The sequence below is a fragment of the Catellatospora coxensis genome (assembly GCF_016862635.1).
Classification (GTDB): Bacteria; Actinomycetota; Actinomycetes; order Mycobacteriales; family Micromonosporaceae; genus Catellatospora; species Catellatospora coxensis.
In genome coordinates this window covers 1-57671 of sequence record NZ_BONI01000054.1, presented here as the reverse complement: position 1 = coordinate 57671, position 57671 = coordinate 1, and the positions used below count along the sequence as shown (strand labels likewise).

General features: G+C 71.6%; 51 protein-coding genes and 1 pseudogene (1 of these 52 running past the window's edge). 33 read left to right on the top strand and 19 right to left on the bottom strand.

What is annotated here, in order from left to right:
* The 6 genes and pseudogenes from Cco03nite_RS27890 to folP all read right to left on the bottom strand — a co-directional run.
* Positions 1-958, bottom strand: the 5' portion of a protein-coding gene (locus Cco03nite_RS27890) for a DMT family transporter (RefSeq protein ID WP_239167720.1). The gene continues 878 nt to the left of window position 1, outside the view; only the first 958 of its 1836 coding nucleotides appear in the window; the start codon lies at positions 956-958; the stop codon falls past the left edge of the window.
* A gap of 29 nt (positions 959-987) precedes the next feature.
* Positions 988-4163: pseudogene (locus tag Cco03nite_RS27885) on the bottom strand (ATP-binding protein).
* Between the two features lie 332 nt (positions 4164-4495).
* Positions 4496-4858, bottom strand: coding sequence for a hypothetical protein (locus Cco03nite_RS27880; RefSeq protein ID WP_203695280.1), 363 nt, complete (start codon positions 4856-4858; stop codon positions 4496-4498).
* Between the two features lie 8 nt (positions 4859-4866).
* Complete coding sequence (locus tag Cco03nite_RS27875) at positions 4867-5187, bottom strand: molybdopterin-binding domain-containing protein (protein ID WP_155369450.1); 321 nt, start codon at positions 5185-5187, stop codon at positions 4867-4869.
* A gap of 234 nt (positions 5188-5421) precedes the next feature.
* A complete protein-coding gene (gene folB / locus Cco03nite_RS27870; RefSeq protein ID WP_203695278.1) occupies positions 5422-5778 on the bottom strand; it encodes a dihydroneopterin aldolase in 357 nt (118 codons plus the stop codon).
* A gap of 2 nt (positions 5779-5780) precedes the next feature.
* Positions 5781-6614 carry a dihydropteroate synthase gene (gene folP, locus Cco03nite_RS27865; RefSeq protein WP_203695303.1) on the bottom strand — a complete coding sequence of 278 codons (834 nt, stop codon included), beginning with the start codon at positions 6612-6614 and terminating at the stop codon, positions 5781-5783.
* A gap of 21 nt (positions 6615-6635) precedes the next feature.
* On the opposite strand from folP, the gene folK reads away from it, so the two are divergent.
* The 4 genes from folK to Cco03nite_RS27845 all read left to right on the top strand — a co-directional run bounded on the left by folK (position 6636) and on the right by Cco03nite_RS27845 (position 10731).
* On the top strand, positions 6636-7163 hold the full coding sequence (gene folK / locus Cco03nite_RS27860) for a 2-amino-4-hydroxy-6-hydroxymethyldihydropteridine diphosphokinase (protein ID WP_203695276.1): 528 nt from the start codon (positions 6636-6638) through the stop codon (positions 7161-7163).
* Positions 7164-7197: 34 nt separating this feature from the next.
* On the top strand, positions 7198-7710 hold the full coding sequence (locus Cco03nite_RS27855) for a DUF3180 domain-containing protein (protein ID WP_239167717.1): 513 nt from the start codon (positions 7198-7200) through the stop codon (positions 7708-7710).
* A 157-nt stretch (positions 7711-7867) separates the two neighbouring features.
* Complete coding sequence (locus tag Cco03nite_RS27850; RefSeq protein WP_239167716.1) at positions 7868-9148, top strand: ABC transporter permease; 1281 nt, start codon at positions 7868-7870, stop codon at positions 9146-9148.
* Positions 9149-9444: 296 nt separating this feature from the next.
* Positions 9445-10731 (top strand): cation:proton antiporter, encoded by a 1287-nt coding sequence (locus Cco03nite_RS27845; protein WP_203695273.1) that lies wholly within the window; start codon positions 9445-9447, stop codon positions 10729-10731.
* Positions 10732-10792: 61 nt separating this feature from the next.
* Here the strand turns inward: Cco03nite_RS27845 and Cco03nite_RS27840 are convergent, their stop codons facing one another.
* Together Cco03nite_RS27840 and Cco03nite_RS27835 are read right to left on the bottom strand one after the other, a co-directional pair.
* Complete coding sequence (locus Cco03nite_RS27840; protein ID WP_203695271.1) at positions 10793-11950, bottom strand: NADH-quinone oxidoreductase subunit D; 1158 nt, start codon at positions 11948-11950, stop codon at positions 10793-10795.
* A 114-nt stretch (positions 11951-12064) separates the two neighbouring features.
* Positions 12065-12997, bottom strand: coding sequence for an SAM-dependent methyltransferase (locus Cco03nite_RS27835; protein ID WP_239167715.1), 933 nt, complete (start codon positions 12995-12997; stop codon positions 12065-12067).
* Between the two features lie 76 nt (positions 12998-13073).
* Between Cco03nite_RS27835 and Cco03nite_RS27830 the strand changes: the two genes are divergently transcribed.
* The 10 genes from Cco03nite_RS27830 (at position 13074) to Cco03nite_RS27785 (ending at position 23222) form a co-directional block, all read left to right on the top strand.
* Entirely contained in the window at positions 13074-14321 is a 1248-nt protein-coding gene (locus Cco03nite_RS27830; protein WP_203695268.1) for a phytase, read from the top strand.
* 177 nt (positions 14322-14498) lie between these two features.
* The gene (locus tag Cco03nite_RS27825; protein ID WP_203695266.1) at positions 14499-15413 is read left to right on the top strand and encodes a Rossmann-like and DUF2520 domain-containing protein; all 915 of its coding nucleotides are present in this window, start codon (positions 14499-14501) and stop codon (positions 15411-15413) included.
* The gene (gene panC, locus Cco03nite_RS27820) at positions 15410-16258 is read left to right on the top strand and encodes a pantoate--beta-alanine ligase (protein ID WP_203695264.1); all 849 of its coding nucleotides are present in this window, start codon (positions 15410-15412) and stop codon (positions 16256-16258) included. The genes Cco03nite_RS27825 and panC overlap by 4 nt, the downstream gene beginning before the upstream one ends.
* A complete protein-coding gene (panD, locus tag Cco03nite_RS27815; RefSeq protein WP_203695262.1) occupies positions 16258-16686 on the top strand; it encodes an aspartate 1-decarboxylase in 429 nt (142 codons plus the stop codon). Before panC ends, panD begins: the two co-directional genes overlap by 1 nt.
* Before the next feature lie 142 nt (positions 16687-16828).
* A complete protein-coding gene (locus tag Cco03nite_RS27810; protein WP_203695260.1) occupies positions 16829-17710 on the top strand; it encodes a septum formation family protein in 882 nt (293 codons plus the stop codon).
* Between the two features lie 75 nt (positions 17711-17785).
* Entirely contained in the window at positions 17786-18685 is a 900-nt protein-coding gene (locus tag Cco03nite_RS27805; protein WP_203695258.1) for a septum formation family protein, read from the top strand.
* A gap of 85 nt (positions 18686-18770) precedes the next feature.
* Positions 18771-19658, top strand: a complete 888-nt coding sequence (locus Cco03nite_RS27800; protein ID WP_203695256.1) for a septum formation family protein — start codon at positions 18771-18773, stop codon at positions 19656-19658.
* 114 nt (positions 19659-19772) lie between these two features.
* Complete coding sequence (locus tag Cco03nite_RS27795; protein ID WP_203695299.1) at positions 19773-21572, top strand: L-aspartate oxidase; 1800 nt, start codon at positions 19773-19775, stop codon at positions 21570-21572.
* Positions 21569-22450, top strand: coding sequence for a carboxylating nicotinate-nucleotide diphosphorylase (nadC, locus tag Cco03nite_RS27790; protein WP_203695254.1), 882 nt, complete (start codon positions 21569-21571; stop codon positions 22448-22450). The genes Cco03nite_RS27795 and nadC overlap by 4 nt, the downstream gene beginning before the upstream one ends.
* Positions 22451-22457: 7 nt before the next feature.
* Positions 22458-23222 carry a type III pantothenate kinase gene (locus tag Cco03nite_RS27785; protein WP_203695252.1) on the top strand — a complete coding sequence of 255 codons (765 nt, stop codon included), beginning with the start codon at positions 22458-22460 and terminating at the stop codon, positions 23220-23222.
* On the opposite strand, the gene Cco03nite_RS27780 is transcribed toward Cco03nite_RS27785, so the two are convergent.
* Entirely contained in the window at positions 23212-23940 is a 729-nt protein-coding gene (locus Cco03nite_RS27780) for a class I SAM-dependent methyltransferase (RefSeq protein WP_203695250.1), read from the bottom strand. The two genes, Cco03nite_RS27785 and Cco03nite_RS27780, sit on opposite strands and share 11 nt — an antisense overlap.
* A 594-nt stretch (positions 23941-24534) precedes the next feature.
* Here Cco03nite_RS27780 and Cco03nite_RS27775 point away from each other — a divergent pair.
* Together Cco03nite_RS27775 and Cco03nite_RS27770 are read left to right on the top strand one after the other, a co-directional pair.
* Positions 24535-24885: a histone-like nucleoid-structuring protein Lsr2 gene (locus tag Cco03nite_RS27775; RefSeq protein WP_203695248.1), complete on the top strand. Its 351-nt coding sequence runs from the start codon at positions 24535-24537 to the stop codon at positions 24883-24885.
* A gap of 410 nt (positions 24886-25295) precedes the next feature.
* Positions 25296-27824 (top strand): ATP-dependent Clp protease ATP-binding subunit, encoded by a 2529-nt coding sequence (locus Cco03nite_RS27770; RefSeq protein ID WP_203695246.1) that lies wholly within the window; start codon positions 25296-25298, stop codon positions 27822-27824.
* Positions 27825-27878: 54 nt separating this feature from the next.
* Here Cco03nite_RS27770 and Cco03nite_RS27765 read toward each other — a convergent pair whose 3' ends face one another.
* Both Cco03nite_RS27765 and Cco03nite_RS27760 read right to left on the bottom strand, forming a co-directional pair.
* Positions 27879-28727, bottom strand: a complete 849-nt coding sequence (locus Cco03nite_RS27765; RefSeq protein WP_203695244.1) for a polysaccharide deacetylase family protein — start codon at positions 28725-28727, stop codon at positions 27879-27881.
* Positions 28728-28785: 58 nt separating this feature from the next.
* Complete coding sequence (locus tag Cco03nite_RS27760; RefSeq protein ID WP_203695242.1) at positions 28786-29670, bottom strand: iron-sulfur binding domain-containing protein; 885 nt, start codon at positions 29668-29670, stop codon at positions 28786-28788.
* Between the two features lie 55 nt (positions 29671-29725).
* Here Cco03nite_RS27760 and Cco03nite_RS27755 point away from each other — a divergent pair, with 55 nt between their 5' ends.
* The 3 genes from Cco03nite_RS27755 (at position 29726) to Cco03nite_RS27745 (ending at position 31634) form a co-directional block, all read left to right on the top strand.
* Positions 29726-30256, top strand: coding sequence for a glycine cleavage system transcriptional repressor (locus Cco03nite_RS27755; RefSeq protein ID WP_203695240.1), 531 nt, complete (start codon positions 29726-29728; stop codon positions 30254-30256).
* Between the two features lie 46 nt (positions 30257-30302).
* Positions 30303-30845: a peptide deformylase gene (gene def, locus Cco03nite_RS27750; protein WP_203695238.1), complete on the top strand. Its 543-nt coding sequence runs from the start codon at positions 30303-30305 to the stop codon at positions 30843-30845.
* 69 nt (positions 30846-30914) lie between these two features.
* On the top strand, positions 30915-31634 hold the full coding sequence (locus tag Cco03nite_RS27745; protein WP_203695237.1) for a hypothetical protein: 720 nt from the start codon (positions 30915-30917) through the stop codon (positions 31632-31634).
* A 485-nt stretch (positions 31635-32119) separates the two neighbouring features.
* Here Cco03nite_RS27745 and disA read toward each other — a convergent pair whose 3' ends face one another.
* The 5 genes from disA to Cco03nite_RS27720 all read right to left on the bottom strand — a co-directional run bounded on the left by disA (position 32120) and on the right by Cco03nite_RS27720 (position 36872).
* Positions 32120-33226, bottom strand: a complete 1107-nt coding sequence (gene disA / locus Cco03nite_RS27740; protein ID WP_373314343.1) for a DNA integrity scanning diadenylate cyclase DisA — start codon at positions 33224-33226, stop codon at positions 32120-32122.
* Between the two features lie 54 nt (positions 33227-33280).
* Complete coding sequence (gene radA, locus Cco03nite_RS27735) at positions 33281-34702, bottom strand: DNA repair protein RadA (RefSeq protein ID WP_203695233.1); 1422 nt, start codon at positions 34700-34702, stop codon at positions 33281-33283.
* Positions 34703-34727: 25 nt separating this feature from the next.
* On the bottom strand, positions 34728-35447 hold the full coding sequence (locus Cco03nite_RS27730; protein ID WP_203695231.1) for a copper chaperone PCu(A)C: 720 nt from the start codon (positions 35445-35447) through the stop codon (positions 34728-34730).
* A 52-nt stretch (positions 35448-35499) separates the two neighbouring features.
* Positions 35500-36300, bottom strand: a complete 801-nt coding sequence (locus Cco03nite_RS27725; RefSeq protein ID WP_203695230.1) for a UbiA family prenyltransferase — start codon at positions 36298-36300, stop codon at positions 35500-35502.
* A 146-nt stretch (positions 36301-36446) separates the two neighbouring features.
* Entirely contained in the window at positions 36447-36872 is a 426-nt protein-coding gene (locus tag Cco03nite_RS27720; protein WP_203695228.1) for a hypothetical protein, read from the bottom strand.
* 296 nt (positions 36873-37168) lie between these two features.
* Between Cco03nite_RS27720 and Cco03nite_RS27715 the strand changes: the two genes are divergently transcribed.
* The 6 genes from Cco03nite_RS27715 to Cco03nite_RS27690 all read left to right on the top strand — a co-directional run bounded on the left by Cco03nite_RS27715 (position 37169) and on the right by Cco03nite_RS27690 (position 45192).
* Positions 37169-37654, top strand: a complete 486-nt coding sequence (locus tag Cco03nite_RS27715) for a CarD family transcriptional regulator (RefSeq protein ID WP_120317389.1) — start codon at positions 37169-37171, stop codon at positions 37652-37654.
* A gap of 26 nt (positions 37655-37680) precedes the next feature.
* Positions 37681-38382: a 2-C-methyl-D-erythritol 4-phosphate cytidylyltransferase gene (gene ispD, locus Cco03nite_RS27710; protein WP_275412079.1), complete on the top strand. Its 702-nt coding sequence runs from the start codon at positions 37681-37683 to the stop codon at positions 38380-38382.
* 78 nt (positions 38383-38460) lie between these two features.
* A complete protein-coding gene (ispF, locus tag Cco03nite_RS27705) occupies positions 38461-38958 on the top strand; it encodes a 2-C-methyl-D-erythritol 2,4-cyclodiphosphate synthase (protein WP_203695225.1) in 498 nt (165 codons plus the stop codon).
* Between the two features lie 448 nt (positions 38959-39406).
* Positions 39407-41836, top strand: a complete 2430-nt coding sequence (locus Cco03nite_RS27700) for a malectin domain-containing carbohydrate-binding protein (protein ID WP_203695223.1) — start codon at positions 39407-39409, stop codon at positions 41834-41836.
* A 241-nt stretch (positions 41837-42077) separates the two neighbouring features.
* Positions 42078-43400, top strand: coding sequence for a hypothetical protein (locus tag Cco03nite_RS27695; protein ID WP_239167714.1), 1323 nt, complete (start codon positions 42078-42080; stop codon positions 43398-43400).
* A gap of 262 nt (positions 43401-43662) precedes the next feature.
* Positions 43663-45192, top strand: a complete 1530-nt coding sequence (locus tag Cco03nite_RS27690; RefSeq protein WP_203695221.1) for a CBM96 family carbohydrate-binding protein — start codon at positions 43663-43665, stop codon at positions 45190-45192.
* Positions 45193-45248: 56 nt separating this feature from the next.
* On the opposite strand, the gene Cco03nite_RS27685 is transcribed toward Cco03nite_RS27690, so the two are convergent.
* The 3 genes from Cco03nite_RS27685 to Cco03nite_RS27670 are packed head-to-tail and all read right to left on the bottom strand — an operon-like array spanning position 45249 to position 48138.
* Positions 45249-46160: a glycosyltransferase family 2 protein gene (locus Cco03nite_RS27685; protein WP_203695219.1), complete on the bottom strand. Its 912-nt coding sequence runs from the start codon at positions 46158-46160 to the stop codon at positions 45249-45251.
* Positions 46157-47701, bottom strand: coding sequence for a glycosyltransferase (locus tag Cco03nite_RS42565; RefSeq protein ID WP_239167713.1), 1545 nt, complete (start codon positions 47699-47701; stop codon positions 46157-46159). The genes Cco03nite_RS27685 and Cco03nite_RS42565 overlap by 4 nt, the downstream gene beginning before the upstream one ends.
* Positions 47698-48138, bottom strand: coding sequence for a glycosyltransferase family 28 protein (locus Cco03nite_RS27670; RefSeq protein WP_239167719.1), 441 nt, complete (start codon positions 48136-48138; stop codon positions 47698-47700). The genes Cco03nite_RS42565 and Cco03nite_RS27670 overlap by 4 nt, the downstream gene beginning before the upstream one ends.
* 335 nt (positions 48139-48473) lie before the next feature.
* Here Cco03nite_RS27670 and Cco03nite_RS27665 point away from each other — a divergent pair, with 335 nt between their 5' ends.
* From Cco03nite_RS27665 to Cco03nite_RS27630, 8 genes are all read left to right on the top strand, one after another.
* Complete coding sequence (locus tag Cco03nite_RS27665; protein WP_203695216.1) at positions 48474-50198, top strand: Wzz/FepE/Etk N-terminal domain-containing protein; 1725 nt, start codon at positions 48474-48476, stop codon at positions 50196-50198.
* On the top strand, positions 50195-51193 hold the full coding sequence (locus Cco03nite_RS27660) for a DUF3048 domain-containing protein (protein ID WP_203695214.1): 999 nt from the start codon (positions 50195-50197) through the stop codon (positions 51191-51193). The genes Cco03nite_RS27665 and Cco03nite_RS27660 overlap by 4 nt, the downstream gene beginning before the upstream one ends.
* Positions 51190-52641 (top strand): O-antigen ligase family protein, encoded by a 1452-nt coding sequence (locus Cco03nite_RS27655; protein ID WP_203695212.1) that lies wholly within the window; start codon positions 51190-51192, stop codon positions 52639-52641. The genes Cco03nite_RS27660 and Cco03nite_RS27655 overlap by 4 nt, the downstream gene beginning before the upstream one ends.
* A 46-nt stretch (positions 52642-52687) precedes the next feature.
* Complete coding sequence (locus Cco03nite_RS27650) at positions 52688-53911, top strand: protein kinase family protein (protein WP_203695210.1); 1224 nt, start codon at positions 52688-52690, stop codon at positions 53909-53911.
* A complete protein-coding gene (locus Cco03nite_RS27645; protein ID WP_203695208.1) occupies positions 53911-54780 on the top strand; it encodes a sulfotransferase family protein in 870 nt (289 codons plus the stop codon). Before Cco03nite_RS27650 ends, Cco03nite_RS27645 begins: the two co-directional genes overlap by 1 nt.
* Entirely contained in the window at positions 54777-56369 is a 1593-nt protein-coding gene (locus Cco03nite_RS27640) for a lipopolysaccharide biosynthesis protein (RefSeq protein ID WP_203695206.1), read from the top strand. The genes Cco03nite_RS27645 and Cco03nite_RS27640 overlap by 4 nt, the downstream gene beginning before the upstream one ends.
* Before the next feature lie 29 nt (positions 56370-56398).
* Entirely contained in the window at positions 56399-57385 is a 987-nt protein-coding gene (locus Cco03nite_RS27635) for a glycoside hydrolase family 26 protein (protein ID WP_203695205.1), read from the top strand.
* Between the two features lie 75 nt (positions 57386-57460).
* Positions 57461-57671 (top strand): hypothetical protein (locus tag Cco03nite_RS27630; RefSeq protein WP_203695203.1); only part of this gene is annotated, 211 nt, incomplete at its 3' end.

The following is a 57671-nucleotide window of genomic DNA, read 5'->3' as shown; positions in this document are numbered from 1 at the left end:
CCTGGATCGCCGCAACGTCGTCCCAGCTCAACGACTTCGCGCGGTACAGAGCTGGTCCGTATTTCTTGGCCGTCTCGCTGTCTGCGGATCCGAGTACCCCGCGAAGCCAGTTCCGGTACAGAAGTGCCTGCACAGCGGTGTCCCCGGCACGGACAGCCGGCGGGCGCTTGTCCTCGCATGCCCCAGGCGTCGGATCGTCGCAGACTGTAGGTGCCTGGGCTCGCGGGCCCACCGCATCATGGACGACGCTGAGGACGCTGACCAGCGTGCTGTCGGCAGCCTTGGCGGACTGGACAGGCCAGCTCGCAATGGCAGTCACGCCGACCATGACCAGGATGGCCCAGCCGACCGTGGTCAGCGCCATGGACATCTGGGCCTGGCGTGAACGCCACAGCAGGTAGACGCCGATCACCGCCAACGTGATTACGCCGAAGACGCTGAACACCTGCTTGTAGAGCGCTGTGGTGGCCTTCTCCACAAGTGGGTCTGCCCAGCCCCACATCTCGTCCGGGGCCCAAGCCCGCTCCCGTAACGCGTTGGAGACCCCGACGATGCCCGCCGCGAGCATGAACTCGCCGTTGGCGATGGTGTTCTCCAGCTTGTAGTCCGGGTGCATGACGGTCTGGACGCAATTGATGTCATAAGTGGTGTAGTCGTACCCGGCATAGCCGTACTCGCTGTACAGCAGGTAGCTGCTGCCGTCGGCACCCGTCGTCCAGGTGGGCTTGGTGACGAACCAGCCGCCCAGGCCGGAGTCCGGGGCGGCAGGGTTCGGTGCGCTCAGGCACTGCACCCGCGAGGCACTGACCTCCTGCAGCCGCTTGATGCACTCGTCCAGCCCGCGAGCGGTCCATTCCTCCAACGAGCACAGCTTGTCCCCGGGAGCCGCTACAGCCGACGGGGCCGGTGCGGCGGCCTGGACCGGCGCGCCGAAGAGCGTCCCCAGCGCCAGGACCATCGTGGCGAGGGTCGCTGCGGCGAGCCGCTTCACCGCTTGCCCCCCTGGCCGGCCGCCTGCCCGGTCGGGGTGGTGTCGAGCGTCTCCAGCAACCCGGCGACGTACGACACGTCGACCCGCACCCGCTGCACCCGGCTGTCGACGTCGCGCAGCACGAACTCGCGATACCCCAGCCGCCCCGAGCTGTTCGCATCCGGCGCGGACAGCGACGCGAGCACCGCTTCGTACCCGACGTCGGTCGCACGCGCAGCAGCCGCAGCGCCTCGGATGCGATCTCCGGGTCCTGCGCGATACGCCCGACGAACACGGTCGAGACGAGGTTTTGCACGTCGAGCCCGAGGATGTCCTTCGGGTTCTGCGAGGCGACGAGCGCGGCGAGGTTCCACTTGCGGCTGTCGCGCGCGAGCCGGACCAGGAACGAACGCCCGGACCGCCAGCCTTCCATGAAGTGCGCCTCGTCGAGTCCGACGAGTTTGCGCTGGTGCATGTCGCCGGAGTAGCAGCGCCGGACCGCGAGCCGGTGCGCGGTGTGCAGCATCGGCAGGGCGAGGGCCTCTTCGGCGGACCAGTACTCGCGCTCGATCTTCAGGTCGGGCAGGCGCAGCCCGGACATGGTGATGACGGTGAGCGCGGAGTCGGTGCTGAGCAGGTCGCCGGGCGGGCTGCCGAAGAACAGCAGCGCGAGCGGCATCTCGGCGGTGTCGAGCAGCAGGTTGGCGAGTTCGCGGCCGGTGTCGTCGATGCCGGCGAGGCAGCGTACGACGTCGTCGAGGGTTGCGGTCTCCTCGGCGGGCACGGTGCGGACGGCGTGGCGCAGCAGCGTGGCGGTGGACGCCTCGCGGGCGACCTGCGGCGGCATGAGCATGGAGCAGATGTCCTGCACGAGCATGCGGCGTTCGGCGCGGGCGTTGCTGACGGAGATCTCGTATTCGCGGTCGCCGTCGGGGCCAGGTCCGAATTCGGTGCGCTGCGGGGTCGGGATCAGCGAGTACGGGGCGAGGGTGCCCTGCTCGCCGCCGGTGAGGTTGAGGACGCGGGAGTACGGCTTGAGTTCGGGCATGTTCGCGAGCCGGGCGAGCGGGCCGCTCGGGTCGAGCAGGGTGACCTGGACGCCGCGGCGGGCGTTGAGGTAGCCCATGGCGCCGAGCAGGGTGGACTTGCCACCGCCGGGTTCGGCGACCATGACCGACAGGCCGGAGCGTTCGCGCACCTCCATGGGGAAGTGCGGGTCGAGGAAGACGGGGCGGCGGCAGGTGCCGGCGGTGCGCCCGAGCAGGTCGCCGCGGCGGTCGCCGACGACGGACGCGGCCTGGGGCAGCGCGGCGGCGAGCAGCCGGACGGGCATGCGGCGCAGGTAGCCGGTGTTGGCGACGGGTTCGCCGGGGATGAACTCGCGGGCGAGCTGGTCCTGCTGCTTGGGGTGCTGCAGGGAGACGCGCAGTTCGCGGCTGTAGGTGGCGACGACGGAGCGGGCCCGTTCGAGGCATTCCTCGCGGTCGGCGCCGCTGACGGCGATGCGGTGCCAGCCGTGTGCGCGGGCGGAGTCGACGGGCAGGCCGGTGGTCATCTCGTCGCCCATGACGAGGGCGCGGCTGGCCAGGCGCTCCAGCTCGGGCGGGGCGTCCATGCCGTGCTCGAGGTAGTCCAGCTGCTGCGAGCGGATCATGCGCAGCCGGTGTTCGAGGTTGCGGAAGCTGTCGCCGGGGCCGAGGATGTCGACCCGCGACGACAGTTCCATGGGCCAGGGCAGGCGCTCGTGGAAGTGCAGCCAGGGCTCGTGCCGCTCGGGGATGTCGAGGGGTTCCATGCGGCCGACGGTGAGGACGGCGACGTGCCGTTCCTCGCCGGTCATCCGGTTGACGAGCTTGACGGTGCTGCCGTACGGGGTGCGGTAGCGCTCGATGTGCTCGGTGAGGGCGAGCAGGTCGCCGGAGTCCCAGCGGCCGTGGTTCACGGCGCCGAGCATGTTCGGCGGGCTCATGCCGAGCGCGACGGAGCGGTAGAGCAGCCATTCGAGTTCGCTCGCAGCGGCGCGCTGGCCGCGCATGCCGAACGCGGCGAGCACCTCGTCGAATTGCTCGACCTGCTTGCCGAGTTTGCGGCGTTCGGAGTCGGCGGTGCCCTTGCCGAAGGCGCGCAGCAGCTTCTCGCTGAACGAGTCGCCGAGCGCGCGGCGGGCGAAGGTCACGCCGAGATAGGTCTGGCCCTCGCTGTGGTTGATCTCGCGCAGGTGGCGCTGGGCGGCGACGAGGTGGTCGCCCCAGCCGGGCGCGCCCGGCACGGGCGGCAGCGGCCGGGCGGTGAGGTGGTCGAGCTGCGCGGCCCACTGGTCGGCCGGGAACGGCCGGGTGGTGCGGCGCAGGTGCAGGCGGAATCCGGCGAGGCCGGCGTACTGCTCGCTGATCGCGGACAGCAGCGCTTCGCGGTCGGCGTCGGGGCGGAACGCCCAGCGCACCTCGGGCAGCATGTACCAGGCGGTCACCGCGTGCGGAGTGAACGTGAGATGACCGGCGATCTCGGTGATCGCGAGTTCCTGGGCGGCGTCGCGGTCCTTCGTGGGCTTCGGCTGCGCGGGCGGCTTGACCTGCTTGCCGCGGCTCTTCGGCGGCGGCTGGCGGTGTCCGGTGGCGGGCGGCGCGGAGCGGGGCGCGGCCTGCGGTGTGCCGCGCGGGGGCAGCGGGCGGCTGCTCAGCGGCACGGTGCTGACCGGCACGGAGCTGACCGGCATCGCACTGACCGGGCGGTTGCGCAGGTCCGGCTGGGGGCGCATGGGCACCCCGCTGACGGGTACGCCGCTGACGGGCGCGTTGCGCGGCACGCCGCTGACCGGGGCGTTGCGCGGGCGACCCAGGCGGCCGTCGCCAGCGGTGCGCGACGCGTCAGGCGGTGCGACGGGGTAGGCGGTCTGGTCGGTGCGCTGCCCGTCGGCGGCCGGCGTGGTTCGCGTGGGCGTGACCGGAGGCGGAGCGACCGGCGGTGAGTCCGCCCGCCTGGGTTCCGTCCGGCGCGGCGCGCCCGCGCGGTCCGGTGCGGTCCGGGCGGTCGGCGGGACCTCGGGATATCCGGCCTTGCGGCCGGTGGCGGCGGTGCTCGGCGCCGATGCGCCGCGGGTGGGTGCCACCTGGCGCAGCGGAGCGCCGGACAGGCCGACCGAACCGGGGTCGGCCGCCTCGGAGTCGAACAGCTCCAGGAACGGCGACTCGATGTCGGGGCCGGACGGTGCCGGTGGCTGGCTCGGCGGCTCGGGGTCGCGGCGCGAGGACGCGGCGCGTTCGCGCTGCGCCTGGGTGGCGGCCTCGGCGGCGGCGCGCATCTCGGCGGCCCGGCGGTCGGCCGCGGTCTGCAGGTCGCTGCGCAGGTCGGAGGTGCGCGCCTCGGGGCGCCCGCCGGAGTCCTCGACGTGGTCCTCGGGCTCGGCGGGTTCGCGGCGGCGCGGCGGCTGGAACACGGCGACGGGGCCCGTCGCGGCGGTCCCTTCGACGGACGGGACGACGTCGGATACCGCGTCGTCCAGGTCGTACTCGGTATCGTTGCTGGTCATGTGATCGCCTGCCGCACGACGACGCGGCGGGCGACCAGGCGCGGGTCGCGGCGCTCGACGACCGGCTCGCGGGTGCGCCGCCAGTCGGTGAGCGCGGTGCGGATGACCATGCGCGCGGGCCGGTCGGGGTCGACGTGGCGGAAGATGTACGACGTGGTCACGATGGCGAGCGCGATCTCCCAGGTGGGGAAGAGCTCGAACTCCTGCGTGAACAGCCAGTGGATGCCCATGTAGAGCGGGACCAGCAACACGAACAGGCCGTACTGGGCGTACGGCAACTGCACGGGGAGCGTGTATCCGGGCGGCCCGAGATAGACCAGGCGAGCCCGGTAGATGTCGTCGTCCGTACGCAGCCGCATGCTTCCGCCTACTCGAACATGATGTCGATGAGGTTCTCGCCGACGAGCAGCAGCGCGCCCGCGCCGACGATGAAGGCGACGCCGATGATGGCGATCGCGGAGCTGGTCAGCACCTTCGACACCTCGCCCTTGCTGGCGCGGCCGATGAAGATGACGCCGAGGATCGCCAGCAGGATCGGAGAGATCTTCGTGGCGAAGAAGGTGAGGATGTCGTTGGTCGCGATGCCGCCCTTGGGCTCCTCGGGGGCCGCCTGGATCGCGTCGGCGATCATGCCGAGGGTCGGCGTGGCATGGCTCCACGCCGCCTGGACCAGCTCCATGGCGATCATTCGGTACCTCCCCGGTGCGCGACCGGCGCTGCAATTGCTTAAGCCTTACTGATGGGGGTCCTCAGCGGTGGGATGCGGCCGATGACACCCTGCTTTGTGTCGATCACAGTTCGTAGTAAAGCGCCGGGGTTTTGCGGTTGTGTAGGACCGGTGTTCGATCCATAGCAGAGCGTACGGTGCACCCACCGGCCCGACAAGCCATGCAGGTGGTGGCGGGTGTCGGATGTCCGGCGATCACCTCGTGCCGGTCAGCGTCACACTCACGTCGCTGAAGGTCAGCGGGATCGGCGCCTGTGGCTTGTGGACGGTCACCACCGCCTGCGCGACGCGGGGATCGGCCAGGCAGGCATCGACGAGGCGCTGCGCCAGGGTCTCGATGAGATCGACCGGCGGCCCGGCCACGATCTCGGCCAGCCGGGCGGCCAGCTCGCCGTAGTGCACGGTGTCGGCGACGTCGTCGCTGGCGGCGGCCGGGCGCAGGTCGAGGCCGAGCTGCACGTCGATGACGAAGTCCTGGCCGTCGCGGCGCTCGAAGTCGAAGACGCCGTGGTTGCCGCGTACCCGCAGGCCGGTGAGCGTGATGAGGTCCATGGTCAGCCTTCGTAGCGCAGCCGGGGGCTGCCGGTGGCCCGCCACACCGCGAGGGCGTCGGCGGTCGAGCGCACGTCGTGCACGCGTACCCCCCAGGCCCCGGCCGCGGCGGCCAGCAGGCTGGTCGCGGTGGTGGCCGCGTCGCGGTCCGCCGCGGGCCGGCTGTCGAGCAGCAGGCCCAGGTAGGACTTGCGGCTGGCCCCGAACAGCACCGGGAAGCCCAGGTCGATGATGCGGTCCAGGTGCCGGGTCAGCGCCCAGTTGTGCTCGGGGGTCTTGGCGAAGCCCAGTCCCGGGTCGACGATCAGCCGGTCGGCGGCGACCCCGGCGCGCAGCGCCTCGTCGACCCGGCGGGACAGCTCGTCGCGCACCTCGGCGACCACGTCGCGGTAGGTGGCCAGCGCCTGCATGTCGGCGGAGTGCCCCCGCCAGTGCATGATCACGTACGGGCAGCCGGCCTCCGCGACGACGCGGCGCATGTCCGGATCGGCCAGCCCGCCGGAGACGTCGTTGACGGCTGCCGCGCCGGCCTGCACCGCGGCCGCGGCGACCGCGGCGCGCGTGGTGTCGACACTGGTCGGCACGCCGGCCTCGGCGAGCGCCGTGATGACCGGCACCACCCGCTTGATCTCGGTGTCGGCGTCGACGCGGCCGGCCCCCGGGCGGGTCGACTCGCCGCCGACGTCCACCAGGTGCGCGCCCTGCTCACGCAGCTCCACCCCGTGCCGTACGGCGGTGTCGAGGTCGTCGTAGAGACCGCCGTCGGAGAAGGAATCCGGGGTCACGTTGAGAACCCCCATCACCACCGGCGGCGTCGCGTGCATCAGGTCGGACACCACGCTGCGAGAATATCGGTCGTGACTTCGGTGGTCTTCTCGATAGGCAGCAACCTCGGCGACCGCGCCGACCATCTGCGCTTCGCGGTGCGCCGGCTCGCGGAGGAGGGCGAGCTGCTCGCGGTGAGCGGCGTCTACGAGACGCCGCCGTGGGGCGACACCGAGCAGCCGGCCTACTACAACGCCGCGCTGCTGGTACGCGGCCCGCAGTCGGTGGAGCAGTGGCTGCTCACCGCGCAGGGCATCGAGCACGAGGCAGGCCGGGTACGCCACCAGGCGCGCCGGTACAGCCCGCGCACGCTCGACGTCGACCTGGTCGCGGCGTTCGCCGAGGACGGCGAGCCGATCCTGCGCGACACCCCCGAGCTGACCCTGCCGCACCCACACGCCCACCAGCGCGCCTTCGTGCTGCGGCCCTGGCTGGAGGTGCAGCCCTACGCCCAGCTGCCAGGCCACGGCTGGGTGAACGATCTTGTGCTGGCCGAGCCGATGGCCGCGGAGGTCGCCGCGATGACCGCGCTGCCCCAGGTGCGGCTCGAAGTAGAGTGACGGTCATCCAGTCGAGTGAAGGGTGGGGACCGAGTTGAGTCAGACGCCGGAGCCACGGCTGCAGCCCACCAACCCGGCCACCCTGATCGTCGCGGGGCTGGGCTCGGCCGCCGTCGCCTGGCTCGTCATCAGCACCTGGTATTTCGACCTGGCGACCCTGCCGTTCCTCGGCCGCAGCGGCTGGCTGCCGGCGTTCACACTGCTCGCGCTCGCGATCGTGGAGTTCGCGCTGGCGCAGCAGACCCGGGCGCGGCTGGAGGGCAAGCCGGGCCGGGAACGGGTCGAGCCGCTGGCCGTCGCGCGGTACGCGGTGCTGGCCAAGGCGTCCTCGCTGGCCGGGTCGATCTTCGCCGGGTTCGCCGCCGGGCTGAGCCTGTGGCTGTTCGTCGACGGGCAGCAGCGGCAGCTGGCCGCGGTCAGCCGCGACCTGCCGACCGCGCTCACCTCGCTGGCCTGCTCGCTGGCGCTGGTCGGGGCGGCGCTGTGGCTGGAGCGGGCGTGCCGGGTGCCGAAGCGCCCCGAGGACGACAAGCCGGACGCTCAGTAGCGGCCGAACGGATCGGCCGCGGCCACTATCGGGTACCCGTCGGCCGCGGTATGTCATCGCCGGTAGACCCTGTTGCATTCACGTTTCAGCCGGTAGGTTGCCTCGGGTATGCCGTGTCGTACCCCGCGACCGGCAGCCGACTCGGGAGGCGCGAGTCATGGCCTACGACAGCGAAGCGACCGACGCGACAGGGCAGCGACGGTACCGCGGCGAGGGCTTCCGCGAGGAGTCCGATCTCAGAACCGACGGCGGCGCACACAGCGTCCTAGCCGGCGTGCAGTACCGGCCGAGGGCGACGCCCGCGGCCAACCTCGACGACGTCTTCGACGACCCCGCGCACGGCGAGGTCGGCCGGGACCGGCTCGGCGTGCACTTCGCCTGGGAGGGCGTGCTGCTGCTCGGCGTGGTCGCGATCGGCTTCCTGCTGCACAACGGCCACCGCGACACGATCACCGGCGCGAACTTCAAGGAGCTGCTGGTCTTCGCGTCGGTGCTGGGCCTGCTGGGCTTCGGCGCCTCGATGACGCTGCGCGCCGGCGCGGTGAACCTGGCCCTCGGCCCGGTCGCCGCGGCGGCCGCGCTGTACTACGCCGAGCACGGCGACAAGGGTGTGGTGCCCACCGCCGGCATGGCCGTGGCCTTCGCCGCGGCGCTGGGCCTGGCGGTCGCCATCCTCGTGGTGGGCTTCCACGTGCCCGGCTGGGCGGGCAGCCTGGCCGCCGCGCTGGTCGCCATCGTCTGGATCCAGAAACACCCGGCCCCGCTGACCGTGAGCGGCGGGTACGACCCCACCGACCACGCGCTCTACCTGTACGGCGCCTTCGCCGCCCTGACGATCGTGGCCGGCCTGCTCGGCGCGATCCGCTCCATCCGGCGCGGTGTCGGCCGGTTCCGGCCGGTCAGCGACCCGGCCCGGCGGCGCGGCGGCCTCGGCGGCGTCGTCGCCGTGCTCGCGCTGGTCGGCTCGACGGTGCTGGCCGCGGTGGCGGGCGTGGTGATGGCCGCGCTCAACGGCTCGACCGAGCAGGTCGTCGCCCCGACCGAAGGCTTCGAGCTGACCGGGCTGGCCCTGGGCGCGGCCCTGATCGGCGGGGTGAGCGCGTACGGCCGCCGCGGCGGCGTGTTCGGCACGCTGCTCGGCGTCACCCTCATGGCCCTGGTCGTCTGGTACGCCGAAGCGGCCCAGTGGCGCATCTCGCTGTACGCGCTGGCCGCCGGCGCCCTCGCGCTCGGCCTCGTGGTGACCAGGCTGGTCGAGACGTTCGGGCGGCCGCTGCCGCTGGACGACGACGGCCCGGACGACTGGGCCGACGTGGGCGTGCCCGGTGCCTCGTGGTCCACGGGCAGCGGCGACACGTGGGCGAACCTGCCCGCGCAGCCCGCCCCCGTCCGCGCCGACCAGTGGGGCGAGGAAGACCGCTGGTCGTCCCTGCGCTGAAGTCGAGCCGAGCCGCCGTGTCCGCCTCCGCGGTCCCGGCGGCTCGTTCGTGCCGTGCCACTTTCGGGCGCGGGGCCGGCTGAGCCGGGCGAAACGGGCGGGCGCTCGTTGAACCGTTCGTGACGAAGGTTCGGCGATTACCGGCGCGCCGCGCGCCGCGGGCGGGCGTACGCAAGCCGCGCTGGGTGGCGCAGCTGCTCAGGACGGGTCGGCGACGATCTCCGGGTGGAATGTTCTCGCATTTCAAGGCCGTGGAGCATTCCCCTCGCAAGCAACTGTCGGTAGCCTCTAGCAACATGCCGGACTCGGACACTCGCGATGAACAGCGGCACGCGCGCCTGCTCCCGGTGTTGTTCTGGGGCGGCGTCGGGCTGGCCCCCCTGGCTGCGATTTTCCTGTTCATGGCCGATGGCGGCACCGCCTTGCGGGCCGCGGTGGGCGTGGTCATCCTGTCGGTCATCCTGATCGGCCTGTCGATCACTCTCCGTCGCGACACCGAGACGGTACGGCTCGAAATCGAAGACATGATCCTCGATGAGATCGACACCGTGCGGGCCGACGTCCGCGACGACATCTCGACCGCGGCCCACGCCACGCACCGCGCCTTCGGGGAGAAGTTCCAGTACCTGGTGGACCAGCTGGAGGCCACCCGGCACGAGCTGGAGGCCACCCGGGCGCAGCTGGAGCACATCCGGGCCGAGGCCGCCCGGGCGGCGCAGGCCGCACCCGCGCCCGCGGCGCGCAGCGGCAGCCCAGCACCCGCCCCGCACCAGCCGGGCCCGAACTCGGGCCGCGCCGGCATGCCGCCCGGCGGCGTGGTGCGGCACACCGAGACCGTGCAGGTGACGACGCGGCACACCATCGTCGACCCGCACGGGGAGGACAGCCAGCGCGGCGCGGCGATCTACGGCAGCCCCGTCAGCGGCGGGGCAGGCGGTTTCGACCGCGACCGTGACCGGGGCCGCGACGCCGGGGAGTACGCTCACCGCGCCGAGAGCCCGCGGGTCGAGGTGCAGCGCCCGCGCGCCGAACGTGCCCGCGAGCGCGACCGGCACGAGGAGTCGTGGACCGAGCAGCGCCTGCGCGAGCAGCTGGAGCGCCGCCGCGACGCGAACGAGCCGGTCTCCGGCGGCGACAGCTGGACGTCCCGGCGCGACCGCGGCGACGACCGCTGGTCCGACCGGGCCGGCGATGCGATCGAGGGCCGCTGGTCCGACCGCGACGAAGAAGACCGGCCGGTGCGTGCCGCCGGCGACCGCTGGACGACGGTGCGCAGCGACGACCGCGGCCGCGAGGTGCGCATGGGTGAGCGCCGGGCGGCGCTGCACAGCGACAGCTCCGGCACCGAGCTGCGGATCGAGGACCGCTGGGCCGCGGTGCGGCGCGAGGACCGCGGCTACGACGACGACCGGGCCGACGAGGGCCGTGGCGGCTTCCCGTACCGGGACCAGGAGCGCCGGGAGCCCCGCGCGCTGACCGGCTCGGACCGGGAGGAGCGCTGGTCCGACTACGAGGACTCGCGCGAGCGGGACCGTGACCGGGACCGGGACCGCGATCGGGATTACGACCGCCGGTACCGCTGAACACCCCGACGAGGAACGCGCCCTTCCGGAGTACCGGGAGGGCGCGTTTTCCCGTATGCGGCTACTTGTCGATGTCGCCGACGACGAAGAACATCGAGCCCAGGATGGCGATCAGATCCGGCACCAGGGTGCCCGGCAGCAGCGTGGACAGCGCCTGCACGTTGGCGTACGAAGCGGTGCGCAGCTTCATCCGCCAGGGCGTCTTGTCGCCCTTCGACACCAGGTAGTAGCCGTTGACGCCGAGCGGGTTCTCGGTCCACGCGTAGGTGTGCCCCTCCGGGGCCTTGACCACCTTGGGCAGGCGCACGTTGACCGGCCCGCCGATCCGGTCCACCCGGTCCAGGCACTGCCGGACCAGGTCCAGCGACGCGTACACCTGGTCGAGCAGCACCTCGAAACGCGCGTGGCAGTCGCCGGCGGTGCGGGTGACCACGGGGACGTCCAGCTCGCCGTACGCCAGGTAGGGCTCGTCGCGGCGCAGGTCGAAGTCCAGGCCGCTGGCCCGCCCGACGGGCCCCGAGGCGCCGTACGCGGCGGCCTGCTCGGCGGTGAGCACCCCGACGCCGACGGTGCGGGCCAGGAAGATGTCGTTGCGCCGGATCAGGTCGTCGAGCATCGGCATCCGGGAGGCGACCAGGTCGACGGCCTCCCGGGCGCGCCGGGTCCAGCCAGCCGGGACCTCCTCCTTCAGCCCGCCGATCCGGTTGAACATGTAGTGCATGCGGCCGCCGGTGGCCTCCTCCATGACGGCCTGCAGCACCTCGCGCTCGCGGAACGCGTAGAACACCGGGGTGATCGCGCCGATCTCCAGCGGGTACGAGCCGAGGAACATCAGGTGGTTGAGCACCCGGTTCAGCTCGGCCATCGCCGTACGCAGCCAGACCGCCCGCTCCGGCACCTCCAGCCCCATCAGCCGCTCGACGGCCATCGCCGCGCCCAGCTCGTTGCTGAACGCGCTCAGCCAGTCGTGCCGGTTGGCCAGCACCAGGATCTGCCGGTAGTCGCGGACCTCGAACAGCTTCTCCGCGCCCCGGTGCATGTACCCGACGATCGGCTCGGCGGACAGCACCTTCTCGCCGTCCAGCACCAGCTTCAGCCGCAGCACACCGTGCGTGGACGGATGCTGCGGCCCGATGTTCAGCACCATGTCGGTGCCGAGCTGCTGCGCCCCGGCCCCCGCGCCGACCGTCAACTCCCGGCTACCGCCCGCTGCCACCATGCGCGCCATCGTAAGCCAGCCCCAAGAAAGCAAGGGCACCTTGTTAACGGTATTCGTAGAGGAAGGGCACCTTCTTAACGCTGCACCCGCTGTGGGCTGGGCGGCGGCAGGCCGTCAGGTGTGCGGGTGGAGGAGGGGCACCTCGCGGTGGTCGAGGCCGGACCACTGCGCCAGCCACCAGTGCGCGCCCAGCCCTCCGGCGGCGGTCAGCTCCGCGATCTCGCTCGCCTCGGCCAGCGCCCGTACGTAGCCGAGCGGATCGGTCGAGGCCAGGGCGAGCGGGGGCCGGCCGGCTGTGACGCCCAGCCGGTGCAGCGCCGTGCGCTGGTCCAGCAACCGCCCGCCCGCCTGGTCCGGTCCGGCCGCGGCGATGGAGTCCATGGCGACATGGCACGTGATGTCGGTGCTGCCGTCGAAGGCCGGGGGCACCTCGCGGCCGTCCCGGAAGCCGGTGGCCGTCGGCAGCGCCGGCCGCCGGTCGCGCAGGTGTCCGTAGTCGACCGCCAGCGCGAGCCCCGCGTCCAGCGCGCCGGCGGCGTCGGCCCAGGCCTCGTCGCGGCTGCGCCCGACTTCCACGATGTCGGCCGGCCCGGCGGGCCACCACCGCTCGATCCAGGCGGCGTCGGCGGCGTCGACGGGCCCGCACGGCATCAGCTCGGTGTCCAGGTAAGACCCGTCGCGGGTGAGGTCCAGCGGCACGTTGTCGAGCCACTCGGTGGCCAGCAGCAGCCCGGTCAGCCCGCGCGGCAGCTCGGTGCGCCAGGTGACACCGTCGTCCCCGCGGGCGCTGACCTCCACCGCCACGGGCCGGACCCGGCGGCGCAGCGGCGGGGGCAGCGCGGCCAGCACCCCATACAGCAGCTCGCCGCGCCCCGCACCCACATCCACCAGGTCGAACACCGAGGGATGGCCGAGCGCCCGGTCCACGTCGGCGGCGAGCGCGGCGATCGCGCGGGCGAAGTGCGGTGACTGCGCGCTGGTCCGGAAGTGGTCGGCGGGCCGCTCGCGGACGAAGAAGCCGTCCGGCCCGTACAGCGCAGTTCGCATCGCGTCCCGCCAGCGCATGGATGGGGTTCACTCTCCGTTCGTCCCGGGTTGCCCTGCCGAATCTACGGTCCGGCCCATGCGACGTATTCTCACCTGCCTCGCGGCCGGAACCCTGGCGGCGACCGCGCTGCCCGGTGTGGCCGCGGCGGAGACCACGCCGGTGCCGCGCACCGTCACCGCGAAGTTCGAGACCCCCGCGCTGTACGACGACGAGGCCGGCGGCGACGCCGACGCGGACGACCCGGCGATCTGGGTCAACGAGCGGGACAAGGCCCGCAGCCGGGTCATCGTGACCGCGAAGAACGGCGGCCTGCGCGTCTACGACCTGCGGGGACGCGAGACCCAGTCGTTCGCCACGCCGGACGCGCCGGGTCCGGACGACGAGCCGGGCCGGTTCAACAACGTCGACCTGGTGTCCGGCTTCCCGCTGCACGGGCGCCTGGTCGACCTGGCCGTGGTCACCGACCGGGGCCGCGACAAGCTGCGCTTCTACCGCATCGACGACGGCGTGCTGACCGACGTGACCGCGCCGGACGCGCCGTTCGCCTTCAACAGCACCCAGGAGGAGGTCAACGAGCAGGCCACCGCGTACGGGCTGGCCACGTTCCGCGACGGCCGGGACTTCCTGGCGATCGCGAGCCGCCGGCACACCCCCGAGCTGGGTATGTTCCGCCTGGTCGCCAAGGGCGCGAAGGTGAGCTACCAGCGCGTCGACCGGCTGCTGCTGCCGGACACGTTCGCGCTGCGCGGCGGCGGCTCCTGGACGCCGTGCCTGGAGCCGGGCGAGCTGCCGCAGGTCGAGGGCATGACGGTGGACCCGGCGCTGGGCGTGCTCTACGCCGCGCAGGAGGACGTGGCGCTGTGGCGGGTCTCGGTCACGGGCGGCCGCTTCGGCTACACGCCGCGCATGGTCGAGCGCACCCGGGAGTACGGCGTCCCGGCGGTCTACGACCCGGAGACCGAGGAGTGCACGGTCGACTGGTCGGCGGACCCGGGCGAGGGCGGGCGCATCGCCGCCGACGTCGAGGGCGTGACGATCTTCAAGACCGGCCGGTACGACGGCACGCTGCTGGTCTCCTCGCAGGGCGATGACACCTTCTACACGTACGACCGGCTGACTCTGCGCCCCACCGGCCGCTTCGCGGTGGTCGACGGCCGGGTCGACGGCTCCCAGGAGTGCGACGGCGCGGCGGTGGTGAACACGCCGCTGCCCGGCTTCCCCGGCGGCCTGCTGGTGGTGCACGACGGCCAGGAGACCCCGTCCGGCGACCGGGCCGCGACCAACGTCAAGTTCCTCGACGCAGGCTTCCTGAACAAGCACTGAGCTGCGAGATCGCGGTCACGAAAGGCGCTCCCGGGACGTGGTTCCGGGGGCGCTTCTCGTTGTGCAGATGTGAACGTCGTGCGGCAGTGCGGTTTCGCACAGTCTCTGTCCAGTGATCAGGACACGGGGTCATACTTGCCCCGACCGGTACCCCGAAGAAGAGGACTGGATCAGATCATGAGTGCTGAGCTCACCATCGGTGTGATCGGCGCCGGCCGGGTCGGCGCGGTCCTCGCCGCCGCCCTGCGGGGCGCGGGGCATCGGGTAGTCGCCGCTTCGGGCGTGTCCGCCGCGGCCAAGCACCGCATCCGCACCCTGCTCCCGGGTGCGCAGAATCTTCCCGCCGACGAGGTGGCCCGCGCCGCGACCGATCTGCTGATCATCGCAGTGCCCGACGACGCGCTGGCCGGCGTCGTGACCGGGCTGGCCGCCACCGGCGCGCTGCGACCGGGCCAGGTCGTGGCGCACACCTCGGGTGCGCACGGGCTGGCCGTGCTGGCCCCGGCCACCGCGGTCGGCGCTCGCGCGCTGGCGCTGCACCCCGCGATGACCTTCACCGGCACCGCCGCCGACCTCGACCGGCTGCCCGGCATCTCGTACGGGATCACCGCCGCCGACGGCACCGTGCGGGCCCTGGCCCAGGCGCTCGTCGCCGACCTGGCCGGCAGCCCGGAGTGGATCGCCGAGGACCGCCGCGCGCTCTACCACGCGGGCCTAGCCCACGGCGCGAACCACCTGGTCACCCTCGTCAACGAGGCGGCCGACCGGCTGCGCGACGCGGGCGTGCTGAGCCCGGAGAAGGTGCTCGGCCCGCTGCTCACGGCCGCGCTGGAGAACGCGCTGCGCATGGGCGACTCGGCCATCACCGGACCGGTGTCGCGCGGTGACGCGGGCACCGTCGCCCGGCACGTGCAGGAGCTGGCCCGCACCGCCCCCGACTCGCTCCCGGCGTACGTCGCGCTCGCCCGGCGCACCGCGGACCGCGTGATCGCGAACGGTCGGCTGCGCCCGGTCGACGCCGAGCCGCTGCTGGGTGTGCTGGCCGATCCGGCCGCCGCCGACGCCGGGCAGCTCGGCGAGGCGGCCAAGTGACCGCCGTCGTACGCACCCGCGAGGAGCTGGCCGCGGCCCGCTCGGCCGCGCGGGGCTCGGTCGCCGTGGTGATGACCATGGGCGCGCTCCACGAGGGCCACGCCACGCTGCTGCGGGAGGCCCGCCAGCACGCCGATGTCGTGCTGGCCACGATCTTCGTGAACCCGCTGCAGTTCGGCCCGAACGAGGACCTGGCCCGCTACCCGCGCACCTTCGACGCCGACCTGGCGGTGTGCGCGGCCGAGGGCGTGGACCTGGTCTTCGCGCCGACCCCCGAGGTGATGTACCCGGGCGGCCGGCCGCAGGTGACCGTGCACCCGGGCCCGCTGGGCGAGGTGCTGGAGGGGGCGGTGCGCCCCGGCCACTTCGCGGGCGTGCTGACCGTGGTCGGCAAGCTGCTCCTGCTCACCCGCCCGGACCTGGCGTTCTTCGGGGAGAAGGACTACCAGCAGCTCACGCTGATCAAGGCCATGGTGCACGACCTGGAACTCGGGGTGGAGATCGTCGGGGTGCCGACGGTCCGGGAGCCGGACGGGCTGGCCCTGTCCAGCCGCAACCGCTACCTGAGCGGGGCGGAACGGGAGACCGCGCTCGCCCTGTCCCGGGCGCTGCGGGCGGGGGCCGCCCGGCGGGAGCCCGCGGCGGTGCTGGCCGCCGCGCGGGCCGAGCTGGCCGGCGTGGACGTGGACTACCTGGCCCTGCGTGGGGTCGACCTGAGCGAAGATCCGGGTCCGGGACAGGCGCGGCTGCTGGTCGCGGCCCGCGTCGGCACGACCCGGCTGATCGACAACCTGCCCGTCCAGCTGGACGGTGCGGCCACGACGACCGAGGAAGAGCCGGCCTGATGTTCCTGCGCACCATGTTCAAGTCCAAGATCCACCGTGCCACGGTGACCCAGGCCGACCTGCACTACGTCGGCTCGGTCACCATCGACGAGGATCTGATGGACGCCGCCGACCTGCTGGCCGGCGAGCAGGTCGCGATCGTGGACATCACCAACGGGGCGCGGCTGGAGACGTACGTCATCCCGGGCGAGCGGGGCACCGGCGTGATCGGCATCAACGGCGCGGCGGCGCACCTGGTCAAGCCCGGTGACCTGGTCATCCTCATCTCGTACGCGCAGGCCGACGAGGCCACCGCCCGCTCGTACACCCCGCGGGTGGTGCACGTGGACGCGGACAACCGGATCATCTCGCTCGGCGCGGACCCGGCCGAGGCCGTGCCCGGCATGGTGGGCGACGTCGTCCGCGGCGACCTGACGATGAGCCGTTAGATCGATCGCTTTGGCTGTGTTGCCCACCTCTAGCTGCGGATTCGTACATCGGATGTGATCCGGCTCTCGGCCGTTAGGCCGATCCGGTCACGATGACCATCGCTTAGGCTCGCCCAGGCTCTATGACCTGGGAGGATGGGCGATGCGGGGACGCCTTACGGTCGGCACGATGCTGGCCGCACTGTTGACGAATCTGGCGCTGGCCGGCTGCGGGACCGCGCTGCCGGCCGAGGTGGACCAGAAGCTGACCGACGACTGGGTGAAGGTCGCCGACGTCAAGGGCTGGGTGCCCGAGGCGGGCGTCTGCCTCGGCGTCGTGTCCAGGGACACCGGCCGCTACACCGACGCGGTCGTCGACTGCGCCAAGTCGCACTACGGCGAGGTCGTGCACGTCGGCGAGTTCAAGGGCCTGACGACCTCGCCCGGCCCGAAGGACAACGCCGCGGCGCTCGCCGAGTGCGACAAGGAGGCCGCGACCTACCTGGGCCGCGCCTGGAGCCTGGCGCGCCTGGAGATGACGCTGGCCGTGCCGACCCCGACCGCCTGGGACGGCGGCGCGCGCTGGTTCCGGTGCGACCTCGCCGAGGTCTCCTCGGTGTTCGACGAGCGGGACTGGGTGCAGCGCACCGGCAGCCTGAAGGGCGACGTGCCGGCCGCGCTGCTGGTCGGCTGCACGCACTCCCAGGACAAGGGCGAGACCATCGTCAAGATGCCCGAGGTGGCCTGCGGCAAGGCGCACAACAGCGAGTTCGTCGGCGCCTACCGGGCGAGCCTGAGCACGGCGTACCCGAAGTCCGACCGGCAATGGAACGTCATCCACGACAAGTGCCAGGACCTGGCCGCGAAGTTCCTGGGCGTCAGCGCGAGCAGCGCGAGCCGGATCGGCGTCATCTCCAGCCCGAACAGCGCGGAGTCCTGGGCCGCCGGCGACCACATGGTCCGCTGCGCGATCTTCTTCTACGACGGCAAGACGATGAAGAAGTCGGCCAAGGGGACCAAGGGCAAGGGCGTTCCGGGCTGGTAGAAGGCCGACAGCACCGCTGTTGCGGCCGCCTTCCGTCCGTTAGGCTCCCGGGCGGACGTCTGGGAGGGACGACACATGGCATGGAGGCGGAGGATCGCCGCCGGTGCGGCCGTCTGCGCACTGGCGGCTCCGTTGGCGCTGGCCGGCTGTTCCTCGCCGGTTCCCGGCGTGGACGGCAAGCTCGCCGACGACTGGGCGAGCCTGCCCGCGGCGCAGGTGTTCACGCCCAGCGCCGAGGTGTGCCATGAGAAGGCGTACGAGCAGACCGGCCGGGCCACCGCGTACCGGCCGGTCGACTGCGCCACGGAGCACTACGGCGAGACGGTCTACGTCGGCACGCTGACCGGCGCCGCCGCCGCGCTGGCCGGTCCGCCGGAGGCCGACGACGCCGCGGTCGCGGGCGCGTTCGCCGAGTGCGACGAGCGGGCCACCGCGTTCGTCGGCCGGCAGTGGCGCGACGGCCGCCTCACCCTCGACCTGACCCTGCCCTCGGCCGCGGCCTGGCAGGGCGGTGCCCGGTGGTACCGCTGCGAGCTCAACGAGCTGACCACGGTCACCGACAAGGCCGACTGGGTCCGCCGCACCGGCAGCCTGCGCGGCTCGCTGCCGGCACCGCTGCTGCTCACCTGCTTCGCCGAGAGCGGCAAGAACGGCTCGGTGGACACCATGCCGGAGACCGACTGCGCCAAGTCGCACAACGCGGAGTACGTCGGCACCTTCACCGCCGCGGCCAACCGCAAGTACCCGGCGAGCGAGGCGGACTGGGACTACTTCCACGACAACTGCCGCAAGGCGATGGCCACGTTCATCGGCGTCAGCGTGAGCGCGACCAGCAAGTACGGCGTGATCTCGTGGCCGTACAGCAAGGCGACCTGGGCCGGCGGCGACCGCGGCGTGCGCTGTTACCTGTGGCTGGAGACCAAGAAGATGACCGGCTCGGCCAAGGGCACCGCGGGCAAGGGCATCCCCGGCTGACCGGTGGACCGGATACGCGTCGAACCCGCTGGCGTGCATGAAATATGCTCCCCATTCATGTTCGGCATGGCTTGGGGAGGCACTGATGCGTGAGGTGATCGGCCGTAGGGTCGCAGGGGTCGTGCTGGTCACGGCTGCCCTGCTGGCCACATCGGCCTGCGGGGGGCAGCTGCCGGCGGGAGCCGACGGCGACCTCACCAACCAGTGGGCGGCGATGCCCGCCGCGCAGAGCTGGCGTCCTGAGGAGGCCAAGTGCGCCGACGGCTTCCGCGACGTCAGCTACCGCTCGTCGTACAAGCCGGTCGAGTGTGACCAGAGCCACACCTACGAGACCGTTGCCGTCGCCGACTTCACCGGCGAGGCGGCCTCGCGCACCACGGTGCCGTCGGAGGGCTCGCCGGACATGCGCGCGGCCTGGGCCGACTGCGACAAGCGCGTCAACGACTTCCTCGGCGGCGACTGGCGCTCCGGCGCCCTGTGGTTCGGCGTCTCGGTGCCGTCGCCGGCCGGCTGGGACGGCGGCGCGCGCTGGTACCGCTGCGAGCTGACCGCGCTGGACGGCCAGTACGGCGACCCGGTGGCCCGTACCGCCTCGCTCAAGGGCGAGTTCACCAAGGTGTCCGCGCTGAAGTTCGGCTGCTACCAGTACGGCTCCAGGCTGGTCGCGACCGCCTGCAACAAGGCCCACAACGCCGAGTTCGTCGGCGTGTGGAACGCGGGCACCACCGCCTTCAGCAGCCTGAGCGGCATGAAGACGCGGATCGCCAAGGAGTGCCGCACGCTGGTCGCCAAGTTCGTGAAGGTGCCCAACGACTCGAACATCAGCTACCGCACCGGTGTGGTGTGGAACTGGCCGTCGAAGTCCGACTGGGAGGCCGGCGACCACGGCGTCCGCTGCCACCTCTGGCTGGACAAGAAGAAGCTCACGAAGTCGCTCCGCAACGGCGGCACGAAGGTCCTGCCGACCAACTGACCCGACATTCGCACCCGTCCCCGGCCCTGTGCCGGGGGCGGGTGAGGGGTGTCACGTGGGGTCGAGGGTGAACGGCGGGCTGCGGCGCGGTTGACTGTGCTGGTGCGCAAGGCGTTGACAGTCCCGGTTGATCTTCCGGTGTTGCCCCGGGCGTTGCCCGCGCGGCCCGCGAGCTGGTTCGAACCCACCGACGTGGTGGTGATCGGGTCCGGCATCGCCGGCCTGACCGCGGCGCTGCACCTGCGTGAGGCAGGCCTGCACGTCACCGTGGTGACCAAGGTCAATATCGATGACGGCTCCACCCGCTGGGCCCAGGGCGGCATCGCGGCCGTGCTGGACCCGCTGGACACCCCGGCCGCCCATGCTCAGGACACCCTGGTCGCGGGCGTCGGCCTGTGCGACCCCGCCGCGGTCGACGTGCTGGTCACCGAGGGCCCGGCCCGGGTACGCGAACTGATCAAGATGGGCGCGGAGTTCGACCGCCACCCGGACGGCTCGCTGATGCTGACCCGTGAGGGCGGCCACCACGCCAACCGCATCGTGCACGCGGGCGGCGACGCGACCGGCGCCGAGGTGCAGCGGGCGCTGCACGCCGCGGTGCGCCGCGACCCGTGGATCCGCCTCGTCGAGCACGCGCTGGTGCTCGACCTGCTGCGCGACGCCGCGGGCCGGGCCTGCGGAGTGACCCTGCACGTGCTCGGCGAGGGCACCGAGGACGGCGTCGGAGCCGTGCTCGCCCGCGCCGTGGTGCTCGCCACCGGCGGGCTGGGCCAGATCTTCGCGGCCACCACCAACCCGATCGTGTCCACCGGCGACGGCGTCGCGCTGGCGCTGCGGGCCGGGGCGGACGTCACCGACCTGGAGTTCGTGCAGTTCCACCCGACGTCGCTCTACCTGCCGAACAACCGGACCGCGCAGCAGCCGCTGGTCAGCGAGGCGCTGCGGGGCGAGGGGGCGTATCTGGTCGACGGGGACGGCAAGCGGTTCATGGTCGGGCAGCACGAGCTGGCCGAGCTCGCGCCCCGCGACGTCGTCGCCAAGGGCATCCACCGGCAGATGCTGGCCTCGGGCACCGATCACGTCTATCTGGACGCCCGGCACGTGCCCGACCTCGCCCACCGGTTCCCGACGATCACGGCGTACTGCCTGGCTGCGGGTGTGGACCCGACGGTGGACCTGATCCCGGTGGCCCCGGCCGCGCACTACGCCTCCGGCGGGGTCCGCACCGACCTGGACGGCCGCACCAGCATCCCCGGCCTGTACGCCTGCGGCGAGGTCGCCTGCACCGGCGTGCACGGCGCGAACCGCCTGGCCTCGAACTCGCTGCTGGAAGGCCTGGTCTTCGCCCGCCGCATCGCCGCGGACATCACCCGCGACCTGCCGCCGCAGACCGACCCGGTGCTCGACGACCCGGCCGGTGTTCCGGAGGCACCGACGGGCGCTTCGCCGCAGACCCCGGCGACCGCGTCGTCCGGCGGCTCGGATGCCGAGGTGCCGGCCAGGCCGGCCGGCCTGCTGGGCGATCCGGCAGCCGGCGGTCTGGCCTGGACACCGCACGGCCTGGTCGCCGCGGGCGGGCCCCCGGTGGACCTGGCCGAGCGCCGGCGGGAGCTGCAGCGGGCGATGACCCGGGGCGCGGGCGTGCTGCGCAGCGCGGAGACGCTGGCCGAGACGGCCCGGGTGCTTCGCGAAGTGGGCACGCCGCCGCTGCCGGGGCGCACCGCGGGCTGGGAGTTCGCGAACCTGCTGACGGTGGCGAGCGCCCTGGTCGCGTCGGCGTCCCTGCGCGCCGAGACGCGCGGGTGCCACTGGCGCGAGGATCATGCAGAGGCGGACGACGGCTGGCGGGGGCACCTGTTCCCCGGCTTCGCCGAGGACGGCACGACGACGGATACGTGGGAGGCGATGGCGTGAGGGACACGACGCAGGCGCAGCTGCTCAAGGCGGGGCTGGACCCGGACGAGGTGCAGCGGATCGTGGCGAACGCGCTGCGCGAGGACCTGGGGCCGGACCGGCTCGACGTGACCAGCGTGGCGACCATCCCGGAGACCCAGGTCGACACCGCGGACCTGATCGCCCGGGAGGCCGGCGTGCTCGCCGGGCTGGCCGTGGCGGAGCTGGTGTTCGAGCTGGCCGGGCCGGGGGCCGAGGTGACCGTGCACGCGGCCGACGGCGACACGGTGGCGCGCGGCGACGTGCTCGCCACGATCACCGGGCCGACCCGCACCCTGCTGTCGGCCGAGCGCACCGCGCTCAACGTGCTCTGCCGCATGTCCGGGGTGGCCACGCACACCCGCCGCTGGGTGGAGCAGCTCGCCGGCACCAAGGCGCTGGTGCTGGACACCCGCAAGACCACCCCCGGCCTGCGGCCGCTGGAGAAGTACGCGGTCCGCGCGGCGGGCGGCACGAACAAGCGCATGGGCCTGTACGACGTCGCCATGATCAAGGACAACCACAAGCTCGCGGCGGGCTCCATCACCGCGGCGTACGACCTGGTCCGGAAGAACTTCCCGGACGTGCCGGTGCAGGTCGAGGTGACCACGCTGGCCGAGGCGCAGGAGGCGGTGGCCGCCGGGGCGACGTTCCTGCTCTGCGACAACATGTCCCCGCAGCTGCTGCGCGAGGTCGTCGCGGCGGTCGGTGAGCGGGCCGAGCTGGAGGCCACCGGCGGCCTGACGTTGCAGGTCGCCGCCGAGTACGCGGCCACCGGCGTCGACTACCTGTCGGTGGGGGCGCTCACCCACTCGTCGCCTATCGTGGACATCGCCTTGGACCTCCGAGCGCGGAAGTAGACGTCGGGTGCTGCTCTGTATCGACATCGGTAACACCAACACGGTGCTCGCCACCTTCGAGGGCGACAAGATCGTGCACTCGTGGCGGGTGAAGACCGACGCCCGCAACACCGCCGACGAGCTCGGCCTGATGTTCCGCGGCCTGCTGGCCGGGGACAACGTCGAGATCACCGGGGTGGCGGCCTGCTCGACCGTGCCCGCCGCGCTGCGCTCGCTGCGCACCATGCTGGGCCGCTACTACGCGGGGCTGCCCGCGGTGGTGGTGGAGCCGGGGGTGAAGACGGGTGTGCAGCTGGCCATCGACAACCCGAAGGAGGTGGGCGCCGACCGTGTGGTGAACACGCTGGCGGCGCACACCCTCTTCGGCGGGCCGGCGATCGTCGTCGACTTCGGCACCACCACCAACTTCGACGTGATCAGCGCCCGCGGCGAGTTCCTCGGCGGCGCGTTCGCCCCGGGCATCGAGATCTCGTTCGACGCGCTCGCGGCGCGGGCCGCCCAGCTGCGCAAGGTCGAGCCCGCCCAGCCCCGCTCGGTGATCGGCAAGAACACGGTCGAATGCCTGCAGGCCGGTATGTACTTCGGCTTCGCCGGCCAGGTGGACCGCATCGTCGAGCGGATGATCGAGGAGCTGGGCGGGGTGACCGCGGTGATCGCCACGGGCGGGCTCGCGCCGGTGGTGATGGGCGAGTGCCGCACCATCACCCATCACGAGCCGATGATCACCCTGATCGGCCTGCGCATGGTGTACGAGCGGAACGTCAGCGCCTGACCGTCCGGCACACGGTGGTGACGTAGGGCAGCGCGAAGCTCTCCCGCCCGGCCAGGTCGGGGTGCGTCGCGCACAGGTCGGTCACCTGGTCGCGCAGCCGCTGCCGCACGTCCTCGGTCGCGACGAGATACCAGGACCGGGTGGCGATGAGGTCCAGCAGGCCCTGCGGGGTCTGCGTGACGGCGTGCCGGAACGTCGCCCACTCGGCCGGTGCGAACAGCGGCCCGAAGTCGGCCTCGTCGGTCCGGTGGGCGCGGGCCGACTGGACGATCTCGTCCAGTCGGCGGACCCAGTCGACGCTCAGGTCGCGGTCGTTGCGCAGGGGCGCGAACACGCCGTCGGGGCGCAGCACCCGGGCGATCTCCGGGTGCGCCCGCACCTTGTCGAACCAGTGGTACGCGGTGCCCACGACGACGGCGTCGGCATACCCGTCGGGCAGCGGGATCGACTCCGCCGAGCCTTCCCGCGCCTCGGTTCCCGGGGTGGCCGCGTGCAGCGCGGCGCGCATGGCCGGGTCCGGCTCCACCGGCACGACCTCGAATCCGGCGGCCAGCGCGACCCGGGTCAGCTGCCCTGTGCCCGCGCCGAGGTCCACCACCCGGCCCGGGGCGGTGCCGATCGCCCAGGCCAGCGCCTCGGCCGGATAGCTCGGCCGGGACTGCTGGTATGCCTGCGCCACCGCGCCGAATGAGAGCCGGTGCTCTTCGATGTCGTCCATGCGTTCCTCCCGTGGGTGTCGTCATAGCGCCCGGCCAACCCTAGTGCCGCGCGCGGTGGGGCGAATTGCCCGGTGCTCCCGTGGTCCGGTCGACAGGCTCAGTCGGGCCCGGGCGGATACGCCGCGCCCGGCCGCCGGAAATGGCGTGCGCGCGCTGGATCGATCGCTGCCGCGCGGGCGGCGAGGCGCGCCGTGCATTCGACGGTCGGAAAGGCGGCCGCGCGCAGGGTCATCGTGTCGTCGCAGAGCGCGAATGGTTGGGTCGGTGCAACGGCTGGTGCCCGTCCGGCTGCGCTGTGCGAGCGCGCTCGTACGCCGGTATGCCGTGCTTCCGGGTCACAGGAACCGGTATCCACCGTCGTCCGGGTCACCTGCCCAATGGCGCGGAGAATCCGTTTTCCCTTGTCAGAGGATAATCGACCCGGTCGCTCTGTGACTTTGCGCCGCGCCCGACGATCGTATACCGAATAATAAGTCACGCCGGAATTGATCCGCTGTCAATGAGTGGCTATCCTGGCGAGCGCTTCCTCTATGAATTCATGGCACGCCCTGGACTGACGGGGAGGATGCGGGGCGGCGAGAAAGGATGACCGTATGGCCAGGCGCGAGATTGTGGTGCTGGCGGACGACCTCGATGGTTCCGAGGGCGACGTCCGCAGTGTGAGGTTTGGATTCGAAGGCGCCAATTACGAGATCGACCTCGGCCCGGCGAACCACGACAAGCTGGCCCTGGCGTTGGCGCCGTTCGTGGCCGCCGCGCGCAAGGAGAGCGGTCGTCGTGGACCCGCCGCGGCTCCCAAGGCGAAGGCGCCGACTGCGGCCGAGCAGCGTGCCTTCAACCAGCGGGTGCGGGATTGGGCCAAGGGACAGGGTGAGGCGGTCAACGACCGGGGCCGGGTGCCGGCAAAGGTGATCGAGGCGTACTACGCCGCGGGCCTGCGCTAGTCCTTGTGAGGTTTGCGGCTTTTGCCGGATTGACGGTACGACGCGAAGGTTGCGTATTTCCTTCGCTTCGTACCGTTTTTCATGTATTCGGGCCTGCGCCGGGCGGCTCGGCCAGGATGTGGACACCGATATTTCGCTGTGCGCGTAGCGGTCCTGGATGCGGAACAGCCGCGAGCGAGGCAAGGTTGGCTCTGATGCCAGCCACGTCGGCGGTTTGCAGGGGCAGATGCCCTGTTTCCTCCGCTTTCAAGTCGACGGTAAGCGACCTGATGGTTACCCAACGGTGACCGGACGAGCGTTTCCGGCGGGCCGACATGGTCGGGGTCTGGCGTTAGAGTGAGTGAAACAGCTTCGCCGCCGCGGATCTCCGGCAGGGGTTCGAGGAACTGAGGCGTAGGTGAGGAGCGGGAATGTTCGAGCGGTTCACCGACCGGGCGCGTCGGGTGGTCGTCCTGGCCCAAGAAGAAGCCAGGATGCTCAACCACAACTACATCGGCACGGAGCACATCCTGCTCGGCCTCATCCACGAGGGTGAGGGCGTCGCGGCGAAGGCGCTGGAAAGTCTCGGCATCTCGCTGGAGGGCGTGCGCCAGCAGGTAGAGGAGATCATCGGCCAGGGCCAGCAGGCGCCGAGCGGGCACATCCCGTTCACGCCGCGGGCCAAGAAGGTGCTTGAGCTGTCCCTGCGCGAGGCGCTGCAGCTCGGCCACAACTACATCGGCACCGAGCACATCCTGCTCGGTCTGATCCGCGAGGGCGAAGGCGTCGCGGCCCAGGTGCTGGTGAAGCTCGGCGCCGACCTCAACCGGGTGCGCCAGCAGGTCATCCAGCTCCTCTCGGGCTACCAGGGCGGCAAGGAGCCGGCCGCGGCCGGCACCGCCACCGGCGAGGCCGCTCCGTCCACCAGCCTCGTGCTGGACCAGTTCGGTCGCAACCTGACCCAGTCGGCGCGGGAGGGCAAGCTCGACCCCGTGATCGGCCGGGAGAAGGAGATCGAGCGGGTCATGCAGGTGCTGTCCCGCCGCACCAAGAACAACCCGGTGCTGATCGGTGAGCCCGGCGTCGGCAAGACCACCGTGGTCGAGGGCCTGGCCCAGAAGATCGTCAAGGGCGAGGTGCCCGAGACGCTGAAGGACAAGCAGCTCTACACGCTGGACCTCGGCGCGCTGGTGGCCGGCTCGCGCTACCGCGGTGACTTCGAGGAGCGCCTGAAGAAGGTGCTCAAGGAGATCCGCACGCGCGGCGACATCATCCTGTTCATCGACGAGATCCACACCCTGGTCGGCGCGGGCGCCGCCGAGGGCGCGATCGACGCCGCCAGCATCCTCAAGCCCATGCTGGCCCGCGGCGAGCTGCAGACCATCGGCGCGACCACGCTGGACGAGTACCGCAAGCACCTGGAGAAGGACGCCGCGCTGGAGCGCCGCTTCCAGCCGATCCAGGTCGGCGAGCCCTCGGTGGCGCACACCATCGAGATGCTCAAGGGCCTGCGCGACCGCTACGAGGCGCACCACCGGGTCACCATCACCGACGCGGCCCTGGTCGCGGCGGCGAACCTGGCCGACCGGTACATCTCCGACCGCTTCCTGCCGGACAAGGCGATCGACCTGATCGACGAGGCCGGCGCCCGGATGCGCATCCGCCGCATGACCGCGCCGCCGGACCTGCGCGACTTCGACGAGAAGATCGCCCAGGTGCGCCGCGACAAGGAGTCCGCGATCGACGCGCAGGACTTCGAGCGGGCCGCGCAGCTGCGCGACAAGGAGAAGCAGCTCCTGGGCCAGAAGGGCGAGCGGGAGAAGCAGTGGAAGGCCGGTGACCTGGACGTCGTCAGCGAGGTGGACGACGAGCAGATCGCCGAGGTCCTGGCCAACTGGACCGGCATCCCGGTGTACAAGCTGACCGAGGAGGAGACCTCCCGCCTGCTGCGCATGGAGGACGAGCTGCACAAGCGGGTCGTCGGCCAGATCGACGCGGTCAAGGCGGTCTCCAAGGCGATCCGGCGCACCCGGGCCGGCCTCAAGGACCCGAAGCGCCCGTCCGGCTCGTTCATCTTCGCCGGCCCGTCCGGCATCGGTAAGACCGAGCTGTCCAAGGCGCTCGCGGAGTTCCTGTTCGGCAGCGAGGACGCGCTGATCCAGCTGGACATGTCCGAGTTCCACGACCGGTACACGGTGTCCCGCCTGGTCGGCGCCCCGCCCGGATACGTCGGCTACGACGAGGGCGGCCAGCTGACCGAGAAGGTGCGCCGCCGGCCGTTCTCGGTGGTCCTGTTCGACGAGATCGAGAAGGCCCACCCGGACGTCTTCAACACGCTGCTGCAGATCCTGGAGGACGGTCGCCTGACCGACGGCCAGGGCCGCATCGTGGACTTCAAGAACACCGTGATCATCCTGACCACCAACCTGGGCACCCGGGACGTGGCCAAGGCGGTCTCGCTGGGCTTCCAGAAGTCCGAGGACGCCGAGTCGAACTACGAGCGGATGAAGGTCAAGGTCAACGACGAGCTGAAGACGCACTTCCGCCCGGAGTTCCTGAACCGCATCGACGACACCATCGTCTTCCACCAGCTCACCGAGGTGGAGATCCTCTCGATCGTGGACATCATGATCAAGCGGATCGAGAACCAGCTGCGCAACAAGGACATGGGCCTGGAGCTCACCGACAACGCCAAGAAGTACCTGGCGAAGAAGGGCTTCGACCCGGTCCTGGGCGCCCGGCCGCTGCGCCGGACGATCCAGCGCGAGCTGGAGGACACGCTCAGCGAGCGGATCCTGTTCCAGGAGCTCAAGCCCGGTCAGCACGTGCTGGTCGACTGCGAGGGCGACCCGGAGCAGATCGAGACGGCGAAGCTGACCTTCGCGGCATCGCAGAAGGCGGCCGCTCCCGAGGTCCCCGAGGCCCCGGCCGAGCCGGTCGGCAGCGACGCCGCCGCGTAAACGAGCGCAAGAGAAGAGGGGCACCGCGCGAGCGGTGCCCCTCTTCGTATGCGCTCAGCCGATGTAGTCCTCCAGCAGGGCGGGCGTCAGGCCCGACTTGTAGATCGCGTTCAGGGCGCCCAGCAGGTCGTCCATCAGGGCCGGGCGGAAGTGCATCAGCAGCACGTCGCCGGGCTGCACGACCTTCTTGGCGGTCTGGTACCGCACGATGCCCTTGTCGACCGTCTGCGTCCAGAAGAACGCCGCCTGCGCCCCGCAGTCGTGCGCGGCCTTCAGCGTCGTGGCGTCCTTGTTGCCGAACGGGGGCCGGAACAGCGTCGGCCGACGGCCGAACAGCTGCTCCAGCTTGTCCGCCGACCCGCAGATCTCCTTCTTCTGGAAGTCGTACGACTTGCCCTTCAGCGACGTGTGCGTGATCGTGTGGTTCTCGACCATGCCGCCCGCCTCCTGGATCGCCTTGAAGTACGCCGTGTACTTCGTGGCCGCGGGGGAGTTGAGGAACATCGTCACCGGGATCTTGGCCTGCCGGATGAACTCGATGACCTCCGGCTTACGCGACAGCGCACCGTCGTCGATGGTGATGAAGGCGACCTTGTTCGTGGTCGGCACCTTGAACAGCCACATGGCCGACGAGCTCTCCGGCACCTTGACCCGGTGCGGGGCCGGTGCGGGCGGGAACTTGGGCGCCTTGTCCAGATACCACTGCAGGGACTTGACCGCCGCGGGCGACGCCTGCACCGAAGGGCTGGGCGAAGCGCTGGGGCTGGGCGAGGCCGACGGCGTCGGACTGGTTTCGGGGCCGGCGAAGGTCGGATCCGGTCCGGCGCTCTTGCACGCGGCGGGCGCGAGGAAGGCGGTCAGCAGGAACACGGCAATGGCGCGGCGTACGGGGGTGGAGGCCACGCCCGGACTCTATCCAGGCTGAGTGAATCCGCAATACCACGGAAAGTTCAAGGCCGAGTCATAAATCGGCGGGAACACGCCCGGGCAGGCTGAAACGCTCCCCCCGGGGCACCACGAGACCGTCGGCCAGCAGGCTGTCCAGGGCCCGCTCCCGCTGCACCTGATCCGGCCACACCACGTCCAGGGCCGGCTTCGGCACGGGCCCCGCCGCCTGCCGCAGCACCGCCAGCAGCAGACCGCGCACCTGGCGGTCGGTGCCCGCGTAGCGCTGCGGCTTGCGGGACGGGCCCGCCGGCAGCGCCGCGCCCGAGCGCCGCCACGCGCACCGCTCCCGCAGCGGGCAGTCCCCGCACCGGGGCGTACGCGCCGTGCACAGCACCGCGCCCAGCTCCATGAACGCGGCACTGGCGCGCGCGGCCGCCGCCACGTTCTGCGGCAGCAGCGACTCGACCAGGGTCAGATCCGCCGGGGTGGTGGCCGCGCCGGCATCGGCCAGCCCGCTCACCGCCCGCGCCGCGACCCGCCGCACGTTCGTGTCCACCACCGGATGGCGCTGCCCGTACGCGAACGCCAGCACCGCCCGCGCCGTGTAGTCCCCGACGCCGGGCAGCGCCAGCATCTGGTCCAGCCGTCGCGGCACCTCGCCGCCGTGCCGCTCCACCAGCGCCGTCGCGCACGCGTGCAGCCGCATCGCCCGCCGGGGATAGCCCAGCCGCCCCCAGGCCCGGATCGCCTCGCCCGAGTCCTCCGCGGCGAGATCCGCCGGCGCGGGCCAGCGGGCCACCCACTCCCGCCACACCGGCAGCACCCGCACGACAGGCGTCTGCTGGAGCATGAACTCGCTGATCAGCACCGGCCAGGCACCGATCTCGGGAGCCCGCCAGGGCAGATCACGCGCGTTGACGTCGTACCACGCAGTGGTCAGCGAGGCGAGTTCGGACATGCGCTCCACCCTACTGGTGCACAATGCCCGCAGGAGCGAGCGTCGAGGAGCAGGCATGACTGACGTGCACGGAGCCGAACTGGCCGTCACCGTGATCGGACCGGACCGCACCGGGATCGTCGCCGACGTCGCCGAGGCGCTGGCCAGGCTGGGCGCGAACCTCACCGACTCCACGATGACCCGGCTGCGCGGCCACTTCGCGATGACCCTGATCTGCACCGCGCAGGCCAGCGCCACCGAGGTCGAGGCCGCCCTGCTGCCGCTGTCCGCGGACGGCCAGCTGCTGGTCACGGTCCGCGACGTCGGACCCGACGAGCCGCCGCACAACGGCGGCCTGCCGTACCTGCTCAGCGTGCACGGCGCGGACCGGCTCGGCATCGTCGCGGCGGTGACCCGGGTCGTCGCCGACGCCGGTGGCAACGTCACCGACCTGTCCACCCGCCTGGTCGGCCCGCTGTACCTGCTCGTCGCCGAGGTCGACCTGCCCGAAGGCGTGCCCGGCGAGCTGACCAAGCGGCTCGCGCACGTCGCCGACGAACTCGGCGTCGAGGTCAACCTGCGCCCCGCCGGGGCGGACGTCTTATGAGCGGCACGCAAACCCACGACGGCGACCGGCACGGCGAGGAGGCGGCGTGAGCATCGAAGGCTGGGACATCACCGCGCTGGGCACGGGCCGGGCGCTGCCCGTCGTCACCGCGCCGGAACCGGTGCTGAGCCGCGTCGGCGAGCCCGTGGACCCGACCGACCCGCAGATCGTGGCGCTCGCCGCCGACCTGGTCGCGACCATGGCCGTGTCGCCCGGCTGCGTCGGCCTGGCCGCCCCGCAGGTCGGCGTCAGCGTGCAGCTGTTCGCCGTGGACGTCACCGGCCACCCCAAGGCGGCCACCCTGCACGGCGCGTTCGTGCTCGCGAACGCGGTGATCGTGGAGGCCAGCCGGTGGCGGCCGGGCCGCGAGGGCTGCATGTCCGTGCCCGACCTCACCGGCGACGTCAAACGCGCCGGTCGCATCGTCGTCACCGGCGAACTGCCTGGCAGCGGCCGCAAGGTGACGATCACCACCGATGCCTTCGAGGCCCGTGCGCTCCAGCACGAGATCGACCACTGCAACGGACTGCTCTTTTTGGACAAGGTGAGCGGAGCGCACGCGATCTATCAGCGGAAAGTCTATCTGTGACACGGAGTTCGCCCGCTGAGCGTGTCGCGTAGTGCGTGTCGTGATCGAGGGCGCTAGCGTGAGCACATCATGAGACTGATAGTGGGTCCGCTGCCCGCAGCCGTCTACTGGCGACGCCGCGCCATGGTGCTCGGTGCGCTGCTGGCTGCCGTACTCATGATCACCCTTGTGGTGCGCGGCACCGGCAGCGGCGGCGCCCAGCAGCCCACCGCCAACGGCACGCCCACCAGCGCCGGTGCGTCGCCCGCCTCGGCAGCCGTCGAGCCCACCGGGACCCCGACCGCGTCGCCCACCGACGGCGTCATCACGCCGGTCTCCGAGCTGACGCCGTCGCCGACCGCGCCGGAGGGTGAGGGAGAGGGCGAAGGCGAGGGGGAGGTCGACCCGAACGCCTGCACGGACACCGAGATCAAGGTGACCGCGAAGCCCGCCCAGACGACTCTCAAGCGCGGCAACGACCTGCTCATCACACTGCTGATCAAGAACGTCTCGCAACGGACCTGCACTCGTGACGTCGGCGCGGATCTCCAGGAACTTCGCATTCTGAAGAGCACTGAGAAGGTCTGGTCGAGTGACGACTGCGGGGGGCCGCGGGGGCACGAGGTGCGGTCGTTCCCGCCGGCGCATGAGCGGTCGTACACGGTGGTGTGGAACGGGCATTCTAGTTCGGCTTGCGAGAAGTCGATCAAGAGGGTGCCGGATGGGCCGGTTCCTGGTGCTGGTGAGTATCGGCTGTATGCGCGGGTCGGGACGGCGATTTCTGCTTCGGTGACGTTGAAGCTTACGTAGGTGGGGTCGCGGAGCCGGGGGAATCCTCTTGGCGCTGGGGCCGCAAAGGGCGCGGCCTTTTACGCGCCTACGAGGATTCCCCCGGCTCCGCTCCGGCCGTAGGTGCACGCCCGGCGGTGGTCAAGGTGAGTGGGGCAACCCAAGGTGAAAGCGACAGCCTTACCGGCCGACATGCCGTCCCCTGAGCAACGCGTAGCCACCACCACTGACGCCCCGAACTCATGTCGTCGGAGAACCGCAGAGTTCCCCCCGTTCACCATCCGAGGCTTCGTCGGGGCGGATGCTTGTCCTCTGTTACGCCCTGAGCCGGGTTCGTGGGGTGGGGCGGGAGGCTGTTGCTTAGTGGGAAAAGGGCGCTCTTTTTATCTGGTTACTTTGTGAGGGTGGCGTGGAGCGGGGGTTGGGGTCGAGGGCGTAAAAGGCCGCGCTCTTTGCGGCCCCAGCCCTCGACCCCAACCCCCGCGGAACGCCTACGCAGTCACGGCCTAGACGTAACGCTCGAGGATCGACGTCTCAGCAAGCCGGGAGAGCCCTTCCCGGACACCCCGGGCGCGGGCGTCGCCGACGCCGTCGACGGCCTGGAGGTCTTCGACGGTGGCGCCGAGGAGGCGCTGGAGGCTGCCGAAGTGGTCTACGAGGCGGTCGACTATGGCGCCGGGGAGGCGGGGGACTCGGGCCAGGAGGCGGAAGCCTCGGGGGCTGACGGCTGCGTCGAGGGCCTCGGTGGTGGCGGGGTAGCCCATGGCCTTGGCGACCGAGACGAGGTCGATCAGTTCGCTGGCGGTGAGCAGGTCGAGTTCGACCAGTGCCTCGTCGACGGTTCTGGTCTTGCGGTTCGGGGGCAGGTAGTCGCGGATGACGAGGGTGCGGTCGGCGTCCACGCCGGCCATCATCTCGTCGAGTTGGAGCGACAGGAGGCGGCCGTCTGTGCCGAGTTCGACGACGTAGCCGGCGATCTCGTCGGAGATGCGGCGGACCATTTCGAGGCGCTGTACGACGGCCAGGGCGTCGCGGACGGTGACCAGATCCTCGATCTCCAGGGCGGAGAGGGTGCCACTGACCTCGTCGAGGCGCAGCTTGTAGCGCTCGAGGGTGGCCAGGGCCTGGTTGGCCCGGGAGAGTATCTGACCGGAGTCGTCCAGGGTGTGCCGCTGGCCGGCCACGTACACGCCGATGATGTGCATCGACTGGCTGACCGAGATCACCGGGTAGCCGCTCTGCTTGGAGACGCGCTCGGCGGTGCGGTGCCGGGTGCCGGACTCCTCGGTGGGGATGGAGGCGTCGGGCATCAGGTGTACGGCGGCGCGCAGGATGCGGGTGCCGTCGGCGGAGAGCACGACGGCGCCGTCCATCTTGCACAGCTCACGCAGGCGCGTGGCGGAGAACTCGACGTCGAGCGGGAACCCGCCCGTGGCCAGGGTCTCGATGAGTTTGTCGTACCCGAGGACGATGAGGGCGCCGGTCCGGCCGCGCAGGATGCGCTCCAGGCTGTCGCGCAGAGGCGTGCCCGGAGCTACCCGTGCCAGGGTGGCGCGCAACGGATCACCGCCGACTGCGGCGGTGTTCCAGGTGGTGTCGCGATCGATCGGCACGGGCACAGTCTACGGGGGCCGCTGGAGACTGCCCGGCGGCCCGTGGTGGAAGCGTCACTCAGCGGACAACCGGGCAGCCCAGTGCAGTGCCGTACGCAGATCGGACACCTCTTCGACCCGCATGTCGCCGGCTGGGGTGCCGGTTGACGACGGTCCGCAACCGGGCGGCACCAGAGCGTATTTGAACCCGAGCCGGGCCGCCTCGGCGAGCCGCCGGGGGACCGCGCCGACGCGGCGCACCTCACCGGTGAGACCTACCTCACCGATGGCCGCGAGCCGGGGCGACATGGACAGGTTGAGCCCGGCAGAGGCGACGGCGAGCGCGACGGCGAGGTCGGCGGCGGGCTCCACGACCCGGATGCCGCCGACGGTCGCGGCGAACACCTCCTTGTCGTGCAGCGCCATGCGCTCGGTGCGCCGCTGGAGCACGGCCAGCACCATGGCCAGCCGGGCCGAGTCGAGGCCGGAGACGGTGCGCCGCGGCGACCCGGCCACGGTCGCCCCGATCAGCGCCTGCACCTCGGTGACCAGGGCGCGGCGGCCCTCCATGGCGACGGTGACGCAGGTGCCGGGGACCGGTTCGGCATACCGGGTGAGGAACAGCCCCGACGGGTCGGGCAGCGAGGCGATGCCGCTCTCGTGCATCTCGAAGCAGCCGACCTCGTCGGCCGCGCCGAAGCGGTTCTTCAGCCCGCGGACCAGCCGCAGCGAGGAGTGCTTGTCGCCCTCGAAGTGCAGCACCACGTCGACCAGGTGCTCCAGCACGCGGGGACCGGCCACGTTGCCGTCCTTGGTGACGTGGCCGACCAGCACGGCCGCGATGTTGCGCTCCTTGGCCACCGCGATCAGCGCTGCGGTGACCGCGCGCACCTGGGTGACGCCGCCGGGCACGCCGTCGTTGCCGGGGGCGGCGATGGTCTGCACGGAGTCGAGCACGAGCAGGCCCGGCTTGACCGCGTCGAGGTGGCCGAGCACCGCGGCCAGGTCGGTCTCGGCTGCGAGATAGAGCTGCTCGTGCAGGGTGTTCATGCGTTCGGCGCGCAGCCGGATCTGGCTGACGGACTCCTCGCCGCTGACGATGAGGGCGGGGCTGCCGGCCCCGGACGCCCACTGCTGGGCCACGTCGAGCAGCAGGGTGGACTTGCCGACGCCGGGCTCGCCGGCCAGCAGCACGACCGAGCCGGGCACGATGCCGCCGCCGAGCACGCGGTCGAGTTCGCTGACACCGGTGGCGACCGCGCGGGCGGGCACGGCGGAGATGGTGGCGATGGGCCGGGCGGGCTCGCTGGGCGAGCGGGGGGCGACGTTGCGCATCGCGCCGAGGGCCGGGCCGGTCGAGGCTTCGATGACCGAGCCCCACTCGCCGCATTCGGGGCAGCGGCCGAACCACTTGGGAGGCTGATGCCCGCACGCGTCACAGACGTATCCGGGGCGTGCGGGCTTCGCCGTCTTCGAGGAGGTGCTGCGCACAGTCACGTGCGCAACCTACCCCGTCGGTCTGTCAGTGGCCTTCGCCCTCGGTGCCGGGGCGGGTCGGCGGCGCGGTGGCGGGCAGGCGCGGCTCCGGGCTCAGCGGCGGCGCGAGCGGCACCTCGGTGCGCTCCGGGGTCTCGATGACCACGCCGTTGGAGAAGGTCAGCTTCAGGTGCACGCCCTCGCCGTTCGGCACCGGCTTCTTGAGCCCGGTCAGCGCCAGGAACTGGCCGCTGGCCGGGGTCAGCTCCAGGTAGCCCGCCGGCGGGATGGTGAGCTTCGCCGGGGCCGCGGTGGCCGGGCTCGGGCTGGCCTCGGGCTCCGGGCTGGCCTCCGCCTCCGGGGAGGGGCTGCCGGACGCCTTCGGCGACTTGCTCGCCGCGGGGCTCGGGGACTCGGCGGCCGGGCTCGGGCTCGCCTTCAGGTCGGCAGCCGTGGCCAGCTTGACGCCCGCGGCATCGTTGGACTCGAACTTGTCGAGCGTGATGGGCTGCTGGGTGTCGTTGAAGATGCGCAGCTGCAGCGGCGCCGTCGCACCCTGCGCGTAGCCGGCCGGCCCGGCGTAGACGAGCATCGCGTCCCGAACGGCGACGCTGCCGCCGTTCGGACCCGGCACGGTCAGGCTGAAGCCGGGCACGGCAGCCACCTGGTCGGCGGTCTGGGAGTTCATGCCGGCGCTGCAGCCGGTCAGGGCCAGGGCTGCGGCGGTGGCACCACCGGCCAGGAGCATGGTGATCGAGCGAGTCACGGGCTCAGCGTAGTGTCCGCCGATCGAGGCCACGCAGCCGACCCGCCGCCGATCACAGCGCGCCGCTGAGCACCAGCAGCGCCAGGTCCACGGCGGCCACGGCGAGCAGCGCGCGGAAGGCGGCGCGCGGTGCCGCGTACCAGCCGATGATGATCAGGACGACGGCCGTGAGCAGCGCGCCCAGCCCGGCCCACAGCGGCGGTCGCGCTCCGGCCAGCAGGGTCAGCGTCGCAGCCAGCAGCAGCCCGGACGCGGCGGCGAGGCTGCGCCGCGCGCCCAGCCGCTGGGGCAGGCCGCGGATCCCGGTGGCCGCGTCGTCGGCCAGGTCGGGCACCGCGTTGAGCAGGTGTGCCGCCCCCGCCAGCAGCGCCGCCGCGGCGACCAGCCACGCGGGCGGGGCCGGTGCGCCCGGCAGCGAGGTGCTGACGAAGATCACCAGGCTGGCGAAGGACACCAGGTAGGGCACGATCGACCAGGCGGTGGCCTTGAGCGGCCAGTTGTACAGGTGGGCCGAGAGCACGGCGGCGGCGAACCAGGCCCCCGCGGGCCAGCCCCACCAGACGCAGGCGGCGGCGGTCGCGGCGGCGGCCAGCACGGCCGCGACGGCGACGGTACGGCGACCCGCCGGGTCCCCGGCCAGTGGCTTGTCGGTCCGGCCCACGGCCGCGTCGCGCGCGGCGTCGATCGCGTCGTTGGCCCAGCCGACCGACAGCTGGCTCAGCGCCACCGTGCCCATGACCGCCGCGACGCCGCCGGGGGTGTGGCCCATGCCGACCGCCAGCAGGCCGCCGAACACGGTGACCGCGAGGGCGGGCAGGGGGTGGCAGGCGCGCAGCAGACCCAGCGGTGACATCAGAACAGTGTCGCCCCCAGACCCGCCCCACCGGCCCCGCCCCCACCGCACCGCCGCCGCCCAAGATCGCTCGACTTGCCTGACACCTGGGCGAAAGCGGCTTCAAGATACGCACGTCTGCCCGGCAAGTCGGACGGTCTTGACGGTCAGGGGCCTGGGAAGTGCTCGCTCGGCGGCAGGTGCCCCGTGGTCGGTGCCGTGGTGGGCGCGTCGGCCGGGGCGGAGACCGCCGGGCGCACGGGCGGGCCGGGCTGCGGGGTCTCCGGCGTCGTCCTGGTCAGGCCGGGCCAGGCGATGAGCAGCAGGCTCAGCAGCGTGATCACCACCGCGACGCCGAGCACGATGAGCGGCAGCACGAGCGAGGGCTGATCGGGATCGTCGATGCGCTCGGGCAGGTGCAGCCGCCGTCGCCAGCGGGCCCGCCAGGCCGCACGCCGGGCGGCCCTGGCTTCGGCCCGCAGTTCGTCCCTGACCCGCTCCGCCTCTTCGGCCAGCTCAGCGGGGTCATCGGGAATGACGACCTCACCCCACTCGGGCGGGAGGTCCGGAAGGCCGTTGCCCAGCGTGCCCATCGCCGGCTCCTCGCGCGTTCAGCACCGCGTCTCTCTACTGTCCCGCGTCGTACAGACTCACGCTAGTGGTGCATCGGAGGAGATTGAGGTCTGTTCGCGATGTGGACATCGACCCCACAGACGCCAATCAGTGCAGAAAAGGTCACTCAGCGTAGCGGAAGAAGCGGTGCGGAGCAGTGTCAAGCAGAAGAAATACGGCTCACAACGGGGGTGAGCTGCGCTAACTGTGCAAGACGGGCTGGGACTGCGCGGCACGCCCGTGTTACCCTAGACACAGCGAAAGGGGTTTCGTACCTATGGATTTCAGTGTCGGCGAGACCGTTGTCTACCCCCACCACGGGGCCGCACTCATCGAGGCTATCGAGACCCGCACCATCAAGGGCGAGGAAAAGCTATACCTCGTCCTTCGGGTTGCTCAAGGCGACCTGACGGTGCGGGTGCCCGCCGAGAACGCCGAGATCGTCGGCGTGCGTGAGGTGGTTGGCGAAGAGGGCCTGTCCAAGGTTTTCGACGTCCTCCGCGCCCCGCACACCGAGGAGCCGACCAACTGGTCGCGGCGCTACAAGGCGAATCTCGAGAAGCTCGCCTCGGGTAACCCGCTCAAGGTGGCGGAGGTCGTGCGTGACCTCTGGCGCCGTGAGCGTGAGCGTGGTCTGTCGGCGGGGGAGAAGCGGATGCTCGCCAAGGCTCGGGACATCCTCGTCGGCGAGGTCGCGCTCGCCGAGAAGAGCACCAAGGACGGAGCAGAGGTCCTCCTGGACAAGGTGCTCGCCGAGGCGTGACCCGCACAACGGCAGTGTCATCTGATATCGATAGCCGCGACGTTCCTGCGCCCCACCGGCGCAAGGACGTCGCGGTTCTCGTTCCCGCCGCGGGCATGGGCGTACGCCTCGGCGGCGGAACCCCGAAGGCTCTGCGCGAGCTGGCCGGCGAGCCGCTGCTGGTGCACGCGTGCCGCCGGCTCGGCCTGGCGCCCTCGGTAGCCATGATCGTCATCGCCGCGCCACCGGACGACGTGGCAGCGGTCCGCGCGCTGGTGCCCGGCGCCACGGTGGTGCCCGGCGGCGCGACCCGGCAGCAGTCGGTGGCCGCGGCGCTGGCCGTCGTGCCCGAGTCCATCGAGGTCGTGCTGGTGCACGACGCCGCCCGTGCGCTGACCCCGCCCGAGCTGGTCGAGGCGGTCGCCGCCGCGGTCCGCGCCGGCGCGGCCGCCGTGGTGCCCGCCCTGCCCGTGGTGGACACGATCAAGCGGGTCGACGCCGGCGAGCACGTCCTGGAGACCGTCGACCGCGCCCCGCTCCGCGTGATCCAGACCCCCCAGGGCTTCCCCCGCCAGACCCTGGTCCGTGCCCACGCCGAGGCGGTCGACGAACACACCGACGACGCCGGCATGGTCGAACGCCTGGGCCACAAGGTCCACTGCGTCCCCGGCAGCGACCTGGCCCTGAAGATCACCCGCCCCCTCGACCTCCTCATCGCCGAATCCCTCCTGGCCGCCCACCCCCTCTAGCGGGTCGATCATGAACCTGTGGAAGGGTTCGACGGTGTGTCGCCATCCTGGCGCCGTGATGATCTAGGAGGCGGGCCGGTGAGGGTCGGTATCGGTACGGATGTGCACGCGTTCGACAAGACCCGCCCGTGCTGGGTCGGCGGGCTGCTGTGGCCGGACGTGCCCGGACTCGCCGGCCACTCCGACGGCGACGTGATCGCGCACGCCGCGTGCAACGCGCTGTTCAGCGCGGCCGACCTGGGCGACCTCGGGGCGAACTTCGGCGTGGACCGGCCGGAGTGGTCGGGCGCGTCCGGGGTGACGCTGCTCACCGAGGCGGCACGGCTGGTACGCGCCGCCGGGTTCGAGATCGGCAACGTCTCCGTGCAGGTCGTCGGCAAGTACCCGAAGGTCGGCACGCGCCGGGACGAGGCGCAGCGGGTGCTGTCGGCCGCGGCGGGCGCCTCGGTCAGCGTCTCCGGCGCGACGACCGACGGGCTCGGTTTCACCGGCCGCGGCGAAGGGCTGGCGGCGATCGCGGTCGCGCTGGTGCTCCCGAATCTTGATCATGTTGTTGACCAGGTGATAAGCGGATAGTTGGCAATCCCGCCCGGTCCGAATTAGACTCGCTCCAGAAAGCACGACCGTCGTGATCGGACTTGAGGGCGAGTCGATCGTTTGATGTCGTGCAGTCGACACGAGGAGGAGCTGATCCGGTTCCTTCCGCTGCCGCCAGCCGAGCTGCCGTCGCGGAAGATACAACACCCGCCCGCCTTGGGTGTTGATTGATTGTCCGATCAGCCACATTGCCTGCTCTCCCCTTGCCTTGCACAGCGGGTTCGCCGAAGCTTCAGGATTAGCGTCAGCTGCGGCTTATCGCGTTCGGGCACCGGTGTCTGTACCGGGCCCGCTTCCTTTGGTTGGGCGGGAGAAAACAACTGTGCGAAGGCTAGGTCGCACCACGGTGGCGGGGACTGCGGTAATCGCGGCCCTGCTCTTGGGCGTCGGTCCGGCGTCGGCGGTGCAACCGCCGCACGATCGGTCCGTGTCTGCGGTTCCGTCGACCGCGACACCGAACATCAATGACGGGACGGTCAACGCGATCGTCAAGGTCGACAACAAGGTCTTCGTCGGCGGCACCTTCACCGGGGTCACCGACCGAGGCACGGGTACGGTGCACAGCCGGCCGTACCTGTTCGCGTTCGACGCGACCACGGGTCTGGTGGACCCGACGTTCGCGCCGAACATCAACGACGAGGTGCTGTCGCTCCAGCCTGGCAGCCAGCCCGGCACGGTCTTCGTCGGCGGCCGCTTCACCGGGGTGCAGGCCGGTGGCTGGAGCAGGCTGGTCCTGCTCAACACCACCGACGGCTCCGTGGTGTCGTCGTTCAAGGCGGCGTCGTTCAACGGCGCGGTCAACTCGGTCAAGCAGTTCGGCGACCGGATCCTGGTCGGCGGCTTCTTCACCACGGCGGCCGGCAACGTCCGCAACGGTCTGGCGTCGGTGAACGCGACCACGGGCGACTTCGACCCGTACGTCAACATCGCGCTGACCGGGCACCACAACTACAACGGCACCGGGGCGAGCTCTTCCGTCGGCGCCACCGAGCTCGACATCACGCCGGACGGCACCAAGGCCGTCGTGCTCGGCAACTTCAAGCAGGCCAACGGCGGCGACTACGACCAGGTCGTCGTGTTGGACCTGACCGGCGCCGCGGCGGCCATCGCCGCGTGGCACACCAACCGGTTCGACGACCGCTGCAAGGCCACGTCGTTCGACAAGTGGGTGCGCGACGTCGACATCTCGCCGGACGGCACGTACTTCGTGGTGGTCACCACGGGTGCGCCCAACGCGGGCACGCTGTGCGACGCCGCCAGCCGGTGGAACTTCGTGACCGGCACGAACCTGCAGCCGGCCTGGGTCGCCTACACCGGTGGCGACACGCTGCTGTCGGTGGCCATCACCGGCACGGCGGTCTACGTCGGCGGCCACCAGCGTTGGATGAACAACGCTGACGGCAAGGACACCGCGATGCAGGGCGCCGTGGCGCGGCCGGGTCTGGCCGCCCTGGAGCCGGGCACCGGCATCCCGATGGCGTGGAACCCGGGCCGCAACCCGCGTGGTGTCGGCGCCTCGGCGCTGTACGCCACGGAGGACGGCCTCTACGTGGGTTCGGACACCCCCTACATCGGCAACTACGAGTACATGCGTGGCCGGATCGCGTACTTCCCGCTCGCGGGCGGCCAGACGCCGCCGGCCGGTGTGTCGGGCGATCTGCCGACCGAGGTGTTCTTCCCGAACAGCACCGTCACCGTGCCGGCCAACGACGTGCTGTACCGCATCAACGCGGGCGGCCCGGAGCTGGCGTCCACCGACGGTGAGATGGCCTGGCTGGCGGACACCGCGAGCACCAGCCTGTACCGCAACTCGGGCAGCACCGCGAACACCATCGTGTCGAACACCATCACCGCGCACTCGTCGGTGCCGGCGTCGACCCCGATGGCAGTCTTCGACGACCGGCGGTTCGACCCGTCGGCCGCGCCGGAGATGATGTGGAACTTCCCGGTCGCCGCGGGCACGCAGGTCGAGGTCCGCCTCTCCTTCGTGGCGCGGGACTGGAACTACAGCTCCGCCGGTCAGCGCGTGTTCGACATCAAGATCGACGGTGTGGTCCGCGCGGACGACTACGACACGGTGGCCCAGGTCGGCTACAAGGTCGCGCACACCCTGAAGTTCCCGGTCACCAGTGACGGGACGATCAACATCGAGTTCATCCACGGGCTGCTCAACCCCGCGGTGGACGCGATCGAGATCGTGCGGACCAGCGGTGGCACCGGCCTCGGTGTCGCCAAGCGCACGTACAACGGCACCACGGCCGGCGCGCTCACCGGCGTCGGTGGCGCGGACGGCACCGTGTGGGCCAACCTGCGCGGCGCGTTCATGGTCGACAACACGCTGTACTACGGCATGTCGGACAGCAACTTCTACAAGCGGACGTTCGACGGGGTCAACTTCGGCCCGGCCTCGCTGCACAACCCGCACTCCGACCCGCGCTGGGACGGTGTGCTGGTGGACGAGTTCGGGTCCACTGCCACGTACGACGGCAAGAAGACCGCGATCTACACCGAGCTGCCGAGCGTGCGGAGCATGTTCTACAGCAACGGCCGGCTGTACTACACGATCACCGGGAACAACTCGCTGTTCTGGCGCTACTTCAGCCCGGACAGCGGGATCATCGGTTCGCAGCGCTTCCAGGCGAACGGCAGCGGCACCAGCACCTCGCTGGAGTGGCTCGGCACCTCGTCGGGCGCGCTGTTCCTGTCCGGTGGTTACGCGTACTGGTCGCGTACCGACGGCCGGCTCGTCAAGCGGGCGTTCGACGGCACCGCGTTCAGCGGCGTCGCGACCGCGGTCAGCGGTCCGGCGATCGACTCGGTGAACTGGACGTCCCCGGGCGCCTTCCTGTACGGCTGAGCGAGCACCAAGCGGTAAAGCGGACCGGTCACCCTCGGGTGGCCGGTCCGCTCTCTTTATGGGGACGGCCCGTTGCCGGTTACGGGCCGAACGGCTAAAGTGTGCCGAATGCCCGGGGTTAATTGTCGACAATAGACCCGTAATAGTGCGTGAAGTGGTATTCACGCAAGCGGTTACCGGGCTTTCCCGCGGTCGTCTGCACGACAGGCTCGCTTGCCGATTCGTGGCAGCATCCGGACGTATGTATGGGTTCTCGATCGCGCGTCGCGGTAGGCGGCGCTCGGTGTTCGTCGCGCTGACCACGGCGGCCACCCTCGCCGCCGTCGCCGTCGGCGCCCCCGTCTCGGCGGTATCGGTCCAGCACGCCGCGCTGGTCGGCCAGGATCCGGTCAACTGGACGCCGCACGCGCTCGACGGCACCGCCTTCAAGATCCTCGCCATCGGCGGCCGCATCTACGTCGGCGGCTCGTTCACGCAGATCAGGCCGTCGAATTCGGCCACGGTGACCACCCAGCGCCGCCTGTTCGCCTTCAACGCCACCACCGGGGCGATCGACACCACGTTCAAACCGGTCGTCGACGGCACCGTCCGGGCCCTGGTCGCGGCACCGGACGGCCAGTCGCTCTACATCGGCGGCGACTTCACCAACGTCAACGGGGTGCGCTCGCGCGGCGTCGAGCGGATCAGCGCCACGACCGGCGCGTCCGTCTCGGGCTTCACCGTGCCGGAGATCAACGGCGGCGTCGACGAGCTGATGCTGGCCGGCAACCGGCTGCTGCTCGGCGGGCGCTTCCAGACCGTCGGCGGCGCGAGCCGGCGCGGCCTGGCCGCGCTCAACGCGGGCACCGGCGCGGCCGACGCCTCGGTGAACATGGGCCTGGACGGGGCGCGGGTCACCGGCTCCGGGGCCACCTCGGCGGTGAAGGTGACCGGCATGGACGTCACCCCCGACGGCTCGAAGCTGGTCATCATGGGCAACTTCAGCAGCGTCGCGGGCCAGGCCCGGCACCAGATCGCGGTGGTGAACCTGACCACGTCGCCGGCCACGCTGTCGCCCTGGACGACCACCCGCTACCAGCAGCAGTGCGCCAACTCGTTCCCGACCTACATGCGCGGCGTCGACATCTCGGCCGACGGGACCTGGTTCGTGGCGGTCACCACGGGGGCTCGGCGCACCGGCTCGCTTTGCGACACCGCCGCCCGGTGGGACCTGGTCAGCCAGGTCGCCAACAAACAGCCGGTGTGGGTCAACTACACCGGCGGGGACACGCTGCTGTCCGTCGCGGTCGCCGGGGCGGCCGTCTACGTCGGCGGCCACCAGCGCTGGCTGGACAACCCGAACGGCGCGGACAGCGCCGGCCCGGGCGCGGTCCCGGCCGAGGGCATCGGCGCGATCAATCCGGTGACCGGCAAAGCCTTCACGTGGAACCCCGGAAAGGATCGCGGCGTCGGCACCGAGGACATCTACCCCACTACCGCAGGACTGTGGATTGCCAGCGATACCGATACAGTTCATGGCGAGTTCCATGGAAGGATCGCATTCTTTCCATTGCCGGTAATGTGATCGGATTGCCTCCGATCGCCGATCATGTGAAATGTGATCAGGATCGGCAGTGAGATGTGCGGCGCCGTGGCGGACAATGCTTGTTCGCGACGGCGCCGCATACGGCTGCCATGAGCCAATACAGAGATCGCGGCACGGGCCGCGTGAACCTGCTCGGAGTCTGACTGTGGCCTACCCCGCGCGGAGCACCCGCTTCGCACCGCCAGAACGCTTAGACCCTCGAACACGGCGACGCGGCTTCTGGCCGCCGTCCCGCGGCCGGATGATCTTGGCTGCGGTCGTCGCCGCCTGCATCGGTGTGGCACTGATCGGTGCGGCGATCGTGTTCGCCAAGGACGACCCGCCCGAGACCACCTCCCAGCGCATCCCCGTCGGCGAGGACGGCTACGTGGTGCGCGAGGAGCCGGACACCGTGTTCGGCGGCCGGGACACCCTGGTGTCCGTCGCGCGTGCCGACTACTACGCGGTGGCGTACCTGAAGTTCCAGGTCACGACGCCCGCGGGCTTCCGCGTCCAGTCCATGTCGCTGCAGCTGCAGGCCGACGCCAAACCCCCGGCGTCGCTGCAGGTGCGCTCGGTGCTCAGCAGCGACTGGAACGAGAAGGAGCTGTCGTACGCCACCCGGCCCGGCCTCGGCGAGGTGCTCGGCGGCGAGCCCACGGTCTCGGCGGGCAACCTGGTCAGCTTCGACGTCAGCGCGGCGGTGCCCACCCCCGGCCAGGGCCCGGCCCGGTACTCGTTCGCGGTGACCAACGCCAGCGACAGCGAGACGCTGACCCTGTTCGCCGGCGAGCACGGCGCCGGCGCCCCGGCCCTGGCGGTGACCTTCATCGAGATCCAGGACACCGAGACGCTCGACGGGCACCAGCGCGGTGACGGCAGCGGCAAGCCGAACCCGTCCGGCACCGCCTCGCCGGGCGCGTCGGCGTCGCCGTCGGTCGACCCGTCCGCTTCGGTCAACCCGGGCCAGCCGAACCCGCCGGGCAACATCCCGGCTGGGCGCACGCTGTGCGGCGTCGGCTTCATCCCGAAGAGCGGCGAGACGTACGCCCAGGGCGTGAGCCGCGTCGACAGCCTGTACGGCGGCCTGGAGGCGTTCCGCACGTTCTACACGGGCGCGCCCGCGGCCTGGCCCGGCAACGCCGGCAAGGCGGGACGGACCGTGGTCGTCTCCTTCAAGTACAACCCGAAGGAGATCCTCGGCGGCTCCCGCGACTCCTACCTGCGCAACTGGTTCGCCCAGGCGCCCCGCGACCGCGACGTCTACTGGGTCTACTACCACGAGCCCGAGGACAACATCGAGGCCGGCGTGTTCACCGCGGCCGACTACCGGGCGGCCTGGCGGCGTATCGCCGGGCTGGCCGACGCCGCGGGCAACCCGAAGCTGCACGCCACGCTGGTGCTGATGGACTGGAGCGTGTTCCCGCAGTCCGGCCGCAAGTGGAAGGACTACTACGCCGGCAGCGACGTCATCGACGTGCTCGGCTGGGACGTCTACAACTTCAACTTCACCAACCCGAAGTACCCCGACGCCGCGACGATGGTGAACCGGGTGGCCACCGTGTCGAAGGCCGAGGGCAAGCCGTGGGGCATCGCCGAGCTGGGCACCGCCAAGCTGCCCGGCGACACCTCCGGCAGCGGCCGGGCCGCCTGGCTGACCGACGCGGGCAACGCCTCCATCAGGGGCGGCGCGCTGTGGGTGACGTACTTCGATGTCGACTTCACCCGGGCCGACTGGCGGCTGCTGGACGCGCCCAGCCAGAAGGCGTGGCGCGGGTTCTGCGACGCGTGAGGTGAGCAGCAGAAAGGGGGCGGGATCCGCGGATCCCGCCCCCTTTGTTCGTGGTGTCAGATGCCGCGGCCGCGCTGGTGCAGCCGGCGCAGCACGGTGTCGGCCGAGACGAGCCGGGTCGCCACCGCCAGCGCCAGGTAGGAGCGGGCCTCGCGGGGGCTGTGCCGGATGGTCTTCTTGACCCAGCGCATCGCGTCCTTGCGGTGCCCGCCCGCGGCCTGCGCGAACGCGATCTGCCCGGTGATCCGGGCATGGCCGCGCGGCGCGCCCTCGAACTCGGGGTAGCGCTCCAGCAGCCACTCCAGCGCCTCGGCGATGGTCGCCCAGCGCGCGGTGAAGTACGACTGCCGGTGCCAGCGCACCCGCACCCCGACCCCGGGCGCGTTCGCGATCGGCGCCCGCCGCGCGACCCGCAGCAGCAGCTCGTAGTCCTCGGCGTAGCTGCCGGGGATGTTCTCGTCGACCAGGCCGATCCCGTCGACCAGCGCCGCCCGGCGGAACAGGAACGTCGACGGGTGCAGCTCGGTCAGCCGCGAGCGCAGCAGCTCGGGCAGCGTCACCAGGTCGCGGTCCAGCGTGCGGTCCACGTCCTTGCCGTCGTAGTCGATGACGACGCCGATCGAGCACAGCTCGGACGCCGGGTGGGCGTCGAGCATGGCGACCTGGGCCGCCAGCTTGCCGGGCAGCCACTCGTCGTCGTCGTCGCAGAAGGCCACCAGCTCGGTCGCGGTCGCCAGGATGCCGGTGTTGCGGCCGCCGGCGAGGCCCTGGGTGCGCGTGTTCACGATCACCCGGACGCGGCGCTGCGGGTCGTCCTGGACCAGCGAGTAGTCGGGCTCGCTCTGGTCGTACACGACGACGATCTCGACCGGGCCGGGGTAGTCCTGGCCCAGGATCGCGTCGATCGCCTTGCGCAGCAGTTCCGGGCGGTTGCGGGTGGGCACGACCACCGAGACGCTCGCCGTCATTTCCTTCTCCAGTCCAGGTAGCCGTAGCGCGCGCGGCCGAACCACGTCATCACGCTGAGGATGCGGCGCTTGCGGGGGGCGAGCTTGCCGCGCCAGGCGGCGTCGAGGCGCAGCTCCAGCTCGCCGTTGGTGAAACGCATCGGGTTGCCCGCGACGGTGTGCGTGGTCTCCAGCCGGGCCACCGGCAGTCCGTCGGCGGGCTGCGTCAGGCACTCCACGCCGCCGGGGCCGAGACCCGCGAAGGCGCGGATGCGGCGCAGGCCGTCCACGGGCCGGGCCACCACGTCCTCGTAGCGCAGCCGCAGCGTCGGCGTGCGCACCCAGTCGAGCACGTGGAACAGCGCGTTGTGCACCGACCACAGCACGCCGGACTTCACCGTCGAGTACTGCGGCATGAACACCTCGGCGCCCACGATCTCCGGGCGGCGCACCTCACGGCTCCACGAGTAAGCCACCGCGCGCCCGTCCCGGACCAGGTGCAGCACGCGCAGGTCGACGCCGCGCGCGTGGCGCAGGGCGAAGGCCAGCGAGGCGTGCTTGCTGGAGTCGACGACCACGCTGGCCCCGGAGACGTCGGCCACCGCGCGGTAGATCCGCCGGTGCAGCTCGCCGTACGCCCGCAGGTCCTTCTTACGGCGGTTCAGGAAGAACGGCAGGGACATCCGCAGCACGAAGCGCATGCGGTCCACCCGGTGCTTCAGCGCCATCGCAGCGTCGAGATCCAGTTTGTCCCAACCGCCGAACGCCAGATCGCCCACCTTGGCCCAGAACGGGCAGTCGGCGAACGCGCTGCCGCAGCCGCAGCGCTCGTTGTCGCGCAAAGCGCGTTCCCAGATGTGAGTCACCTCACCTACCGCACACACATCGGGCGCCTGGCCCAGGATGCGGTCGGTCAGCGTCGAGCCGCTGCGCCCCCAGCCACCGACGAACAGCACGGTGACCTTATCGGACGGTGTGGGCCGGGGAAGCCTGGTGACCAGGCCGTCCGCGATCGAGCCCACGCGCAGCGCGGCCGCGGTCGCGGCAGCGCCGGCCTCACTGCCCGAGATGCGCAGCCGGGTGGGCTCGGCCACCGCGGCGTCGAGCGCGGCCCGGAACTCGGCCTCGGTGCGGCACAGCTCGACCATGCCCAGGCTGCCCATCCGGGCGGCGAAACGCTGCTGGTGGTCGTCGACGTGCTCGTGCAGCGTCGGGTCGCGGGGCACCACGATCGGCTTGTGCCCGGCCCGGCGGGCCTCGGTGATGGTGGCGGGGCCGCCGTGGCAGACCACCACCGCGGCCTGGCGCAGCCGCTCGTTCAGCGTCTCGTGGTCGAAGAACGCGTCCGAGCCGGGCGCCTGCCGCGGGGTCGACGAGCCGTACTGCATGACGCACGGCACGCCGCTGCCGGCGGACCAGCTCTCGGCCCAGTCCAGCAGCCGGTCGAAGGAGTGCACGTCGGTGCCGACCACGACCAGCACGGCGTCGCGCTCCGGCCGGCGCGGCGCCGGCACGGTCAGCGCGGTGCGCTGCGTCGGGAAGTCGGGAGAGGTGGTCGTCACAGCAGCGGCCCCACCAGCGTCGCGCCCTTGTACAGCCGCAGCTGCTCCTCGAACTGGACCAGCATGCGCGAAGTGAACGGCGCGCACAGCCGGGCGGTCAGGGTGCGCGTCTCCAGCCGGTCGTAGACCTCCACGTAAACAGTGGGTATCCGCAGCAGCCGGGCGACGATGAAGAACGGCAGCGCCACGCCCGCACCGGTCGAAATCACCACATCAGGCCGCGTTCTGCGCAGCATCTTCACCGCGAGCAGCGCGTTGCGAAGCAGATTCGGGATGTTCCGGGTGGTCGGGTAGTGCGCGTAGACGACGTTCTCGCCGCCGAGCAGGCTGTGCGCGTCCTGCGTGGGGAACGTCACCCAGGTGCGGAAACGGTCTGTCCACCATGGACGCAACGCGTACAGCTGAGCGAGATGTCCGCCCGACGAGCCGACCAGCATGACATGACGTGCACGATTCGGTTCGCCCACCTCGGTTCCTTTCCTGTCGACGACCCGCAGCCTAGCGACACGATTTAACATTTCGTCGCGGACGATTGTCGGTAGCCTGACAGTGCACGTGATCTGACCGAACGGCAGGTTCCGCCGTCATACTCTTGACCCCGCAGATGCGATCGTGGCGTCCAATAACTCCGGTCTGACACAGAAGTGGCCGTTTGGCTGAGCGCGTGCCAGGCAGCGATGGCTAGGGTGAGGACCGTCTACCCAGGGCGTCTTCGCCTGCGCCGCGCCGGTCGTCGGTCCTGTGTTCATGGGTTTGTTAACAAGGGGAATCAATGGCTACTAATGCGGCTTCGGTGCCGACGGCGAGCGTGGGCGATTACGTCGGCTGGCTGGCCCGCCGCTGGTGGCTGGTGGCACTCGCGGTGGCGGTCGGCGCGGTCGGCGGTCTCGGGGTCGCGGCGACCCAGCCCAAGGTGTACGTGTCCGAGACCAAGGTCCTCGTGATGCAGGTCGGACAGGACACCACGACCAAGGTGAACCTCGACACCGAGTCCCAGGTCGTGCGCTCCACGACGGTCGGCGGCGCGGCCAAGAACCTCCTCAACACGGACACCCCGGTCGAAGAGCTGGTCTCCCGGGTCACCGTGACCGTTCCGGCGAACACCTCGGTGCTGTCCATCACGTTCGACGCCCCCACGGTCGCCGAGGCGCAGCGCGGCTCGCAGGCCTTCGCCCAGGCCTACCTGGACCAGCGCGCCGCCGAGGCGCAGAAGAACGTCGACGTGCAGGGCGCCGCCATGCGCGACGAGATCGCCGGCCTCACCAAGCAGCTCGACGAGGTGGCCGCGCAGCTGGTCGGCCTGGCCGCCAACTCCGCCGACCGGCAGAAGGCCGTCCAGAAGCAGCAGATCCTCACCTCGCAGATCAACACCCTGAACGCGCGGCTGATCCCGCTGCTGGCGACCACGGTCAAGCCGGGCAACATCCTGTCCGCGGCGACCAAGCCCACCTCCCCGGCCAAGCCCGACCTGATGCTGTACCTGGTCAGCGGCGTCGCGATCGGCCTGCTGCTCGGCCTGGCCGGCGCGCTCGTGCTGGACCGCATGGACTCCCGGATCTACCACAGCCGCCAGATCCCCTACCGCAACGACGTGCCGGTGCTCATGGAGGTGCAGCGCGGCCGGGACAAGGCGGTCGCCGACGCGGCGAGCGCGCTGGGCCGCGAGTTCAGCCTGCTGCGCAACGTGCTGCGGGTCGCCGCCGGCGCCGCCCGGGGCGGTCGCCCCTCGGCCACCGACGCGCTGCTGATCTGCGGCGCGGCCCCCGGCCCCGCGGTCGAGTTCGTGGTCGCCAACCTGGCCGCGGCGTTCGCCCGCTCCGGCGAGCGCGTCGTGATCGTGTGCACCGACTCGACCTCGCACCTGCCCGGCATGCTGGGCGTGAGCCCGTCGCGCGGCCTCGGCGACGTCATCGCCGGTGAGGTCACCCTCGACAGCGCCCTGTACGCCGTGCCCGCGATCCGCGGTGTCTCGCTGCTGGGCGCGGGCCGCCTCGACCCGCGGGTCGAGCTGCCGGTCGCCGCCGTGTCCGACCTGCTCGCCCAGCTGCAGCAGCAGGCCGACCGGGTGCTGCTGGCCACCGCGCCGCCGAGCCGCGCGGTCGACGCCCAGGCGCTCAGCGAGATCGCCGCGTCCGTCCTGCTGGTCGTGGAGACCAGGGTGGCCCGCGCCGAGGACGTCGAGGAGTCGGTCGAGCAGGTCGCCCGCGTCCAGGGCCCGCTGGCCGGCCTGCTGGTCGTGCGCAGCCCGCGGGTCGCCCGCAAGGTCAAGGTCAAGGCCAAGGCCGCTCCCGGTGCGGCGATCGTCGACCAGCCCGTCGCGCCGGCGGCCGCGGACCTGCCCCGGGCGGGCCGCGAGTTCGACCAGACGATGGTCATCCCGCGCGTCGGCGAGGACGGTGACCGGATCGAGTTCTGGGCCGGCGGCACCACCGACAGCAAGGTGAACGGAAAGCGCACCTCCTCCTCCGACCAGACCACCTCCGCCGATCTGCGATGAAGCGGTCACTGCGCCTGGGTGCGGCGGCCGCGCTGGCCGCCGCGGCGTTCACCTCGGGCTGCTCGGTCGGCCCGGCCAAGCCGCCGTCGACGGCGGCTCCCGTCGAGCTGTCGCCGTTCACGCTGCCGTCGCCGGAGGCGGTGCGCCCGCGCGCACCGCTCACCGGGCTGGAGACGGAGGAGGCGACCAAGTCGAAGACCGCGGTCATCGTGCCCATCGAGGTGGGCACCGGCGCCGCGGCCCCGGTCGGGCTGGACAAGGCCGACGTCGTCGAGCTGGAGTTCGCCGAGGGCAAGCTGCTGCGGGTGGCGGCGGTGTACCAGTCGACCCCCGCGGACAAGGTCGGCCCGGTCGCGGCGGTGCGCCCCGCCGAGATCAAGCTGCTCAACCAGCTGCAGCCGTACATGGTGCACAACGGCACGCCCAAGGGCTGGCTCGACCTGCTGACCCTGTCGAAGCTGGCCGCGGTCACCCCGGCGAAGAAGACCGGGTTCACCACCGTCTCCGGGCGCGTCTTCGTGAACACGGGCACGCTGCAGGCGTCCGCCCCGGCCCAGCAGAAGCTGCTGGCCTCGCTGTTCCAGTTCGGCCAGGCGGGCGAGCCGGTCGCGATGGGCGCGACCCCGGCCACCACGATCTCCATCGCGTCCCCCGGCAAAGCCGCGGTGACCTGGAAGTTCGACGCGACGGCCCGGCGCTGGCAGACCACGCTCGGCGGGGTGCCGGTGGCATCGGCCAACCTGGTCCTGCTGACCACGCCGTACAACAAGAAGGACGTCAAGGCCCTCGACCGTGAGGTCGCCATGGCAGACCCGGTCGGCAAGGGCGCGGCCCAGGTCTTCGGCGCCGGTCAGGGCGTGAAGGCGACGTGGAACAAGGACGGCTTCTTCGCCGCCCTCAACCTCCTCGGCCCGGAGCAGTCCGTGGTGCGGCTGTCACCCGGTCCGACCTGGATCCTGCTGCTGCCCTCGACCGCGAAGGTGACCGTCTCGTGAGCACCGCCGCCGGCCGTACGCCGGGGGACACCGCAGCCACCGGCGAGGCCGCGGTCTCCCGCGGCGTCGCGGCCCCGCCCGAGCACGCTCGCGCACTGCCGCCGCTCGCGGCCGTGCTGCACCGCCGCGGCCAGCGCGACCCGATCCCGGCCCGCGACTGGGCGCTGTTCGCGATGATCGTGCTGTACCCGGTGGGCTGGCTGCTCGGCCTGACCCTGGCCTGGGTGCCGCTGCTGGCCATCCCGATGGCGCTGGAGCTGTTCCGGCGCGGCCGGGTACGCATGCCCGCCCCGGTCTTCGCCTGGCTGCTGCTGTGCTTCCTCGGCCTGGTCGGCGTGGTCATGCTGGACGCCACCGTGCCCAACGCGCTGCCGCCGGAGATGGGCCTGGGCCGGATCCTGGCCTTCGTCCGTCGCCTGCTGGACATGCTCGCCGCGATCGTGGTCCTGCTGTACGTCGGCAACCTCACCGAGCGCGAGCTGCCGACCAAACGCGTCGTGAAGTTCCTGGCGTACTTCTTCGTGGTGCTCGTCGTCGGCGGCATCGCGGGCGTGCTCCTGCCGCGGATCGCGGTGACGACCCCGCTGGCGGAGGTGCTGCCGAAGTCGCTGCTGGCCAACGGCTGGGTGCGCTCCTCGGTGCGTATCGAGTTCGCCCAGTGGCAGACCATCGTCGGCGAGGCCCCCTCGCCCCGGCCCGCGGCGCCGTTCCAGTACACCAACGCGTGGGGGCAGTGCATCGCGGTGCTGCTGCCGTGGTTCATCCTCGCCACGCTGTACAAGGCCAAGGGGCTGTGGAGCAAGGTCTGGCCCTCGCTGATCCTGGTCGCCGCGATGGTCCCGATCGTCTACTCGCTCAACCGGGGCACCTGGGCGGGCCTGGGCATCATCCTGGCCTACCTGGTGGTCCGGATGGCGATCCGCGGCAGCATCATGCCGGTCGCCGGTGTGCTCGTCGCGGTCGCCGTGGCCGGCCTGCTGGTGCTCGCGACGCCGCTGGGCAGCACCGTGATGGCCCGCATGGACAACCCGCACTCCAACGAGGGCCGGGCCTCGCTCAACGCCGCCGCGCTGGAGGCCGCGAAGGCTTCGCCGATCATCGGGTTCGGCGGGCAGTCGGAGACGATCGGCAGCGAGCGGTCCATCGCGATCGGCCAGAGCCCGTCCTGCGAGCAGTGCGGCAACCGCGACATCGGCAGCGATGGCCAGCTGTGGATGCTGCTGATCACGCAGGGCTTCGTCGGCGCCGGCCTTTACCTGCTGTTCTTCCTCTGGATGGGCTGGCGGTTCCGCCGCGACCATTCGTGGCTCGGCATCGCCGCGGGCGTCACCGTGCCGCTGGCGGTCTGGTTCTCCACGATCTACAACTCGACCGGCATGACCCTCGTGATCATGATGGTCCCGCTGGCCCTGCTCTGGCGCAACGAGACGAACCGGGTGTACACATGAGCCGCGCGACGGTCCTGACCACCCCTCCCGGCCACGAGGCGGCGAGGTGAGCGGCGAGTTCCTCACCGAGCTGGGCCGGCTGCTGGGCGACGACACCGTCGGCGCGCCCGCGGACCGGGTCTTCCTCGGCCGGGGCGCGCACGCCGCGGACGAGGTCTACACCGTGGTCCCCGCCATCGGCAAGGCCCGGCTGCTGGTGCCGCACGGCGACCGCCGCGCGGCCGGGGCCGCCATCCGGCACACCAGCGCCCCGCGTTCGGCCAAGGACCGGCTGCGCCAGCGGGTGCTCGCCGGGGTCTTCTCCACCGGCCTCGGCCGCCGCACCCTCGGTGACCTGGTCTTCCGGGACCGGCTGGCGGTGCGGGCCGAGCCGTCGCTGGCCGAGCACCTCAGCGGGCTGCTGGGACAGCGGGTGCGGCTGAGCGTGCGCTTCGGGCCGCCGCGGGCCAACCGCAAACCCGTGCTCCAGCTCATCGACGACCGGGCGCGCACCGTCGCGTACGCCAAGATGGCCGTCAACGAGCTGACCACGACCCTGATCGACGCCGAGCACCGCGCGCTGCGCCTGCTCGCCGACCGCGACCTCGCCCCCGCCCGGGTGCCGGAGGTGCTGCACTTCGGCACGTGGGCCGGCGCGGCCCTGCTCGTCGTCGGCGCGCTGCCGGTGAGCCAGGACGCCCCGCCGGACGGGCTGACCCCGCTCAGCCTCGCCGCGATGCGCTCCATCGCGCAGGTGCAGGGCGTCACCCGCGGCAGCTACGCCGGCAGCAGCTACGCCGCCCGGCTCGCGGCCCAGGTCGACGTGCTGGGCGAGCGGCCCGCCGCGACCCTGATGCGCCGCGCGCTGGCCGAGTGCGCCGGGGCCGAGCTCGGCTTCGGCTGCTGGCACGGCGACTGGAACGGCGGCAACATGTCCGTCCGCGACGGCGAGCTGCTGCTGTGGGACTTCGAACGCTTCACCCCGGACGTGCCCGTCGGCTACGACCCGCTGCACTTCGAGCTGCACGAGGCCGTCGCGGTCCGGCACACCGACCCGGTCGTCGCCGCCCGCGCGGTCGCCGAGCGGGCCGTCGAACTGCTCGCCCCGCTCGGGGTCGATGCCGCGGTCGCCCGGGAGACGGCCGCCCTGTACTTCGTCGAGATCGGCAGCCGATACCTCGGCGACGGTCTGGACGAGCTCGGCCGGCCGATGGGGCGCGTCGACGAGTGGATCAACGGGGCGTTCGCCGGACTCGGCGGGCGATGGGCTTCTCTGGTGGGGGAGAACTGATGGCAGTCAAGAGCCGCGTACGCAAGTTCGTCTGGCGCAAGGCCGGCGCGCTGGCCCGGACCGCGGGACAGCTGACCGCGGACCGGCGCATGGTGCCGTCCTTCCTGATCGTCGGCACCCAGCGCGGCGGCACCACGTCGCTGCACAAGGCGCTGGCGCAGCACCCGGCCTACCTGCCGCCGCGCTTCCGCAAGGGCGTGCACTACTTCGACATGGACTACCACCGCGGGCACGCCTGGTTCATGGGCCACTTCGTGAGCCGCACCAAGGCCGAGCGCACCGCGCAGACCCTCGGCATGCCCGTGGTCACCGGCGAGGCCAGCCCCTACTACATGTGGCACCCGCTCGCGCCCCAGCGCATCGCCAAGGACCTGCCCGGCGTCAAGCTGATCGTGCTGCTGCGCGACCCGGTGGAGCGCGCCTACTCCGGCCACGCCCACGAGTACGCCCGCGGCTTCGAGACCGAGAAGTTCGAGCAGGCCGTCGCCCTGGAAGCGGGACGCCTCGCCGGCGAGCGCGAGAAGATGGCCGCCGACCCGGAGTACCACAGCCACGCCGTACGCCACCTCGCCCACCTGGGCCGCGGCCAGTACATCGAGCAGCTGCTGCACCTGGAGTCCCTGGTGGGCCGCGAGCGCCTGCACGTCGTCGACAGCCACGACTACTTCGCCGACCCCGCGCGCGTCTTCAGCGGGGTGTGCGAGTTCCTCGGCATCCCGGACGTGCCCGGCATCGTGCACGACCAGCACAACGCCCGCCCCCGCTCGCCGATGTCCGACGAGTTGCGGTCCCGGCTGGAGGACCACTTCGCGCCGTACGACGCCCGGCTCGCCGAGTGGCTCGGCCATCAGCCGAGCTGGCGGCGATGAGCGCGCCAGCGCCGGCCCACGCCGGCGCCTACGGGGCCGACCGCGGGCGCGTCATGCGCAGCAGCCTGTTCAACCTCGTCGGCGCCGGCGTCTCCGCTGTCGCCGGCCTCGCGCTGACCGTCGTGGTCACCCGCGGCTTCGACGCGAGCGTCGCCGGAGTGCTGTTCACGCTCACCTCGGTCTTCCTGATCCTGTCCGCGGCGGCGCTGCTCGGCGCGGAGACCGGCGTGGTCTACCTGCTCGCGCAGCAGCGGGTACGCGAAGAGACCGGCAAGATCCGGGCCACCGTGCGGGTCGCCATGACCCCGGTCGTGGTGGCCAGCATCCTGCTCGCGGCCGGGCTGTGGTTCGCCGCGCCGTGGCTCGTCGACGTCATGCTGCCGGACGCCCCGGCGGGTACCGTCGCCGCGATCCGGGTGTTCGCCCTCTTCCTGCCCACCTCCACCGTCACCGGCGTGCACCTGGCCGTCGGCCGTGGACTCGGCACCACCCGGCCCAACGTCATGGTCATGCGGGTGCTGCGGCCCGGCCTGCAGCTGCTCGGCGTCGTCGCCGTGCTCGTGGCGGGCTGGACCAGCTCGGTCTCGCTCGCCCTGGCCTGGTCCCTGCCGTACGCGCTGGGCCTGGTCGTCGCGGTGCTGTGGTCGGCGAAGCTGCGGCGCAAGGCCGAACGCTCCGGCGGGCAGCCGGTCGAGGTGCCCACCGGCGAGGACTGGAGCCGCTTCTGGCGCTACGCCTCGCCCCGGGCCGGCACCGGCCTGGCCCAGCTCGCGCTGCAGCGGCTCGACGTCGTGCTGATGGCCGCGCTGCGCGGCCCGGTGGACGCCGCGCTCTACACCGCCGCCACCCGCTTCCTGGTCATCGGCCAGCTCGGCGGCCAGGCGCTCGGGCAGACCGTGCAGCACCGCTTCTCCGGGCTGCTCGCGCAGGACAAGCACGACGAGGCCAACCGCCTCTACCAGATGACCACCACCTGGCTCATCGCGCTGATCTGGCCGTTCTACCTGACCTGGGCCATCTTCGGCGGCCAGCTGATGACCGTGTTCGGCGAGGGCTACACGGCTGGCGGCGACGCGGGCCTCGTCGGCGTCGTGCTGTCGCTGACCATGCTCGTCGCGACCGCGTGCGGCATGGTCTCCACGGTCCAGGAGATGGCCGGCCACACCGGAATCGCCTTCTTCCAGACGATGCTCGCCCTCGTGGTGAACGTGGTCCTCAACATCGTGCTGATCCCGCCCTACGGGATCGTCGGCGCCGCGGCCGCCTGGTCGGCGGCCCTGCTCATCAAGAACCTGCTGCCGCTGGTACAGCTGCAGCGCAGGCACGGACTGTCCCCCCTCTGCCGGGGCGGCTTCATCGCGATGGCGGCCGCCGTCGCCTGCTACGCCGCCCTGCCACTGCTGGTCCGTGCCCTGCTCGGCGACCACCCGCTCGTCGGGTTCGCCTCGGTGCTCGTCGCGACGGTCGCCTATGCGGCGGTAGTGTGGCGGTGCCGGCACGTTCTGCAACTGGCCGGTCTGCGCGCGCTCCGGCGCCGCGGCAAGACCCCGGCACAGCCCTCACCCCCAGTGGAGTCCCTCGTCCCATGAGAAGAGCATTACCGGCTGCGGGGCTGGTGATGGTGCTTCTGGCAGTGGCGGCTGCCGGCTGCACGACCGTCGTCCCGGAGGACGAGCCGGCGGTGCCGGCCCGTCCCAGCCCCACCCTCAAGCAACTCCCCGCGGCCGCGTCCGGCCCCTTCACCACCACCGGACGTGGTCCTGCCGTGCCCGAGACGGGCGCCTGGTTCGGTGCGTTCATCAACGCGCAGAACCGGCGCACCGGCGACCAGCTCGAGGCGATCGACAGCTTCGAGGACATGATCGACCGCCCGCTGGCGCTGGCCCACTCGTTCCACCCGTGGCAGGACGACTTCCCCTCGACGTACGACTACGAGCTGGTCCACCGCGGCAAGCTGCTCATGATCTCCTGGGCCGGCACCGACACCCGCTCGATCGTGACCGGGGTCTACGACGAGGAGATCCGCAGGCGCGCGGCGGCCGTACGCGACTTCCGTACGCCGATCCTGCTGCGCTACCGCTGGGAGATGGACCGCCCGAACCTGTTCAACGTGGTCCACTCACCCGAGGACTACGTGGCCGCGTGGAAGCACGTGCGCAACATCTTCACCGAGGTCGGCGCGAACAACGCGGCCTGGGTCTGGTGCCCGCACGCCGACGGCTTCATGGACGGCCGCGCCCAGCCGTACTACCCCGGCGACGACCAGGTCGACTGGCTCTGCGCCGACGTGTACTCCGGCCCGGAGATGTACAGCTTCACCGAGCTGATGGCCCCGGTCCTGGAATGGGCGAGGCACCGCCCCCGCCCGCTGCTGATCGGCGAGTTCGGCGTCGTGCAGGGCGAGCCGGGCCAGCGGACCGCGTGGCTCGACGAGATGCGCCTGGCCCTGCCCCAGCAGCCCCAGATCAAGGGCGTCCTGTATTTCAGCACGGCCACGGACTCCCGCCCCCGCTACGCCACCACCTTCGACAACGAACCCGACGCCATCAAGGCCCTCACCATGCTGGCCAAGGACCCCTGGCTAACCCGCCAACCCGGCCACTGACCCACCCTCTCGCGCAGCACCGCGTTGATCATGAACTTATGGAGGGGTTCGACGGCGTGTCGCGACCCTGGGGCCGTGATCGACTTTGGTCTGGGTGGGGTGAGGTCGCGTCGCCGTGGCTACGTGCCGCCTCGCCATCCCGAAGATCTGTTTTTGTGGACGCTGGACGCCGCTATAGGGGCACCTGGCGTCCACAAAAACGGATCATCTTCGGGTTCTGTGGAAACGACGAACCGCACCCGCTGGACAACGGCGGGTGCGGTTCGTCGTTTGTTCGTTGCGGTCG

Bases quoted from the DNA above. Each gene is read 5' to 3' on its own strand.
- Cco03nite_RS27880 (WP_203695280.1), bottom strand. From the start codon at position 4,858: ATGCGGCTGCGTACGGACGACGACATCTACCGGGCTCGCCTGGTCTAT.
- Cco03nite_RS27875 (WP_155369450.1), bottom strand. From the start codon at position 5,187: ATGATCGCCATGGAGCTGGTCCAGGCGGCGTGGAGCCATGCCACGCCG.
- folB (WP_203695278.1), bottom strand. From the start codon at position 5,778: ATGGACCTCATCACGCTCACCGGCCTGCGGGTACGCGGCAACCACGGC.
- Cco03nite_RS27850 (WP_239167716.1), top strand. From the start codon at position 7,868: ATGGCCTACGACAGCGAAGCGACCGACGCGACAGGGCAGCGACGGTAC.
- Cco03nite_RS27845 (WP_203695273.1), top strand. From the start codon at position 9,445: ATGCCGGACTCGGACACTCGCGATGAACAGCGGCACGCGCGCCTGCTC.
- Cco03nite_RS27840 (WP_203695271.1), bottom strand. From the start codon at position 11,950: ATGGTGGCAGCGGGCGGTAGCCGGGAGTTGACGGTCGGCGCGGGGGCC.
- Cco03nite_RS27835 (WP_239167715.1), bottom strand. From the start codon at position 12,997: ATGCGAACTGCGCTGTACGGGCCGGACGGCTTCTTCGTCCGCGAGCGG.
- Cco03nite_RS27830 (WP_203695268.1), top strand. From the start codon at position 13,074: ATGCGACGTATTCTCACCTGCCTCGCGGCCGGAACCCTGGCGGCGACC.
- Cco03nite_RS27825 (WP_203695266.1), top strand. From the start codon at position 14,499: ATGAGTGCTGAGCTCACCATCGGTGTGATCGGCGCCGGCCGGGTCGGC.
- panD (WP_203695262.1), top strand. From the start codon at position 16,258: ATGTTCCTGCGCACCATGTTCAAGTCCAAGATCCACCGTGCCACGGTG.
- Cco03nite_RS27810 (WP_203695260.1), top strand. From the start codon at position 16,829: ATGCGGGGACGCCTTACGGTCGGCACGATGCTGGCCGCACTGTTGACG.
- Cco03nite_RS27805 (WP_203695258.1), top strand. From the start codon at position 17,786: ATGGCATGGAGGCGGAGGATCGCCGCCGGTGCGGCCGTCTGCGCACTG.
- Cco03nite_RS27800 (WP_203695256.1), top strand. From the start codon at position 18,771: ATGCGTGAGGTGATCGGCCGTAGGGTCGCAGGGGTCGTGCTGGTCACG.
- Cco03nite_RS27780 (WP_203695250.1), bottom strand. From the start codon at position 23,940: ATGGACGACATCGAAGAGCACCGGCTCTCATTCGGCGCGGTGGCGCAG.
- Cco03nite_RS27775 (WP_203695248.1), top strand. From the start codon at position 24,535: ATGGCCAGGCGCGAGATTGTGGTGCTGGCGGACGACCTCGATGGTTCC.
- Cco03nite_RS27770 (WP_203695246.1), top strand. From the start codon at position 25,296: ATGTTCGAGCGGTTCACCGACCGGGCGCGTCGGGTGGTCGTCCTGGCC.
- Cco03nite_RS27760 (WP_203695242.1), bottom strand. From the start codon at position 29,670: ATGTCCGAACTCGCCTCGCTGACCACTGCGTGGTACGACGTCAACGCG.
- Cco03nite_RS27755 (WP_203695240.1), top strand. From the start codon at position 29,726: ATGACTGACGTGCACGGAGCCGAACTGGCCGTCACCGTGATCGGACCG.
- Cco03nite_RS27745 (WP_203695237.1), top strand. From the start codon at position 30,915: ATGAGACTGATAGTGGGTCCGCTGCCCGCAGCCGTCTACTGGCGACGC.
- Cco03nite_RS27725 (WP_203695230.1), bottom strand. From the start codon at position 36,300: ATGTCACCGCTGGGTCTGCTGCGCGCCTGCCACCCCCTGCCCGCCCTC.
- Cco03nite_RS27720 (WP_203695228.1), bottom strand. From the start codon at position 36,872: ATGGGCACGCTGGGCAACGGCCTTCCGGACCTCCCGCCCGAGTGGGGT.
- Cco03nite_RS27715 (WP_120317389.1), top strand. From the start codon at position 37,169: ATGGATTTCAGTGTCGGCGAGACCGTTGTCTACCCCCACCACGGGGCC.
- Cco03nite_RS27695 (WP_239167714.1), top strand. From the start codon at position 42,078: ATGTATGGGTTCTCGATCGCGCGTCGCGGTAGGCGGCGCTCGGTGTTC.
- Cco03nite_RS27690 (WP_203695221.1), top strand. From the start codon at position 43,663: ATGATCTTGGCTGCGGTCGTCGCCGCCTGCATCGGTGTGGCACTGATC.
- Cco03nite_RS27685 (WP_203695219.1), bottom strand. From the start codon at position 46,160: ATGACGGCGAGCGTCTCGGTGGTCGTGCCCACCCGCAACCGCCCGGAA.
- Cco03nite_RS27670 (WP_239167719.1), bottom strand. From the start codon at position 48,138: ATGCTGGTCGGCTCGTCGGGCGGACATCTCGCTCAGCTGTACGCGTTG.
- Cco03nite_RS27665 (WP_203695216.1), top strand. From the start codon at position 48,474: ATGGCTACTAATGCGGCTTCGGTGCCGACGGCGAGCGTGGGCGATTAC.
- Cco03nite_RS27660 (WP_203695214.1), top strand. From the start codon at position 50,195: ATGAAGCGGTCACTGCGCCTGGGTGCGGCGGCCGCGCTGGCCGCCGCG.
- Cco03nite_RS27645 (WP_203695208.1), top strand. From the start codon at position 53,911: ATGGCAGTCAAGAGCCGCGTACGCAAGTTCGTCTGGCGCAAGGCCGGC.
- Cco03nite_RS27640 (WP_203695206.1), top strand. From the start codon at position 54,777: ATGAGCGCGCCAGCGCCGGCCCACGCCGGCGCCTACGGGGCCGACCGC.
- Cco03nite_RS27635 (WP_203695205.1), top strand. From the start codon at position 56,399: ATGGTGCTTCTGGCAGTGGCGGCTGCCGGCTGCACGACCGTCGTCCCG.